56 protein-coding genes (2 of these 56 only partly in view) are annotated in these 55738 nt (G+C 59.9%); 17 read left to right on the top strand and 39 right to left on the bottom strand.

From position 1 onward, the window contains the following. Positions 1–712 carry the 5' portion of an o-succinylbenzoate synthase gene (locus HMPREF2614_RS09070; protein ID WP_070560791.1) on the bottom strand. The gene continues 314 nt to the left of window position 1, outside the view, so only the first 712 of its 1026 coding nucleotides appear in the window; the start codon lies at positions 710–712; its stop codon lies off the left edge, out of view. Between the two features lie 13 nt (positions 713–725). Here HMPREF2614_RS09070 and HMPREF2614_RS09065 point away from each other — a divergent pair, with 13 nt between their 5' ends. Further along, positions 726–1706 carry a 1,4-dihydroxy-2-naphthoyl-CoA synthase gene (locus HMPREF2614_RS09065; protein WP_016422029.1) on the top strand — a complete coding sequence of 327 codons (981 nt, stop codon included), beginning with the start codon at positions 726–728 and terminating at the stop codon, positions 1704–1706. Between the two features lie 48 nt (positions 1707–1754). Here HMPREF2614_RS09065 and pdxY read toward each other — a convergent pair whose 3' ends face one another. Together pdxY and arfB are read right to left on the bottom strand one after the other, a co-directional pair. Next, positions 1755–2681: a pyridoxal kinase PdxY gene (gene pdxY / locus HMPREF2614_RS09060; protein WP_236658469.1), complete on the bottom strand. Its 927-nt coding sequence runs from the start codon at positions 2679–2681 to the stop codon at positions 1755–1757. 41 nt (positions 2682–2722) lie between these two features. Continuing rightward, positions 2723–3166 carry an alternative ribosome rescue aminoacyl-tRNA hydrolase ArfB gene (arfB, locus tag HMPREF2614_RS09055; protein WP_038627596.1) on the bottom strand — a complete coding sequence of 148 codons (444 nt, stop codon included), beginning with the start codon at positions 3164–3166 and terminating at the stop codon, positions 2723–2725. Positions 3167–3305: 139 nt separating this feature from the next. Here arfB and HMPREF2614_RS09050 point away from each other — a divergent pair, with 139 nt between their 5' ends. The 6 genes from HMPREF2614_RS09050 (at position 3306) to HMPREF2614_RS09025 (ending at position 9124) form a co-directional block, all read left to right on the top strand. Continuing rightward, on the top strand, positions 3306–4088 hold the full coding sequence (locus HMPREF2614_RS09050; protein WP_048759274.1) for an SDR family oxidoreductase: 783 nt from the start codon (positions 3306–3308) through the stop codon (positions 4086–4088). A 16-nt stretch (positions 4089–4104) separates the two neighbouring features. Next, a complete protein-coding gene (locus HMPREF2614_RS09045) occupies positions 4105–4785 on the top strand; it encodes an alpha-ketoglutarate-dependent dioxygenase AlkB family protein (RefSeq protein ID WP_070560789.1) in 681 nt (226 codons plus the stop codon). Positions 4786–4818: 33 nt separating this feature from the next. Beyond that, positions 4819–6072 carry a sensor histidine kinase gene (locus HMPREF2614_RS09040; protein WP_246815699.1) on the top strand — a complete coding sequence of 418 codons (1254 nt, stop codon included), beginning with the start codon at positions 4819–4821 and terminating at the stop codon, positions 6070–6072. 52 nt (positions 6073–6124) lie between these two features. Beyond that, the gene (locus HMPREF2614_RS09035) at positions 6125–6832 is read left to right on the top strand and encodes a response regulator (protein WP_070560787.1); all 708 of its coding nucleotides are present in this window, start codon (positions 6125–6127) and stop codon (positions 6830–6832) included. A gap of 118 nt (positions 6833–6950) precedes the next feature. Next, positions 6951–7694: an ABC transporter ATP-binding protein gene (locus HMPREF2614_RS09030; RefSeq protein WP_070560785.1), complete on the top strand. Its 744-nt coding sequence runs from the start codon at positions 6951–6953 to the stop codon at positions 7692–7694. Then, a complete protein-coding gene (locus HMPREF2614_RS09025; protein WP_070560783.1) occupies positions 7691–9124 on the top strand; it encodes an ABC-2 family transporter permease in 1434 nt (477 codons plus the stop codon). Before HMPREF2614_RS09030 ends, HMPREF2614_RS09025 begins: the two co-directional genes overlap by 4 nt. Before the next feature lie 34 nt (positions 9125–9158). On the opposite strand, the gene HMPREF2614_RS09020 is transcribed toward HMPREF2614_RS09025, so the two are convergent. Both HMPREF2614_RS09020 and msrA read right to left on the bottom strand, forming a co-directional pair. Then, positions 9159–10340, bottom strand: coding sequence for a YkvI family membrane protein (locus HMPREF2614_RS09020; RefSeq protein ID WP_070560780.1), 1182 nt, complete (start codon positions 10338–10340; stop codon positions 9159–9161). Positions 10341–10439: 99 nt separating this feature from the next. Further along, on the bottom strand, positions 10440–11096 hold the full coding sequence (gene msrA / locus HMPREF2614_RS09015; RefSeq protein WP_070560778.1) for a peptide-methionine (S)-S-oxide reductase MsrA: 657 nt from the start codon (positions 11094–11096) through the stop codon (positions 10440–10442). 136 nt (positions 11097–11232) lie between these two features. On the opposite strand from msrA, the gene menE reads away from it, so the two are divergent. The 3 genes from menE to HMPREF2614_RS09000 all read left to right on the top strand — a co-directional run bounded on the left by menE (position 11233) and on the right by HMPREF2614_RS09000 (position 14565). Continuing rightward, the gene (gene menE, locus HMPREF2614_RS09010; RefSeq protein WP_070560776.1) at positions 11233–12399 is read left to right on the top strand and encodes an o-succinylbenzoate--CoA ligase; all 1167 of its coding nucleotides are present in this window, start codon (positions 11233–11235) and stop codon (positions 12397–12399) included. Between the two features lie 78 nt (positions 12400–12477). Then, complete coding sequence (locus HMPREF2614_RS09005; protein WP_070560774.1) at positions 12478–13374, top strand: 1,4-dihydroxy-2-naphthoate polyprenyltransferase; 897 nt, start codon at positions 12478–12480, stop codon at positions 13372–13374. A 9-nt stretch (positions 13375–13383) separates the two neighbouring features. Beyond that, positions 13384–14565, top strand: coding sequence for an alpha/beta fold hydrolase (locus HMPREF2614_RS09000; RefSeq protein ID WP_083300226.1), 1182 nt, complete (start codon positions 13384–13386; stop codon positions 14563–14565). Between the two features lie 26 nt (positions 14566–14591). On the opposite strand, the gene HMPREF2614_RS08995 is transcribed toward HMPREF2614_RS09000, so the two are convergent. Further along, positions 14592–14951, bottom strand: coding sequence for a DUF4229 domain-containing protein (locus HMPREF2614_RS08995; protein ID WP_070560772.1), 360 nt, complete (start codon positions 14949–14951; stop codon positions 14592–14594). Between the two features lie 194 nt (positions 14952–15145). Between HMPREF2614_RS08995 and HMPREF2614_RS08990 the strand changes: the two genes are divergently transcribed. Further along, positions 15146–15448, top strand: coding sequence for a hypothetical protein (locus HMPREF2614_RS08990; RefSeq protein WP_049180758.1), 303 nt, complete (start codon positions 15146–15148; stop codon positions 15446–15448). On the opposite strand, the gene rfbA is transcribed toward HMPREF2614_RS08990, so the two are convergent. The 17 genes from rfbA to HMPREF2614_RS08905 all read right to left on the bottom strand — a co-directional run bounded on the left by rfbA (position 15445) and on the right by HMPREF2614_RS08905 (position 34718). Then, entirely contained in the window at positions 15445–16320 is an 876-nt protein-coding gene (gene rfbA / locus HMPREF2614_RS08985; RefSeq protein WP_070560770.1) for a glucose-1-phosphate thymidylyltransferase RfbA, read from the bottom strand. The two genes, HMPREF2614_RS08990 and rfbA, sit on opposite strands and share 4 nt — an antisense overlap. Before the next feature lie 20 nt (positions 16321–16340). Continuing rightward, the gene (locus HMPREF2614_RS08980; protein WP_070560768.1) at positions 16341–17030 is read right to left on the bottom strand and encodes a dTDP-4-dehydrorhamnose 3,5-epimerase family protein; all 690 of its coding nucleotides are present in this window, start codon (positions 17028–17030) and stop codon (positions 16341–16343) included. A gap of 564 nt (positions 17031–17594) precedes the next feature. Next, complete coding sequence (gene rfbB / locus HMPREF2614_RS08975; RefSeq protein WP_070560766.1) at positions 17595–18587, bottom strand: dTDP-glucose 4,6-dehydratase; 993 nt, start codon at positions 18585–18587, stop codon at positions 17595–17597. Positions 18588–18638: 51 nt separating this feature from the next. Further along, positions 18639–19649 carry a c-type cytochrome biogenesis protein CcsB gene (gene ccsB / locus HMPREF2614_RS08970; RefSeq protein WP_070560764.1) on the bottom strand — a complete coding sequence of 337 codons (1011 nt, stop codon included), beginning with the start codon at positions 19647–19649 and terminating at the stop codon, positions 18639–18641. Between the two features lie 175 nt (positions 19650–19824). Then, on the bottom strand, positions 19825–21513 hold the full coding sequence (locus HMPREF2614_RS08965; RefSeq protein WP_070560761.1) for a cytochrome c biogenesis protein ResB: 1689 nt from the start codon (positions 21511–21513) through the stop codon (positions 19825–19827). Positions 21514–21528: 15 nt separating this feature from the next. Further along, positions 21529–22389, bottom strand: a complete 861-nt coding sequence (locus HMPREF2614_RS08960; protein ID WP_070561002.1) for a cytochrome c biogenesis CcdA family protein — start codon at positions 22387–22389, stop codon at positions 21529–21531. 23 nt (positions 22390–22412) lie between these two features. Beyond that, positions 22413–23027, bottom strand: coding sequence for a TlpA disulfide reductase family protein (locus HMPREF2614_RS08955; RefSeq protein ID WP_038627561.1), 615 nt, complete (start codon positions 23025–23027; stop codon positions 22413–22415). Between the two features lie 53 nt (positions 23028–23080). Then, positions 23081–23815 (bottom strand): histidine phosphatase family protein, encoded by a 735-nt coding sequence (locus tag HMPREF2614_RS08950; RefSeq protein ID WP_370547486.1) that lies wholly within the window; start codon positions 23813–23815, stop codon positions 23081–23083. A 7-nt stretch (positions 23816–23822) separates the two neighbouring features. Further along, positions 23823–25169: a glutamate-1-semialdehyde 2,1-aminomutase gene (gene hemL / locus HMPREF2614_RS08945; protein WP_049180753.1), complete on the bottom strand. Its 1347-nt coding sequence runs from the start codon at positions 25167–25169 to the stop codon at positions 23823–23825. A 35-nt stretch (positions 25170–25204) separates the two neighbouring features. Then, positions 25205–27796, bottom strand: coding sequence for a heavy metal translocating P-type ATPase (locus HMPREF2614_RS08940; protein WP_038627557.1), 2592 nt, complete (start codon positions 27794–27796; stop codon positions 25205–25207). A 19-nt stretch (positions 27797–27815) separates the two neighbouring features. Beyond that, a complete protein-coding gene (locus tag HMPREF2614_RS08935) occupies positions 27816–28196 on the bottom strand; it encodes a hypothetical protein (RefSeq protein WP_038627555.1) in 381 nt (126 codons plus the stop codon). Further along, on the bottom strand, positions 28193–28837 hold the full coding sequence (locus HMPREF2614_RS08930; protein ID WP_070431982.1) for a hypothetical protein: 645 nt from the start codon (positions 28835–28837) through the stop codon (positions 28193–28195). Before HMPREF2614_RS08930 ends, HMPREF2614_RS08935 begins: the two co-directional genes overlap by 4 nt. 45 nt (positions 28838–28882) lie before the next feature. Continuing rightward, complete coding sequence (hemB, locus tag HMPREF2614_RS08925) at positions 28883–29941, bottom strand: porphobilinogen synthase (protein WP_038627551.1); 1059 nt, start codon at positions 29939–29941, stop codon at positions 28883–28885. Between the two features lie 47 nt (positions 29942–29988). Beyond that, positions 29989–31656 carry a bifunctional uroporphyrinogen-III C-methyltransferase/uroporphyrinogen-III synthase gene (locus HMPREF2614_RS08920; protein ID WP_070560758.1) on the bottom strand — a complete coding sequence of 556 codons (1668 nt, stop codon included), beginning with the start codon at positions 31654–31656 and terminating at the stop codon, positions 29989–29991. Positions 31657–31860: 204 nt separating this feature from the next. Further along, positions 31861–32793 carry a hydroxymethylbilane synthase gene (hemC, locus tag HMPREF2614_RS08915; RefSeq protein ID WP_038627547.1) on the bottom strand — a complete coding sequence of 311 codons (933 nt, stop codon included), beginning with the start codon at positions 32791–32793 and terminating at the stop codon, positions 31861–31863. A 15-nt stretch (positions 32794–32808) separates the two neighbouring features. Further along, a complete protein-coding gene (locus HMPREF2614_RS08910) occupies positions 32809–34251 on the bottom strand; it encodes a glutamyl-tRNA reductase (protein ID WP_038627546.1) in 1443 nt (480 codons plus the stop codon). A gap of 224 nt (positions 34252–34475) precedes the next feature. Further along, positions 34476–34718 carry a glutaredoxin family protein gene (locus HMPREF2614_RS08905; protein WP_070560756.1) on the bottom strand — a complete coding sequence of 81 codons (243 nt, stop codon included), beginning with the start codon at positions 34716–34718 and terminating at the stop codon, positions 34476–34478. Positions 34719–34881: 163 nt separating this feature from the next. Here HMPREF2614_RS08905 and HMPREF2614_RS08900 point away from each other — a divergent pair, with 163 nt between their 5' ends. Further along, complete coding sequence (locus tag HMPREF2614_RS08900) at positions 34882–36006, top strand: HAD family hydrolase (protein ID WP_038627542.1); 1125 nt, start codon at positions 34882–34884, stop codon at positions 36004–36006. Positions 36007–36261: 255 nt separating this feature from the next. Here HMPREF2614_RS08900 and HMPREF2614_RS10955 read toward each other — a convergent pair whose 3' ends face one another. From HMPREF2614_RS10955 to HMPREF2614_RS08880, 5 genes are all read right to left on the bottom strand, one after another. Beyond that, positions 36262–36363 (bottom strand): 30S ribosomal protein bS22, encoded by a 102-nt coding sequence (locus HMPREF2614_RS10955; RefSeq protein WP_003855542.1) that lies wholly within the window; start codon positions 36361–36363, stop codon positions 36262–36264. A 243-nt stretch (positions 36364–36606) separates the two neighbouring features. Then, positions 36607–36798, bottom strand: a complete 192-nt coding sequence (locus HMPREF2614_RS08895) for a helix-turn-helix domain-containing protein (protein WP_005509751.1) — start codon at positions 36796–36798, stop codon at positions 36607–36609. A gap of 263 nt (positions 36799–37061) precedes the next feature. Then, complete coding sequence (gene proC, locus HMPREF2614_RS08890) at positions 37062–37871, bottom strand: pyrroline-5-carboxylate reductase (RefSeq protein WP_070560754.1); 810 nt, start codon at positions 37869–37871, stop codon at positions 37062–37064. Positions 37872–37973: 102 nt separating this feature from the next. After that, the gene (locus HMPREF2614_RS08885; protein WP_070560752.1) at positions 37974–39392 is read right to left on the bottom strand and encodes a hypothetical protein; all 1419 of its coding nucleotides are present in this window, start codon (positions 39390–39392) and stop codon (positions 37974–37976) included. A 1-nt stretch (position 39393) separates the two neighbouring features. Continuing rightward, entirely contained in the window at positions 39394–40332 is a 939-nt protein-coding gene (locus HMPREF2614_RS08880; RefSeq protein WP_161798944.1) for a Ppx/GppA family phosphatase, read from the bottom strand. Between the two features lie 34 nt (positions 40333–40366). Between HMPREF2614_RS08880 and HMPREF2614_RS08875 the strand changes: the two genes are divergently transcribed. Next, positions 40367–41299, top strand: a complete 933-nt coding sequence (locus HMPREF2614_RS08875; RefSeq protein WP_038627535.1) for a DUF3109 family protein — start codon at positions 40367–40369, stop codon at positions 41297–41299. Between the two features lie 53 nt (positions 41300–41352). Here the strand turns inward: HMPREF2614_RS08875 and HMPREF2614_RS08870 are convergent, their stop codons facing one another. From HMPREF2614_RS08870 to mshA, 5 genes are all read right to left on the bottom strand, one after another. Further along, positions 41353–42048, bottom strand: coding sequence for a response regulator transcription factor (locus HMPREF2614_RS08870; RefSeq protein WP_070560750.1), 696 nt, complete (start codon positions 42046–42048; stop codon positions 41353–41355). A 3-nt stretch (positions 42049–42051) separates the two neighbouring features. Continuing rightward, positions 42052–43359, bottom strand: coding sequence for a sensor histidine kinase (locus HMPREF2614_RS08865; protein WP_038627531.1), 1308 nt, complete (start codon positions 43357–43359; stop codon positions 42052–42054). Positions 43360–43490: 131 nt separating this feature from the next. Next, positions 43491–44237: a phosphoglyceromutase gene (locus tag HMPREF2614_RS08860; RefSeq protein ID WP_038627529.1), complete on the bottom strand. Its 747-nt coding sequence runs from the start codon at positions 44235–44237 to the stop codon at positions 43491–43493. Between the two features lie 70 nt (positions 44238–44307). Beyond that, complete coding sequence (locus HMPREF2614_RS08855) at positions 44308–44793, bottom strand: type III secretion system chaperone family protein (RefSeq protein ID WP_038627527.1); 486 nt, start codon at positions 44791–44793, stop codon at positions 44308–44310. A 59-nt stretch (positions 44794–44852) separates the two neighbouring features. After that, on the bottom strand, positions 44853–46115 hold the full coding sequence (gene mshA / locus HMPREF2614_RS08850; RefSeq protein WP_210384477.1) for a D-inositol-3-phosphate glycosyltransferase: 1263 nt from the start codon (positions 46113–46115) through the stop codon (positions 44853–44855). 270 nt (positions 46116–46385) lie between these two features. On the opposite strand from mshA, the gene HMPREF2614_RS08845 reads away from it, so the two are divergent. Next, the gene (locus HMPREF2614_RS08845) at positions 46386–48221 is read left to right on the top strand and encodes a long-chain-fatty-acid--CoA ligase (protein ID WP_083300225.1); all 1836 of its coding nucleotides are present in this window, start codon (positions 46386–46388) and stop codon (positions 48219–48221) included. A gap of 295 nt (positions 48222–48516) precedes the next feature. Here HMPREF2614_RS08845 and HMPREF2614_RS08840 read toward each other — a convergent pair whose 3' ends face one another. After that, positions 48517–49692: a UDP-N-acetylmuramate dehydrogenase gene (locus tag HMPREF2614_RS08840; RefSeq protein WP_038629319.1), complete on the bottom strand. Its 1176-nt coding sequence runs from the start codon at positions 49690–49692 to the stop codon at positions 48517–48519. Between the two features lie 85 nt (positions 49693–49777). On the opposite strand from HMPREF2614_RS08840, the gene HMPREF2614_RS08835 reads away from it, so the two are divergent. From HMPREF2614_RS08835 to purU, 3 genes are all read left to right on the top strand, one after another. Continuing rightward, entirely contained in the window at positions 49778–50275 is a 498-nt protein-coding gene (locus HMPREF2614_RS08835; protein ID WP_038627523.1) for a DUF2505 domain-containing protein, read from the top strand. 99 nt (positions 50276–50374) lie between these two features. Then, complete coding sequence (locus HMPREF2614_RS08830) at positions 50375–51145, top strand: LmeA family phospholipid-binding protein (RefSeq protein WP_070560746.1); 771 nt, start codon at positions 50375–50377, stop codon at positions 51143–51145. A gap of 17 nt (positions 51146–51162) precedes the next feature. Continuing rightward, positions 51163–52068 (top strand): formyltetrahydrofolate deformylase, encoded by a 906-nt coding sequence (gene purU, locus HMPREF2614_RS08825; protein WP_038627519.1) that lies wholly within the window; start codon positions 51163–51165, stop codon positions 52066–52068. A 128-nt stretch (positions 52069–52196) separates the two neighbouring features. Here the strand turns inward: purU and HMPREF2614_RS08820 are convergent, their stop codons facing one another. The 5 genes from HMPREF2614_RS08820 to HMPREF2614_RS08800 all read right to left on the bottom strand — a co-directional run. Beyond that, positions 52197–52508 carry a DUF2516 family protein gene (locus HMPREF2614_RS08820; protein ID WP_042388363.1) on the bottom strand — a complete coding sequence of 104 codons (312 nt, stop codon included), beginning with the start codon at positions 52506–52508 and terminating at the stop codon, positions 52197–52199. 124 nt (positions 52509–52632) lie between these two features. Beyond that, positions 52633–53982, bottom strand: a complete 1350-nt coding sequence (locus HMPREF2614_RS08815) for a DUF445 domain-containing protein (RefSeq protein ID WP_070560744.1) — start codon at positions 53980–53982, stop codon at positions 52633–52635. 190 nt (positions 53983–54172) lie between these two features. Further along, entirely contained in the window at positions 54173–54571 is a 399-nt protein-coding gene (locus HMPREF2614_RS08810) for a hypothetical protein (protein ID WP_038627515.1), read from the bottom strand. A gap of 40 nt (positions 54572–54611) precedes the next feature. Then, entirely contained in the window at positions 54612–55361 is a 750-nt protein-coding gene (locus tag HMPREF2614_RS08805) for a succinate dehydrogenase/fumarate reductase iron-sulfur subunit (RefSeq protein WP_070560741.1), read from the bottom strand. Beyond that, positions 55361–55738 carry the 3' portion of a fumarate reductase/succinate dehydrogenase flavoprotein subunit gene (locus HMPREF2614_RS08800; RefSeq protein WP_038627513.1) on the bottom strand. The gene runs 1641 nt beyond the window's last position, so the window shows 378 of its 2019 coding nt (coding positions 1642–2019); its start codon lies beyond the right edge, outside the window — the gene reads right to left on this strand; its stop codon occupies positions 55361–55363. Before HMPREF2614_RS08800 ends, HMPREF2614_RS08805 begins: the two co-directional genes overlap by 1 nt.

Here is a 55738-nt window from a genome sequence, read left to right as displayed (position 1 = left end):
GCAAACGGCGTGGCCCGCCAAGCGGTGCGACCTTCATTACGCCCACGTCCGCCGCCTGTTCGCGCGCAACCAAATACGGATCCTCGGCCTTGCGAATCGACTCATCGGCAGCAATCGGGCAAAACTCCCCCACTGCGTCGCGGACCTCACGAAGCTCGGCGACAGTCGCAACTGGCTGCTCCATATATTCCAGCGGGCCCAACTCATGAGCGGCGCGGATGGCCTGCTCCACCGACCAGCCACGGTTCGCATCCACCCGCACCACAGGTTCATAGCCATAGGCTTCGGCCACCGCGGTGCGGACGGCGGCTACGCGCTCGATGTCGTCGTTAAGCGATTGGCCGCTCTCTGCGACCTTGACCTTGAACGTGCGGCACCCGGGGTAGCGCGCCACGACCTCCGGCACCTGGTCGGGTGTAACGGCGGGGATGGTGGCGTTGACCTCGACAAACTCGCGCTTCGGGGTGGGCAGGCCGACGTATGCGCATTCGATGGCCGAGCGCAGCCACGCGGCAGCTTCGGGCGCCTCGTACTCCAGGAAGGGCGCGAACTCGCCCCAGGTGGCGGGGCCGTCGATGAGGAGTGCCTCGCGGGTGGTGACGCCGCGGAATTTCACCGCCATGGGTAGCGCCACGACGTGGGCGCGGTCGAGAATGTCATCGATTGGCGGAAACTGGATGTTGGGCGCAGCGGACACAGACATACCCCTCATGCTAGAGACCTTTATGCTGGAAGCCATGACTGATACCGCGAAGTACTCGACCGATAACCCCTTCCGCCCCGAGCAGTGGAAGACGGTTGATGGTTTTGAGGATTTGACCGACATCACCTACCACCGCCACGTCGGCGAGGGCCGCGAGAACGGCATTGTGCGTATTGCGTTTGATCGCCCGGAGGTTCGTAACGCATTCCGCCCGCATACCGTCGATGAGCTCTACCGCGCGCTCGACCACGCGCGCCGTACCCCGGATGTCGGCGTTGTGCTGCTGACCGGTAACGGCCCTAGCACCAAGGACGGTGGCTGGGCATTCTGTTCGGGCGGCGACCAGCGCATTCGTGGTCGTTCCGGTTACCAGTACGCAACGTCTCACGAGCATGACGACGCCACCGCGGACGCATCCACCATCGATACCGCGCGAGCCAAAGTCGAGGGAGGTCGCCTGCACATCCTGGAGGTGCAGCGCCTAATTCGCACTATGCCGAAGGTTGTCATTGCCGTGGTCAACGGTTGGGCCGCAGGTGGCGGACACTCCCTGCACGTGGTGTGTGACCTGACGCTCGCATCGCGCCAGGAGGCCCGCTTTAAGCAGACCGACGCTGACGTGGGATCTTTCGACGCCGGCTATGGCTCGGCCTACCTGGCAAAGCAGGTTGGTCAGAAGTTTGCCCGCGAGATTTTCTTCCTCGGCCGCTCCTACGACGCTGAGACCATGCACCGCATGGGCGCCGTGAACGAGGTCGCCGACCACGCTGAGTTGGAAGATGTCGCGGTGGAGTGGGGTCGCATGATCAACGGTAAGTCCCCGACGGCGCAGCGCATGCTGAAGTTCGCCTTCAACCTGACCGATGACGGCCTGATGGGCCAGCAGGTCTTCGCAGGTGAGGCCACTCGCTTGGCGTACATGACCGACGAGGCCGTCGAGGGCAAGGAAGCGTTCCTGGAAAAGCGCGACCCGAACTGGGACGAGTTCCCGTTCTATTACTAGGCACGGGGGCTGAACCCAGCACTACTGCCCCAGCCCTACTGCCCAGCCTTACGCCACCTTCGTTACCTCAAACCGCTGCTCCGGGTTGACGTAGGCCTCCTGCGCACGAACGAGCTCCAGCTCGCCAGAGCCGGACTCGTGCGTGACCTTCAGCAGTTCAAAGACGCTGGCCGCTGTGTTGCCCAGTGCGACCGAAAGGTCACCGTCAATACCGCGACCACGCAGCAGGTTACCCGCGAACAGCGCGGCCGTGACATCACCGGAACCGTTGCGCTTCAGCGGCAGGTACGGTGTCGCCACCAGCCATGCGCCCGAACCGTTGACGGCGAGCATCTCAATCTCGCCCTCCTTGCGCTCCGGACGCAGCACGCTGGTGACCAGCACGGCCTCCGGGCCCATCTCACGAGCAGCATGGGCTGCCGCAATGGTGGACTCCAGGTCGCTGACCTCGCGGCCTGTCAGGTATCCCAGCTCAAACTGGTTCGGCGTAATCACGTCTGCCACCGGCACGACCTTGTCGCGCAGCAGCGGCGGAATGTCATCCGAGACGTGGCAGCCACTCTTGGCATTTCCCATCACCGGGTCACACGAGTAAATGGCCTTCGGGTTGCGCTGCTTGGCTATCGCCACGGCCTCGATGATGACATCCGCAATATCGCTACCGCCCTGGTAGCCGGAGATAATCGCATCGACGTCGTCAAGCTTTCCCAGCTCATCGATACCCTTGATAACCTCGCGCACATCCGTGGCCGGAATCATCGGGCCGCGCCACTGGCCATAGCCGGTGTGGTTGGAGAAATCGACGGTGTGGACCGGCCACACTTCAAAACCTGCGCGCTGCAGCGGGAAAACGGCAGCGGAGTTACCCACATGGCCGTAGCTCACATGCGACTGGATGGACAGGATCGAGGGCACGCGGTTGAACTCCGCGACGGCTTCAGCTGCCTTTTCGGTAGGGGCCTGATTTTCGCTCATTCCTCTATATTGCAACGAATGCGTGAAAATCCCATATTCCCCTAGTAGGAGCTGGGTCGGCGCCTGCTGGCTTTGAGCTCAGAGCGGCGTTGCTTCTGCGCTTTACGACGGGCAATCGAGGCCCGACTTGGTCGAGTCCGCCGGCGTCTCGGAGGCGGTGGCTGCACGGCTTCCCGAATGAGTTCCGCCAAGCGACGCCGGGCTTCCGCGCGGTTGCGCACTTGGGAGCGCTGGGTGGTGACGGACACTGTGAGTGTCGTGCCGTCGAGTCGGTGGCTGAGGTTCTGGAGAGCGCGGCGGCGGTGGACGTCGGAAAGCACGGTGAGCTCGGCAATATCGACCGATAGCTGCACCTTGGAGTCGGTGGTGTTAACGCCCTGACCGCCCGGCCCTCCGGAGCGTGCGAAGCGTTCGGTGAGTTCCGCCGCGGGGATGACGAGGCCCTTTGGGATGCCGGGACCTGGTGGAATCTTCAGGGGTTTCATGGTGGCCAGTGTAGAGGGCGCGTTTGTAATCAGGGCGCGTTTCCTCCAATCCGCTGTTAAACAACAAATGCTCATCTAAGCTGGCGAATAACATTTATCCACTTATAAAAACAGCAGGAAAAGACAGGATTGAGGCGCTATGGCTACTTCTGATTCCCCGTCCATTTTCATCTCCGGCGGCGCGCAGGGCATTGGCCGCGCGGTGGCCGAGAAGTTCCTGGCCGCGGGCTGGACCGTAGGCGTCTACGACATCAACGAGGATGCCCTGGCGAAGCTTAAGGCTGAGCGCCCGGAGGTAATCGTCGGCAAGCTGGACGTGACGGACTTTAAGCAGTGGGAGGACGCGCTTGCGGACTTCACCTCCCACACCGGCGGCAAGCTGACGGTGCTGGACAATAACGCGGGCATCATCGGCGATGGCGATATCACTGACCAGTCGCCGGAGATTATTCGCGCGCAGGTGGACATCAACTGCACCGGCCTGACGCTGGGCGCGAAGGCGGCGCATCCGTACCTGAAGCGCACCAAGGGGTCTCACCTGGTCAACATGGGTTCGGCTTCGGGTATCTACGGTCAGCCGCACATCGCGCCGTACTCTGCGTCGAAGTTCTACGTCTCGGGTCTAACGCAAGCTCTGGATTTGGAATGGCGCAAGGACAAGATCCGCGTCGTCGCCATCATGCCGCTGTGGGCGAAGACCAAGCTGGCGGACGTTTCCGCTGGTTCGACCCGCCGTCTTGGCGTGCGCATCACGCCGGATCAGGTCGCAGATGCCGTGTGGAAGGCAACGCATCCGCAGAACTTCATTGAGCGCCAGCGGCACTTCTATTCGGTGTCGGCAGCGGACTTTATCCTGCGCTACCTGGGCAAGATTGGTCCGCAGTTCCTGTCCCGCCCGGTTAACGCAATCATCGCGGGTTAAGAGGCAAACTAGACCTATGCTCTTCGATCAGCTCCCGCGCGACGATGCCCGCATCACGCCGGGAGTTGTTCATCTTCCGGGGTGGCTTCCATTGGAGCGGCAGGCCGGCATCATCACGCAACTCCGCGACATCGCCCGCGACGTTGCCGGCACTCCCCTGGCCATGACTCGCCCGCAGCTCAAAAGTGGTCAGATGCAGGTCTTCATGCTGCATCTGGGGCGCATGTGGGCCACGAATCCGTACCGCTACGTCACGCACGCAGGCGGCGTTCGCGTCCCGCCTGCGCCTGACAATCTGCTGCAGCTCGCCACCGAAGCACTTCGTGCCGCCGCGCTTTACGACGAATCCCTCAGCCAGTGGCCCGCCACTTTTCGGCCCGACATGGCGTTGGTCAACTACTACCCACCCGGGGCCACCATGGGGATGCACCAGGATCGCAACGAAACCTCCCCTGCCCCAATTGTGTCGCTCTCTATCGGTGACGAGGCCCTGTTCCGCATTGGCGGGACTGAAAACCGCAACAAACCCTGGGATGACGTGACTCTCGCCAGCGGGGATGTGATTGTGTTTGGTGGTCCCAAGCGGCTTGCGTTTCATGGTGTGCCCAAGACTCGTCCGGACACTTTGCCGGAGGGGTGCGGGCTTAAAGAGGGCCGCATCAATATCACTTTTCGGCAAGTGGAAAACTCACACTAAACCGCGCAAGTCACCGACCGCTAGCCTAGACACATGCAGCGCACCATTGCTCCTACATCCGCGCAGTCTGCCACCGCGCAGACTCCTGCCCCACTCGACTGGCACAGCCGGGTGCGTTACTTCGTCGGCTCGTTCCCAGCTGCCGATCTCGCTATTGCGGCTGCTTTCCTGCTGTGCTGTTGGTTGAGCACGACGCCGCTATTTACTTATGGCCCGAGCTTCACTTATGTCACCAATCTGGTTCTGTCCGCGATGATTGCCGGCGCCGCAGCGTTTCGTCGTAAAGCAGTGCGCGCATCGTTTGTGGTTACATACAGTGCCCTAGCGGGCCTCGCCTTGCTGGTGTGGCTATCCCCTGTGAACCTTGGGGTAGACCCTATTATTGTTGCCGCCCCACTATCGTTATGGGCTGTGACCAGATGGGAACAGAATCGCACCTGGGGCATAGTTGGGCTCTTTTTGGGGTTGATTGGCAGTTTCCTCAACCCAGCGGTTCCAGCCTTCGGTTTTACTCCGGAACGGCTGTTGGTCTTCGGTCTGCCCGCGGTGCTCATCACGGCGAGCGCGTACGCAGTGCCGCTGTGGCTGCGCATCAACGCCGAGGAACATGCCGCGGAGTTGGAGAACGTCGTGGCGCTCAACAAGTTGGAGTTGTCCCGGGAGCTTCACGACGTCGTGGGTCACGGACTCACCTCTATTAAAGTTCAGGCCCAAACCGCACTGTACCTGGCGGAGATGAATGACTCACGAGCGGAACGCGCTGCTGAAAAGACCACGCTGGAAGGTATTGCCGAGACCGCAGAACAATCGTTGCGAGATGTGCATGCGCTTGTCGATGCACTACGTGAAGGCGGCGAGATTAGCGCTGACCCGAATGAGATTCCACGTCTGGTTGCGGCTGTTTGTCCGCCGGGTCGCGATGTTTCGGTGACTCTGCCGGAGTCTTATGAGGCGCTGGCGGATTGGCCACTCGCGAAGCGTTTGACTCTGGTGCGGGCAGTGACAGAGTTGGCCGCGAATATGGCCAAGCACTCATCGGGCGCTGGTCAGTTCACGTTGACGATTGAATCGCCTACTGAGTCGCCTATTGCCCCATCTGCCGATGCCGATATCAGCCCGGCGCGGGTTCATTTGGTGACCGCAAATCGGGCTGTGAGCGACGCCTTGGCACACAGGAAGCGAGCTGGTGCTGGCCTGATTGGTCTGGATGAACGCGTGGCGCAGCTCGGTGGCGAGATGACTTATGGTGAAAGCGACGGTATGTTCCGCGTCAGTATCCGCCTGTAAGCGGTTCAACCGAAGCAGGGCTGGCTGTCGAAACTGTCAAGAAAGACGAGCAATGGATGTAATTCGAGTATTAGTGGCTGAAGATCAGGCTCTGATTCGGCAGTCTTTCGCGCAGCTTATTGATGCCCACCCGCAGATGAAAGTCATTGGTGCCGTAGGCGACGGCGCCGAGGCTGTGCGTCTTGTCTCCGGTGCGGATGTGGTCGTCATGGACATTCGTATGCCAGTGATGGACGGTATCGAGGCCACGCGGCAAATCGTGCGAGGGGCATCGTCCGGAGGCGCGACCCACGCATCCGCTCCGAAAGTTCTGGTACTGACCACCTTCCGCGAAGAATCCCTCGTGCTCGGCGCTTTAGAAACTGGGGCCGCAGGCTTTTTGCTCAAAGACTCCAATCCCCGTGAGCTGCTTTCGGCCATCATGCGTATCCACCGCGGTGAAGGAGTCATCGATCCGAAGGTGACGCCAATGGTGTTGCGACACGTTTCACCGCGCACGGCCCACTTCGAGCAGTCAGCAAGCGCTTCCTCGACACATGGCGCTGGCTCAGATCCCACCGACGCAGGAACCCAGTTCACACCCCGCGAACAGGAGATTTTGGACCTCGTCTGCCAGGGGCTTTCCAATGATGAGATCGCTCGCAGATTGGTGGTCGCCACGACGACCGTGAAAACCCATGTGAAAGCGCTACTAACAAAAACGGGCTCACGCAGTCGCGTGGATCTTGTCATTTGGGCTGCGAAAAACGGGCTGCTGTAGCTTCTCCTCACTGGTTCCGTCATCCTCGCTATCGCCTCTCCTCCCTGGGGAGGATATTTCCGCCATCTCATCCTCAGGGAGGGCGCGAATCGTGCCAAGCACTCCTATTACTTAAGGCATGAACGCACCAACTCCTACCTCAGACCCTTCCGCAGATGCCGCCGCTTCCCTCCTTCAGCTGCGCGGCATCACTGTCTCCTACGGCAAGAACGAACCTGTCCTAAACGGCCTCGATATGAGCGTCCGTGCCGGCGAGGTCTACGGACTATTGGGACTCAACGGCGCAGGTAAGTCCACGCTGATGAGCACTGTGCTTGGGCTAATTCCCTACTCCGGTGAAATCAGTATTGCGGGACGCCCGTGGTCCGTTGCCGACCTAGACCGCATCGGCGCCTCCATCAATGGCCCGGCGTTCTACCCACAACTCTCGGCCACCGACAACCTCAAAGTGCACGCACATTTGACCGGCACGGACAAGCACCGTATCGCCGAGGTCCTGGACATGGTCGGGCTTCATGCTGGTAACAAGCGCGCGCGTGCTTTCTCCACCGGCATGAAGGTTCGTCTCTCCCTGGCAATGGCTCTGCTTACCGACCCCGATATTGTGCTTCTCGACGAGCCCACCAACGGCCTCGATCCGGAAGCTATCGTGGGCCTGCGCACCTTGTTGCGAAATCTCGCCGCTAGTGGCAAGGCCGTCGTGGTGTCCTCCCATCAACTCGGAGAGGTCGAAAAGAGCGTTGACCACCTTGGCGTCCTTGCTGGGGGCCGGCTGGTCTACGAAGGCCCGCTGACTGACTTTGCGGCTGCTGGTCAATCCCTCGAGCAGGCTTTCTTTGCCGCAGTAGGTGTTGCCCGATGAGCGCTCAACCGCACACACGCACTCTTAACACGCGCGCTGTTCCTACGCGCCACTACTTCCGCGCCGAACTACTGCGGGCGAAGTGGTCGCTCACCATGTTCCTGCCCATCATCATGGTGGCAATCGCTCTGGTCAGCATGGTTTTTTCTAGAGGTGTCGATGCCACCGCCATGGCGAGTGCCCACATCTACTCACTTATCCTGCTTCCTCCCCTGGCTGCTATTACGTCCGTCATTGGCCAAAACCGTGAAGAAAAGCTCCGCCAAGGTGGCCTAATCTGGCGCAATATCTCGAGCACTCGAGTGCTCCTGGCACGCGCAGCCACTGTTATCGCCTCCACGGCCCTCGGCCACGCACTTATGGCCACTCTCCTTGCCCGGAGCGTGAGCACCGCATTGCAATTTACGATCTTCAACACGTTGTCATTCTTCGTGTTCTGGGCATTCGGCCTTGCCCTATGGCGCCTTGTGCCACGCGCAGCTCTCTTCCTTGCGCCGCTGACTGCCATCGCTTGGGCCATCGCAGGAACACTGGATGCCATGAGCCCAAACTGGCAAGTTCTCCCGTGGACCTGGGCAATCCGCCCAACGTTACCTATTCACGGTGTGCAGGCTAATTCCATCACGGCTCCGGCAGACAGCGAAATCTGGGACATTGCCATCCTGCCGCCCGCGCTGCTGCATTTACTCCTCGGACTAGGCTTCTTTGCCATCGCATTGGCTGCGCACGGAAAATCTCTCAGCTTGCCAACGGGCCGGGAACGCAGCACTTCGTCGTTAAGCCATGGCATGAGCGCGACCCTGCCCTGGCGCACCTGGTGGAGCCTCGCAGCACTGATGCTTGCCGGGCTTGCGGTCGTGCGTGTGGTGTGGAACCCGGAGTATGCGCTGGGATTGCTGAGTTTCGTCTGCGTGCCGACGGCCACAACCGTGGTCGCTATCATGACGTGGACCTCGCAAGCTGATGCCTGGCCAGCGCTGATGTATCGACGCTCGCGGGGGAGCATCACGCTTCGCCTGTTTGCCTTGGATATGGCGTTTCTCGTACCGGTGCTCGTGGTTGCGGTGATTATCAGCGGCGCAGGCGGCGAGACCAATGGCCAGACCGGCATTAACCCCTGGCCGTACCAGGCGGTCATCGCGCCTCTTGTGACCGCGATGATTGTGGCCGTGACCGGATTGATTGCGCGTCGGAGTGTGGCAGCGGCGATTTTTGCCTCGGTCGCGCTCGGCGGTTGGGCGGTGATGGTTGGCGGTGATGTCCTCAGTGCCTCACCGCTGTGGTGGACCTCAGAATGGGGATGGACCTGGGTGGTCCGTGATTACCCCGAGCGGTGGCCGCTGATGGTTCTCGTATCCGCCATTGTGACCGGGGCATTCGTGGCCTGGGCGCGGGCAACGTCGCTGAAAGCCATCCGATTCCTGAGCTGACGGCGACGCTGACTGCAGCCACGCGCCAGCCCACCTACTCCTCGATAGCCTCGCGAACCTCTTCGACGCTGAGGTTGGAGTCTTCAATTTCCTCGCGAGCTTCCTTCTTCCGACCACGGCGAACAAGGCGGAAGATGCGCTTACGGCGGGAAGTCTCTTCGCTGATACGCTCACGACCGCGCAGCCAGGCAATCAGCATGACGGTAATGAGCAGCAACCCGATGTAGCCCAGGATTGGGTACACCCAACCGATTAGGTTCTGGAAGCCCATGAAGCTCAAGGCGAAACCGAGCAGAACCAGGCCGACGTAGACAATCTTGAACTTTTCCGGGTGCTTAGCGGTGACGCGACGGCCCAGCGCGTAAAACATGCCAAGCGCTGTGTTGAAAATCATGCCGAGGATAACCACGGCCATTGCCTGACCAAGCCACGGGTGCAGGCGGTTGATGACGGTGAGCATCGGCACGGCATCAGTGGCGACGGTACCAACGGTGTGGAACAGCGTGATGGTGGTAATCAGCAGCATTGCGGAGTACACCAAACCGCCGACAAAGCCACCGGCTCCTGCAGCGCGAGGGTTGAACAGGCTGCCGCCAATAACAATCGCCATGGAGACCGCAACCATCAGGTTAAAGCCGACGTAGTTCACCGCGGCGACAACCCAGTTCGGCAGAGTGGTCGGGACTTCCGCAACGGCAGCTGCCTGCTCCGCGGCTGGGGTGGCATCGGTGAACGCCAGCGTATAAATACTGGCCAGTAGGATAAAGCCAACGATAAACGGCGTGATGGAACCGATCACAGTGGTCACGCGATCGACGTCGAGGAAACCGGCTGCGATGGTCACTAGCACCATCATCACGGCACCAATCCAAACGGGGATGTCCCACTGCTGCTCCATGTTGGCACCGGCACCGGCGAACATAACGAACCCCGTGGCGAAGAGCGTGATAATCACGCCGATGTCCAGTACTCGCGAAAAGATGGGATGCGATACGCGTCGGAATACTTCACCGTGCTCGCTGGCCTGGAAATAGCTTCCCAGCTGCAAAATGATCATCGCCATCAGGCTCATGATCACCGCTGAGAGAACGGCACCCCAGACACCATCGATGCCAAAGGCGACGAAGTATTGCATGATTTCCTGACCCGTCGCAAAGCCCGCGCCGACGACTACGCCGACGAAAGCAAATGCAACGCGCAGTACTTGCTTCACCACAAGGGTTCACTCCTATTCAACTATCTGATTGATATAACCACCTTACTTTTCTCAGTGCGTTTTACTAATCGCGATTAAGCGTTCTACGAAATTTCGCCTTTAAATCCCGCAGGCCACGCCGGTCGAATGCACCGGGCAGTAGCCGTTCGGATTCTTAAACAAGTACTGCTGGTGCTCGTCCTCGGCTCGGTAGTACTCCCCTGCCGGAGTCTCCGACAGTGGCTTAATCTCGGTGGTGATGGGGCCCAGGCCAGCATCGGCAAGCTTCGACGCGTACGCATCGGCGATTTCCTGCGCCCGGCGCGCCTGCTCGGGCGTCGTCGTGTAAATCGCGGAACGGTATTGCGTGCCAACATCATTACCCTGACGGTAGCCCTGCGTGGGGTCATGGGCCTCGAAAGCCTTCGCGACCAACTGATCAAAACTGATCTGCTCCGGGTCGTAGACGACCTCCACAATCTCGGTGTGGTTGGTCCGCCCAGTGCAGGACTCACGGTAAGTGGGATTTGGCGTCACGCCACCGGCGAACCCGACCGACGTACTGAGCACGCCCGGGGTTTCCCAAAACAGCTTCTCAGCACCCCAGTAGCAGCCGATACCGATGTAGACAACCTCCTGGCCATCCTCCCATGGGCCGGTAATAGGCGTGCCGAGCACCGCATGCGGCTTCGGATTCTCCAGCACCGGGTGCGAGCCGCCCTTGAGCGCCTCACCTTCCGGCACAAGCTCCGCCGACCTACCAAAGAACCAACCCATCTTCGACACCTTTCTCTCTGCGACTTCCTACGGTCTGCGCAACGCGTCCGAGGCGACGATTGTTCCGCCCCTGTCACCACCGCCACACTCACGTTTCACACGCCTCGTCACCAGAATCTACGGCACAACACAGGCTATGGTTTGGGTTGTGCGTACGCTCAGCCTGCTTTCCGTCAATCCCCACGACCCGACCGCAATCCTGCCCGATCTCCGCGCCGCGCTGGACGGCGAGGTCTCTTTGCTTCCCGTTCCGCTTCACGACGGCACGCGCGCCTCAATCTTGCGGAACTCGCAACGCGCAGGTGAGCCAATTGATGAATCCATCGCACTTGTTGTCGGCACCTCCGGTTCCACCGGCACACCGAAGGGTGCACAACTGACGGTGGATAACTTGGTCTCCTCTGCTACCGCTACACATCAGTGGCTCGGTGGTGAAGGACAGTGGCTGCTGGCGATGCCGGCCTACCATATCGCTGGCCTGCAGGTTCTCATTCGTTCGCTGCTCGCGGGCACGGCCCCGGTCTGCGTGGATGTGACAGACGGTTTTGATGTAGCCGCATTCGCCGACGGCGCCGAGGCCCTCACTGGTGCCGGTGCCGGTGCCGGCGACCGCGCCTACACTTCGCTGGCTCCCATGCAGCTGGCGAAGGCCATGGAAGAACCCTTTGGCGTGGCAGCCCTGCGTCTCTTCGACGCCATCCTCGTCGGCGGCGCGGCCTTGAACCCACAGGTGGCAGCACGCGCGGAAGAGCTCGGCATTAACGTCGTGACCACCTATGGTTCTTCCGAGACGGCCGGCGGCTGTGTCTATGACGGCCAGCCCATCGAAGGTGCACAGGTCGCCATCGAAAATGGTCGCGTCTGGCTCGGCGGGCCGATGATTGCACACGGTTACCGCAATGCGCCCGGTCACGAGGCCTTTTCCAAACCTGGTTGGTTCGCCACCTCCGATGCGGGCGAGATCCGCGGCGGTCGGCTCATCATTACGGGACGCTTGGACACCATCATCGACTCCGGCGGGCTGAAACTGCACCCCGAAGTCCTCGAGCGTGAACTGCTCGCCATCGACGGCGTTACGGGAGCCTGCGTGGTCGGCGTCCCACACCCACGGCTCGGCCACGCCATTGTCGCAGCGTATGAAGGAACCGCTGAGCTCGGCGATGTCATGGACGGCCTCGGCGATTCTGAAGACACCGGGCGCATCAATCACTGGATGATTCCGAAGGATCTGCGTCGCGTGGAGGCCCTGCCACTGATTGGGCCGGGCAAGGTCGACCGGAAGAAAGTCGCGGCGCTCTTTTAGCCTTCTGCCTTCCAACCTTTAAGCCACTCGAACCCGCATTAGTTCAAGGCATTTGGTGTCACGTCCTATTATTAATTCATGTCTGAAGCACCAAAGAGTCCTGCAACGGCGTCGTTAAGCGATTGGCTGGAAGGCGCGCGCCCCCATACCTGGGCGAATGCGTTTGCGCCGGTCATAGCCGGTGTCGGAGCGGCATCGGCACACGCGCCGATTATTTGGGGGCGTGCGGTGCTCACGCTGATTGTCGCGTGGGCGCTGATTGTGGGCGTGAACTTCGCCAACGATTACTCCGACGGCATCCGCGGCACTGACGATGACCGCTCGGGTCCTCTGCGCCTGACTGGTTCTGGGCTGGTGGAGCCGAAGGTCGTGAAGTACGCGGCGTTCGGTGCCTTTGGCGTCGCGGGTCTTGCCGGTGTGGTGCTGTCTCTGATGAGCGCGTGGTGGCTCATTCTGGTCGGCGCGCTGTGCATTGCGGCGGCGTGGTTCTACACCGGCGGCAAGAATCCCTACGGATACCGCGGCCTTGGCGAGGTCTCGGTCTTCGTCTTCTTCGGTCTCGTCGCGGTGCTCGGTACGGAGTTCACCCAGACCGGCTCCCTGTCCTGGGTCGGTCTGGCCTGCGCAATCGGTATCGGTTCGGTGTCCTCTGCCGTAAACCTGGCGAACAACTTGCGCGATATTCCCACCGACGCTGCCACCGGCAAGATCACCCTGGCAGTTCGCCTGGGCGACTTCCGCACTCGCATCGTCTGGCAGATTCTCTCCATCATGCCTGCCCTGGCCAGTATCTTTATCGCTTTCTGGCGCCCATGGGCGTTGGTGGGTCTGCTCATCGTGCCGCTGTGGGTGAAGGCTTCCGAGCCAATCCGCATGCATAAGAAGGGCAAGGAGCTCATCCCGGTACTGGGGCTTACCGGCAAGATGATGCTTGCCTGGTCCGTCATCACGGCACTCGCACTCGCACTCAGCTAAGGGGTACCGATGGACTTCCGCGCACTGACGCACAAGACGCTTGACGACGTCCAGAAGGCCGCAACCCGAGTAGGTGACACAGCAGCCAAGGCTCCAGCTTTCGTCCGCAGCGCTGCTCTGCGTTTGACCAGTTCGGGGCGTCGGCGACTGGCACTGGAGCACGGCGCGCTGCATTCACAGACCCGTGAACCGGGCCTGACGGATCTTACGGCCACCGGTGTAGTACATATCAAGACCACACCGGTCACAGCCGACATTGCGGCCAAGGATGACGAGCGAAAGGCCAGTGACAAACCAGATGCTGTCACCACCGATATTCCGGTGCACTGGTACGAGGTTGAGCCTGAGAGTCCCCCTAGTGCTCCCGCCAACGACCCCGTGACCATCGTCTTTATCCACGGCTTCACCCTGGCTGGCGAGTCCTGGTACCGGCAGTTCAACGCGCTGCGGAAGTCACACCCGGAAGCACGCCTGCTCACCATGGATCTACGCGGCCACGGCCAGACCGGCGCGGTTCCGGCTTCACTCTGCACGGTCGAAGGTGCCGCGGCCGATGCGCTGGCCGTGATTGCGGAGCGCGCCGCGACCGGAAAACTCATCGTGGTTGGGCATTCACTGGGCGGTTTGATCGCACTGCACATGGTGCGCGCTGCCGAGGAAAGTATTCGCCGTCGGATCGCAGGCGTAGTGCTGATTTCCACGTCTATCGACAAGCTTGCCGCCCAGGGGGTACCGCAGATTCTCGCGTCCCCGGTGGCGGATGCGGCGCGCAATGCGATTGAGTCCTCGCCGAAGGAGATCCGCAAGTTCCGCGAGGCAATCGCGTCACTGATGGCGCCGTCGTTGGCAGTTGCGGTGTTCGCCCGGCGCACGGACTACGAGATCATCGAGTTCCACGCGGCCATGATTAATGAAACACCGCTGGAAACTTTCGTGGGATACCTCGACGACCTGCAGGACCATGACGAGTTCGCGGCCGGACCTCACTTAGAGGGTCTGCCGGGAGCGGTACTGGTGGGCACGAAGGACGATGTCACTCCCCGCAAGCAAGCAGACCTAATTATGGAAAAGTGGCCGGACACCGAGCTAGTTGAAGTCGACGGGGCCGGCCACATGTTGCCGCTGGAGGCTCCGGATGCGGTGAACCGGGCAATCGAGCGGGTGTTAGAGAAAGTTCAGAAAAGAAGCTAGAGCGGCAACGATAGCTGACTAGTGCCCTAGTTTTCCTCGCGGTCCTTAATCTGCTGCGCAATGTATTCCTTATGCGCGCGGCGGTTCTCCGACCACACGGCAACCGACTCATTGGCCTGAACGCGCAGCTTCGGGAACACAAACACCGACAGTGGCATCGCAATAATTAGTGCAAACACAGCCGTAATTGCGGCCGGAATCCGCACGCCAACAAGGTAGATAATCACGAGCAGGATGAAGAACAGCACCAGGAACAGCAGCAGACGCGCAAGGCCGTACCAGAACAGTCCCTTCATGGCATTGCCGCGACCAGCATTCTTGGTCACCGGAGCTACTGGCGTCTGAGCGTCAGAAGCCAACTTGTCCTGCTCTGCTGGATTGGTCATTACACCCTCACCTCTACGTATTACGCCTGTGCTGCGCCCGACGTTGTTAGCGCCCCATGGCCGTTCGTGTCCAACGTTCCTTTGTACCCTAACGAACTCTGTACGCCGTACCGCCTTGCGTTGCGATACCCCTCGTGGGCACTACGGGACTCGTTGCGTATTCTAGTCGGTAAATCCAGGAGGTTAGCTATTACATGGGTCGGCTCATTCTGCTGCTGTTCATCATCCTTGTCGTAGTCATGCTGTGGAAGGCATTTGGCCCTGGCAGTCGTGGCAACGGCATGCGTCGTATTTCTGCTCCGCAACCGGAGCCCCGCCCGCTTGCTCCCGACGATGATCCGGAGTTCCTCTGGAAGCTCAAGAAGGCCGAATTCGATCGCCGCAAGCGTGAGCAGGAGCTACAGGAACGGCGCGAACGCGAGACTCGTGACCGGGATAACCAGGGAGATAAACCAAATAGGCCCGATAGCCCAGACAATCCCGGCGAAACCGACTAAACGTCTTTGCCTCGCAGCAACAACTGCTGCAGGTACTCCCCGTAGCCGCTGGCGCTGAGTGCGTCGGCACGCGCGCTAAGCGCTGCATCGTCGATGAATCCCATGCGCCACGCCACCTCTTCCGGCGAACCAATCTTTAAACCCTGGCGCTGCTCAATCGTGCGCACGAAATCGCCCGCTGCCATCAGATTGTCCACCGTGCCCGTATCCAGCCAGGCTGTCCCACGCGGCAGCACCTCTACCCGTAGTTTTCCGCGCTCCAAGTAGGCGCGGTTAACATCCGTGATTTCCAATTCGCCGCGTGACGACGGTTGCAGCGAGCGAGCTATTTCAACAACATCGGCGTCATAAAAGTACAAACCCGGCACCGCGAAGTGGCTGCGTGGTTTCTTCGGCTTCTCCTGAATCGCCACGGCCTTGCCGCTTTGGTCGAAGTCCACGACTCCGTAGGCGGTGGGATCTGCGACCCAGTAGGCGAAGATTGCTCCGCCATCGACGTCATGGAAGCGGCGCAGCTGTGTGCCCAGGCCGGCGCCGTAGAAGATGTTGTCGCCGAGGATGAGCGCAACGGAGTCATCGCCGATGTGGTCAGCACCGATGATGAATGCTTCCGCGAGACCACGGGGCTCGTCTTGGGTGGCAAAGATGAGGTTGAGACCCCACTGCGAGCCGTCGCCAAGTAGGCGCTCAAACTGCGGGGCATCATGTGGCGTGGTGATGACGAGGATGTCCCTGATTCCCGCGAGCATCAGCGTGCTCAGCGGGTAGTAGATCATGGGCTTGTCATAGACGGGAACCAGCTGCTTGCTGACACCAAGCGTGATTGGAAACAGCCGAGAGCCCGTGCCACCTGCGAGGATGATGCCCTTCATAGTGCTCGCGCCTTTCTGCCTTACTGCCCGGCCGCTTCGTTGGCGATTGCCCACTCGTCGCGAGCCATGTTTTCGAGGTCCTTGCAGTCAAACTCACTGGGGAGCTTATTGCCCTGCGCCTCGAACTGCTCAATCGTCAGGGCCTTCTGATCGCGCTCGGAGAGAATCATGTCCGCTTCGGTGAGACCACCCTTGGCCAGCAACGCGGCCAAGTCGATTCCCAGCGTCGGGTCCTGGATGCTAACAGCGCGTTCAGCCTCCGGATTGTAGCCGGTGGAAGTGAGGTAGGTGAGCACGGAGTCGTCGGCAAGCGAGACGAAACCATGTCCGATGCCGTTGGGCAGATAGACCACTCGGCGGGTCTTGCTGTCGAGCTCGAAGACCTCAACCTTGCCGAAGGTATCCGAGCCGCGACGCAGGTCAACCGCAATGTCGAGGATATGGCCCGCGGGACAGGTGACCAGCTTCGCCTGGCCGGGATGACCATCTGGCGCGGTGCTGACGTCGGCGAAGTGAAGGCCACGGACAACGCCCGCCGCGGAGACACTCATGTTGGCCTGCTCCGGAAAGAACGGGTAGCCCGTGGCCTCGGCGAATGCGTCGAGGCGATACCACTCGTGGAAACTACCGCGGCTGTCGCCGTGGATGACCGGCTCGAAGGTGAAAACGCCGTCGATGGAAGTGGGCTGGAATGTGCTCTCAGGGCTCATGGATAACAAGTGTAGACGCGAGGGACGGGTTCGGGCTGGTGGTGGGTTGGGTGTGAGCTGAGTAGTCGCCGAGCCGAAATTAGCGCTTAACGGCATTCATGCGGGAGTTGTTGCCCTAAGGTCTCGATTTGTGTGCCCTTTTAAGTGAATCCACACTTCTTGACCTGGGAGTTTCTAATCTGAAGCCCACACAAATCGAGACTTTAGGGAAAATGGCCCGAATTTGAGGCTTATTTGTTAATCCTGAATACGAAAACAACGTTTAACGCCATTCACAAGGGGTGTTTTGACGCAGACTCGCATGTTTGGTGGGCTTCAGATTAGAAACTCCCAGGTCAGATTCACCCAAAAGCCCGAAAATGCCACCAAACATGCGAGTCTGGGTATTTTGGGCCTGTTTTGAGCCCTTTACCTGGTGCGCATGGGAACTATATTGCAGGCGTGGCTGAAGTGACGCATGGGGCGTACCAAGTAACCGGGGTGCACCAAGTAACCGGGGTGCTGGCTAGGCAGAGCCCAACCAACCCAAACCAACCCACCCAACCCAAACCAGCCCAATCAGAACTACAACTCCTGCTCGCGCTCAGCGTAGCCAGCCTCAGCGGCATCATAGGCCGCAGCCCACCAGGACTCGTTGGCGCGATACCAGTCGATGGTCTCGGCGAGGCCTGCGGAAAAGTCTTGGTAGCGCGGCTGCCAGCCAAGGCTGCGGATGGATGCAGGATTAATCGCATAACGACGGTCATGCCCCGGACGGTCAGTGACATGAACGAAATTGGATCGCTCACGCCCGAATCCCTCCAGGATGTCTCCGACCACGTCGAGGTTGGAACGCTCACCATCGGCACCGATGAGGTAGGTCTCCCCCACCTCGCCGAAATCCAGGATTGTCCAGACCGCATCGTTGTGGTCATCGACGTGAATCCAGTCCCGAATATTCTCGCCGGTGCCGTACACGCGAGGGCTACGACCGCGCAGCAGACCACAAATCTGCCGAGGAATCAGTTTCTCCGGATGCTGCCGCGGGCCGTAATTATTCGAGCAGTTACTAATAGTCGCAGCCAGTCCAAAGCTACGCACCCAAGCCCGGACAAAGTGGTCCGCAGACGCCTTGGAGGCCGAATAGGGGCTGGAGGGTTTGTACGAGGTGGCCGTCGTAAAGCGTGCTGGGTCGTCGAGAGCGAGATCGCCAAAGACCTCGTCTGTGGAGATGTGGTGGAGGCGAGCATCGTGGGTGGCGCAGGCCTTCGCCAGATTCACAGTGCCCATGACGTTGGTGGTGACGAAGGGATCGGCATCCACTAGCGAGTTGTCGTTATGGCTCTCGGCGGCGAAGTGGACGACGGCGTCGAAGCGGGGCACGAGGCGATCGATCAGCTCCGCGTCACGAACATCGCCGCGGATGATCTCACAGTCCGCGCCTTCCAAGCTCGCAGGGTTCGCGGCATAGGTGAAAGCGTCCAGCACCGTGACATTCACATCCGGCCGCGTGGCCAGAGTACGGAGGACAAAGTTGGAACCAATAAAGCCGGCACCACCGGTGACGAGAACACGCATGGAAGCGATTCTAGTTCACCCGGCGATACCGGCTTGTACAAGTATGAAAGCTTAGTTCAGGCCAGCGTACGAGTGCAGACCCGAAACCACCATATTGATGAAGAAGAGGTTGAACACCATGGTCGCGAAACCGAAGATATTAATCCACGCGGCTTTGGTATTACGCCAACCCGAGGTCGCGCGAGCGTGCAGGTACAGAGCGTAGATAATCCAGGTAATCAGAGCCGTGGTCTCCTTCGGATCCCAGCCCCAGTAGCGGCCCCATGCGGACTCCGCCCAAATAGCGCCCAGCACAATGCCCAGACCGAACAGCGGGAAAGACCAAATAGCGGTGCGGTAAGCAATTGCATCCAGCTTCTGCGCGTCCGGCAGCGGCGCGACCAGCTTGCCCAGGAAACCCTTTTCGCTGCCCTTGCGGTTGTACATCCGCAGCATGTAGAGAATCGACGCGACACCGGAAATCAGTGCAATACTGCAGCCGATAGAAATAATCGAGACGTGAATCGGAATCCAAATCGACTGCAGTGCCGGCACCACTGGAGCAGCCTCAACATATAGGTTCTTACCCCCGTAGAACATCAGCGCCAGAATCGGTGCCAGCATCCACGGCCAGAACACGCGCATGGCCTCACGATGCAGTACGCCAGCTGCAATTGCCATAGCAAAGAGGATTGAAACTGATACGTACTCGTAGAGGTTGCCCCACGGGAAACGCTGCACGGCCAGGCCACGCAATAGCACCGATGCAAAGTGCACGGCTACACCGACGTAAATCAGCATTTCCGTCACAACGCCGAGTCGGTTCGTCAGCGCTTGGTTCCTAGGCTCGCTTGCCGACGCCTTCGTCTCCGACTCCCCCGAGTCAGCGACACTAGCGGTGGTAGCTCCATCACCAGCACCGGCGGCTACCAGCTCGCGCTCCGCAACCTGGCTCTTAGCTTCAGCGGTCGCGATACGACGGCTGTAGTAGGCAATGGATACAACAAAGGCCACAAGATAAAAGGCGAAGGCCGTGAAGTACGACCAGTCCGAAAACTGCGCCAGTGTCTTATTGACGAGCATGTACTTGGCTCCAAAAATGTGGAATTAGCGGAATACTTCTTCAAACCCTAGTACTAAAGCGGGACTAAGCAAAAGGGGACCGGAGACACGGGGGACGCAAAAAGTTGCGCGGAGGCGCATTTTCCGCCTCCGCGCATTCAGCCTGTGGCAGGGATGGACCAGGCTTAGTGGTCAGTTAGCTTTTGGCCTTGTTGTCCGCGCTCTCGTTGGTCGCAGTATTGTTGTCGGCAGCATCCTCGTCATCACTGTCACGTTCCAGGATGTCGTCAACGATGTACTGGAACTCCTCGCCCCAACCGGCCTTGTCAGTGCGGGCCAGGCCACCGAACTCAACGCGAGTGCGGCCATCTTCCAGCGGGAACATGCGCACCCAAACACGCCGGCGTTTAATACCCAGCGACATCACCATGCCCGCCAGTGCGGCCACAGTTGCCACCAGCACCCAGAACTGCGTGGGATCGTGCGAAACCTGCAAGTTGACGAATTCCTTCGCACCGAGGAATTCAATCTTGGTGCCGTCGGCAAGCTCGGTGGATTCGCCCTGTTTGAGGTTGACGCGGGCTTCCTTAGCCAGCTGACCCGAGTGCATCAGGTCGCGGTCGAGGGAGAACAGGCCCTGCGAGCGACCAGTGTCCAGGCCCGCGTCGCCACGGTAGATATCGACAGCCACCGCCGGGTCTTGCATAGCCGGGTAGGAGGACTGCAGCAGAGCACCCTCTTCACCAGTAAACTCCGCGGTCGGAGCGAACAGGCCCTCGATTGCAATCTGGTTCTGGCGGCGCTCGAACAAGTCCGGGTACATGCCCGCTGGTGGGTCGAAGCGCAGCGCCCCAGAGGACAGGAAGAAGGTCGGGTCATCCGGGCGGAACTGGACAATCGACGTACGCGACTCACCATTCGGCCAGGTCACCTTAAAGGCCGGGGCAAAGCCGTGCCCCTGCAGGTAGACGCGGTCACCGGCGATGCGCAGAGGGTGGTTGACCTGCAGCGTGGTCTTCTCCCACTCATCGACAGGCTTACGCATATCCTCTTCTTCTGCGAATCGGATGTGCGAGGTGAACATCTTGGCCTGGCCGTTCGGCAGGTAATCGGCGGCAAAGTCCTCCACCTGAATACAGAACGGGTTCAGAGTCGTACCGTCGAAGGTGTTGCCCGAGCGCAGCGAGTCATAGTTTGCCGCTGCGGTGTTACAGAACGGAACGCCCACCGCGCTGTTGACGTTGTCATCAGAAATTTCGGTGCCGGTGTTGGTCAGCAAAATGACCTGGCCCTCGTAATAAATCATGCGGCCCAAGCCGACGATGATAATCAGCAGCGCAATGCCCAGGTGGAATACCAGGTTGCCGAACTCGCGCAGGTAGCCCTTCTCTGCAGAAAAGGAGCGTGCCCCGGCGCGGTCTTCATCTGCTGGGGTTTCGGTCAATGCCCACTTGTTCAGGCGCTCACGCACCCGCTTAGAAACTTCGTCCGCGGGGGCATCGACGACGGCTTCGTCGTGAAGCGGAAGACGCGCCAACCGTTTCGGCGCCCTAGCCGGCGGCGTTTTCATGGCCTTGTAGTGGTCGATGGTGCGCGGAATAATGCAGCCGACCAGGGAAATCAGTAGCAATGCCACGATGGCGACGAACCAGACGGACGAGAAGACATCGAAAAGCTGCAGCTTATCCATGATCTCGGCGGTCTTGCCGTTGGCGGCAAGATACTGGTCGACCTTGTCCTTATTCAGCGAGCGCTGCGGCAACAGGGCACCCGGAACCGCTGCGAAAGCGAGAATGAACAGCAGAATCAGCGCCGTGCGCATGCTGGTCAACCAGTTCCAGACCTGCTGGAAGGGCTGTCGTACCTTATTCCAATTCACCGACATCGAAGAAATCTTTCACTAAATTGGCGTTACCGTATCAGTAATAAAAGCGGCCTGAACCCAGGCAACAAAAACATCCCACAGTCCCGTGACCAGGGCAATTCCGACCAGCACCAGCGCCACACCACCGATGAGCTGAATGGTTCGCGAGTGCTTACGCAGGAAGTCCACTCCCCGCATCGCACGTGCCGACCCCAGCGCCACCAAAATGAACGGCAGCCCCAGCCCCAGGCAGTAAGCGATAATCAGCGCCACTCCCCTGGCCGCAGTCATGCCCTGTGTACCTGCGGACACCGAAATAATTGCAGTCAGCGTCGGGCCCAGACACGGCGTCCACCCCAGCGCGAACACCGCGCCGAGCAGTGGCGCTCCCAGCCAGGTGGTCCAGCGCTTCGGCGCCATGCGGGTGTCTTTCTGCAGCGCTGGCACCATGCCCATGAAGGCAAGCCCCATCACGATGGTCACCACGCCACCGACAATCGTCAGCGTGCGCGCCTGCAGACGCAACGTGGACACGAGCCCGAAAATCGAGGCCGACCCCAGCACGAAAATGACAGTAAAGCCCAACACGAACAGCAACGCGGCCAGGCCGACGCGGGCTGTTGAGGAACGCTGGCCACGACCTCCATCGCCGTCATGCTTATCGACGGAGGTTGCGTCCGCAACTCCCGTCGTCACGCCGTTGCCCTGCGCCCCCGATGCTCCGGAAATACCGGTGAGATAGGAGACATAACCTGGCACAAGCGGGATAACGCACGGGCTAGCGAAGGAGACGAGACCGGCCAGTGCAGCGGCGAGCAGCCCCAACACAATGGGACCGCCGGTGGCGACGTCGGCGAACTGCTGGCCGATGCCATCGGCAAAATAGATCGTGTTCATGGCAAAAGTTCCCATGCCGGGGCCTAGCCCTCCGCCTTCACTTCATCGACAGCCTTCATCAGCATCGTGTGATCGACCTCGCGGAGGAATACCTTCGCCGGGCGGTGCTGCTTGTCCAGGATGATGGTCGTCGGAATCACCGACGCCGGGATGCCGCCGAGTGCACCGGCGTTGACGAAAGCCGGGTCATAGATCGACGGGTAGGTGATGCCGTTGTCCTTCACAAAGTCGATTGGAGCTTGGCGGACGTTGTCGCGGACGTTAATGCCGAGGACGGTGCCGATTCCCTGCTCTTCCATCTGTTCCTGAACGTACTGCAGGTCATCAGACTCGGAGCGGCACGGTGCGCACCACTGGCCCCAGGCGTTCAGAACCACAATCTGGTCTTTGAAGTCATCAAGAGAGATTTCCTTGTCATCGTCCTCGAGAGAAGGACCGAAGACATTGCCGACCGGCTTGCGCTCCTCTGGTGCGTAGTCAATGATTTGCTGACCACCCGGAGAAACAAACTCGAACTGACCGCCAACGGCGACGGCGTCGTGTCCCACCGACTCTCCGGGGTTACATGCCGCGAGCGACAGAGACAGAGTTGCTGCCACCAGCGTTGCTGCAATTCGGGACGATGAGACCTTGGCCACCTGGGTGCCACCTTCCGGGGTCAGTGAAACTTCAACAAAACTATTTATTCACCTTACAGGTGACTTGCCGGCTCACTGTAGCGCACGTCGACAATGGTGTCTCCGACGAAGATTAAGGAGGTCACGCTCGCCAGATCACACTGCCTGTTTGCCGGGTTGTGCGCGAGCTTCAAGTACCGCGCACGACGCTGAGCGGCAATGATGCACAGCTGGTGGGTCACCAGCACCGCTTCCGCTCCCTCGGCGGCCTCGCGGGCTCGCTCGATGGCATGGAACATGCGGTCCGCAATCTCCTCGTAGGGCTCGCCCCAGCTGGGCACGCTCGGACGACGCAGCCGTGGCCAGTACTTCGGATTCCACAGTGCGGAGTCAATGCCCTTGATGTGCAACCCCTCAAAGGAGTTACCCGCCTCTAGCAAATCTTCATCCAGGATTGGCTTCGTGCCGATTACCTCGGTGAATGGCCGTGATGTTTCCTGCGTGCGCTGCAGTGGAGAGCAGGCGAAGTAGCGGATGTCGTGGCCTTCGAAGGACGAGGCCGTGGCCGCTGCCTGGCGCTGACCACGCTCTGACAGGTGCCAGCCGGGCAGACGTCCGTAGAGAATCTTATCCGGGTTATAAACCTCGCCGTGGCGGACGAGATGCACAACCGTGGTCTTGGCGTGCTTTGTCGCACGCTTAACTGCCTGATTCTCCGGCTGTACCGGCTGCGCGGCCTGCGGTGCTGCCTGCGGTGTGGCTTGCTGTGCTGCCTGCTGCTCGGCCTGCGAATCGGTCTTGTTCGACACGTGTCACCTACTCCGGCTTGGCGGCTGCCGCCGCCTCGGCCGCGCGGGCTGCTGCACGCTCGATGATTTCGAAGTCGGCGTCGGTGAGTGCGGCGGAGACGAACCAGGTCTCGTAGCAAGAAGCCGGCGGGTAGACACCATTGGCCAGCAGTGCGTGGAAGAAGGCCGGGTAGCGGAAAGTATCCGCTGCCTGCATCTGCTCAAAGTTGTGCCCCTCACCCTCGGCGAAGCGCGGCGATAGCATCGTGCCCGCACGCTGAATGTGGTGGGCCACGCCCTGCTTGGTCAGGGCATCGGACAGAATCGTGGCCAGGCGATCTGCGTTGGCCGCAACGGTGTCATAGACATCCCTCGTGGCGTTTTCCAGGTTGGCCAGGCCAGCTGCCATAGCGACCGGGTTACCGGAGAGTGTGCCTGCCTGGTACACCGGACCGTTCGGAGCCAGGTACTCCATGATGTCGCGGCGACCGCCGAAGGCAGCGGCCGGCAAACCACCGGAGACGACCTTGCCGAAGGTGGTCAGGTCACCGGCCACACCATCAATGCCGTACCAGCCGTTGTAGGAAGCGCGGAAGCCAGTCATAACCTCATCGAGGATCAGCAGAGCGCCGTCTGCGTGGCAGACTTCCTTCAGCTTCGCGTTGAAGTTGTCCTGCGGTGTGACGGTACCCATGTTGCCCGCTGCCGCCTCAGTGATGACACAGGCAATCTCGCCCGGGTTCTCAGCAAATGCGGCCTTGACCGCCTCAATGTCGTTGTAAGGAACAACAATGGTGTCTGCAGCCGATGCACCGGTGACACCCGGCGAATCCGGCAGACCGAAAGTAGCGACACCAGAACCGGCCGATGCCAGCAGCGCGTCCACGTGACCGTGGTAGCAGCCGGCGAACTTGATGATCTTGGAACGGCCAGTGAAACCGCGAGCCAGGCGAACTGCGGACATGGTGGCCTCAGTGCCGGAGTTGACCAGACGCACCTCATCTACCGACGTACGCTCAACGATGTGACGAGCCAGATCGGTCTCAGCCGTCGTCGGAGCGCCGAAAGACAACCCGCGAGTGGCGGCACTCTGAACGGCCTCCACCACTGCCGGGTGGGCGTGGCCCAGAATCATTGGACCCCACGAGCAGACCAAGTCCACATATTCGTTGCCATCAACATCCACGAGACGAGAGCCCGCGGCGTGGTCAATGAAACGTGGGGTGCCACCGACGGAACCGAAGGCGCGGACCGGCGAGTTCACGCCACCCGGCGTCACTGCCTGAGCCTGCGTAAAGAACTCTGCCGAACGCTCGGTGAGCTCAACGTTTTCTGGGACATGAGGAGCATTAATGTCTTGAGTCACGGTGACCATCGTAGACGGCCACTCGGATTAAGGGCTACCCTGCCCTACCAACGTCCCAGCTTCACCCTGAATAGATGCTTCCTGCGGGACGACACTCGACGGGAACGCCAGTCGATCCACAAGCTGGAGAAAATCATCAATAGCGATGCCAGGAGCGGGTGAATCATACCGGTCATACCCAGCAGGATGACTGCAACGTTGTAGAACCACGCAAAGTAGATGTTGGAGTCCATCATCCGCACCACAGCACGTGCGATTTCAATGGCCTCCGGAATCGACAACACGTTGTTGCGCAGTGCCACGACATCGGCGTAATCGACATCAAGATTCTGGTTGCCTTCGGTGTTGTCCATCAAAACACCCACATCAGCGGCACGCAGAGAGTCCCGGATGTCCTTGTCGCCAACCATCACGACTGTCTCACCGTCACTGTGGACCGAACGCACCGCAATGGCCTTGCGGGAGGCAATGATGCCCGCGAATACTCGCGAGATATTCAGCCGGTCAGCGAAACGACGAGCTACTGGGTACGGATCTCGCGTGATCATCATGGTGTCCACGCCCATATCCTCCAGCTGGTCAATGCTCTCGACCGCATCGGGCTTAATGTCCTCACCAATGGTGATAACACCACGGACCTTGCCACGCCACGACACCACCATCGGTGTACCGCCACTGAGCGCAGCCACGGCCATTTTCTCGCTGAGTGCAGTGAGATCACGTGGACGCCAAACACGCCCCTCAACAAAGCGCATCTCCAACTTGTCGTCGGAGTCCTTCACCGGAATCTCTACCTGGCCAACGAACGCACCGTCTTCCGCAATTGCGACATGCACGGTCTCAATCCAGTGCGGCACCTCGCCACCGCCGGAACCGGCGTCGCGGGATGCACGGCACGCGCGCACGATGGCCGCCGATGCCGGGTGGTTGCTCTCCATCATGAGAGCGCCCGCCACACGCAGAACCAAATCCGGATTTTCATTGCGCTCTGCGGCGACACCGAGCACGTGGGTGTCACCCTCGGTCAGGGTTCCAACTCGGTTAAAAATCACCACATTGGCGGTAGCCAACTTCCGGAAAGTCTCATTGCCACGAATCAAAATTCCGTTACTAGCACCGGCCAGAATCCCGATGCGCTGCACGGTCGACGTAGACATTGCCAATGCCACCGGCGCGATGCCCGAGAGTATGGCCAGCGCCACCGCGAGGGCACCGCTCATCGTGCCCGTCGCCAGCCACCAGCCGCAAAATGCCACGCCTGCCAATGACAGCGTCCACGGCACCAGCTCTGATGCCGAGTGCACTGCGGTCTGGTGCATCACCGTTTCTTCTCGAACCGCTTGACGCAGCCAGCGCGCTATCGATGACGCCCGGGTCTTGAAACCGGTGCGCTCCACGCGCACCTTGAGCTCCGAATCCAGGTTGATTGCGCCGGCCCAAACCTTGGAGTTGACCTTGACCTTCTGCGGTTCAACGCCAATACCGAGTAGCTGTGCATCCATCGTGGACGCACCACCGATGACTGAGCCATCGACCGGAATCACCGAGTGCGGTGGAACCACGATGTCATCACCGATATTGAGCTCGGCGACCGTTACCTCCACTCGTTTCGGCTCCGCGGATTTGGCGCTCTTGCGCACGACCGTCACATTTCGCTCAGCTGGAATGCGCAGGTTGCGCAAAATCTGTCCAGTACGCACCTTGTTGTAGCGCGTAAACATACGGCCTGTTAGCAACAGCACGGTCAGGCCGCAAGCAACGTCGAAAAACACCTCTGCCGAGGCGCTTTCCCGGTAGTTGAAAGCAAACCACGTGGGCGCAGTGGTATATCCAATCTGTCCCGCGGGACCAAAGATAAGCTGCGCCAGCGACCACAGCCACGCCAGCAGAATGGCAATGGAGCTCGCCCCATCCAGCGCCGACATCCGCCGACGCAGGGACGCCGCCATTGCCCGGTGGAACGGCCAGCCACCCCACCACACCACAATCGTGGTCAGCACAAGGCACATCCACTGCCAGCCCGGGAACTGCCAGTTGACGTTCAACGACGTCACCAGCACCGGAATCGATAGGAACAGGCTGCCCCAAAAGCGCTGCTTGGTCACCAGTTCACGCGCCGTGAACAGTACCTCCGCACCGCCGCCGCTTCGGCGCAAGGCCGCTTCACGACGGCGAATGCGCTCCTCCTCATTCTGTTGAGCGGCAGCCGGAACAGCGGGACGGCGATGTTGTGACACATCCAGCCGAGTTGCACGACGACGAAGCGTGCTGCGCGTGAGGTACGACTCGACCCCGATTTCGCGGAGAGCTTCGATGAACTGATTCGGATCGATGGTATCGGGCGCTGTAATCCACGCGCGTCCGGGCTTGTAAACCACAGAGGCTGTCACATCTGGAAAGGATTCCAAAACATGCTCAGCACGCTCAGCGCTCTCGGCGTTTTCCAAGTTTTCCAGGATGAGTGCGAAAGCTGTGTTGGACTGGCCTCTGCGGTGTGCAAGCCGCTGATGGGCACTTTCTTCGTCGATGTCCTGACGGCTTCGTGGCAATGCCTTACGAGCAGCGACCTTGGCATCCACAATCGCCTGTTCAACGCGATTGTCCAGAGAGAAATCAAACTCACCGGTGTCACTCATGGCCTTTGAAACTTTCCGTCTAATCCTGTGGCTGATTGGCGCGCGTGAGCGCTAATTCACGATAGAGCAACAGTAGTCCACACGCCATCGCCAGGCTGGGCACGATAACCCATACAGTCAGCGCACCGGCCATAATGGCAAAGAACATGGCGAGAGCCGTGACAATCACCATGATGAGCAGGCAGTTCCGGGAGAGTTTGAACTCAGTGGCCGTCGGCAAGCAGCCGCTACCAATGAGCGAGCAGACCAGCGTCACACCGGCGACGATGTAGATATCGCGGCCAACGGCAGCGGGAGCCTGCGAGTAATCTCCGGTGACCAGTATCAAGCTCAGGACAATCTGGGCGATGAGCGCGACGAAGAGCACCCACTGCCAGGGCCGACTCGGCAGGGACATCATTGCTTGGACTCCTCAGGCTGCTTGGGCTGCTTGGGCTGTGACTGGTCCAGCTGCTGTTGCTGCTTTGTATCAGCGCCATGCTTCGACGCTCCCGGCAGATGCGATTTCGGCGCGGACGGAGTCCACGGTTTCGAGGGGCGCTGATGATTGAAGTAGTCCTTGGACTCCTTCGAGGCGGCGAGCACCAGGCCAGCTACCGCGGCAGTGGCAGAGGCGATTCGCACAATTCCGCTGATAAGAACAAGGGATGATGGCACTCCCGATTCTGAAGCCGTAGAAGAGAAGAAGGACATCAGCGCCGACAGTGCCAGGTAAAGCGAGCCGATAACCAGCACGGTGCGAGCACCTTCGCTCCCCTTGCGCATTCGCTCGATGATGGCGAAGAACGCGATGCAAAGCCCCACTGCGAAAAAGAACGCGATAACGATACTCGCCTTCATGGCGGCATCAATCTGGCCCTCGCTGAAACCCGGGAAATTCTCCTTAGCGGTTGAGGGGCTCATCAGCATTTCCGGATGCAGCCAGTAGGTCACCGTGGCTACTGCAGCGAGGAGCAGCTGCAACACGGCCGTAACCCGCCACGCCTGCCTAGCTCCCTCGACCTGCTCGGGAATTGCGGGCTTCTTCTCTTCTTTAGTCATCCGTCCACTTCTCGATGTTTATTACTGCACGTTCGCCTCAGCGAATTAGAACTGGGCGCGCAGCTTCTTCGCCAAGTCCACCGCTGCGTAGGTCAAAATCTGCTCCGCACCGGCACGGCGAATGCTCAGCACTGCTTCCATCATCGCAGCATCCAGGTCAATCCACCCGTTGGCGGCAGCGGCGTGAATCATCGCGTACTCACCAGAGACCTGGTAGGCAGCAACCGGCACCGGCGAGATGTCTGCGACCTCGCGCAGGATGTCCAGGTAGCTCATGGCCGGCTTGACCATCACCATGTCCGCACCCTCGTCAACGTCGAGCTGCACTTCGAGCAGGGACTCACGACGGTTTGCAGGATCCTGCTGGTAGGTACGGCGATCGCCCTGTAGCGAGCTGCCCACGGCTTCACGGAATGGACCGTAGAAGGCGGAGGCGTACTTTGCCGAGTACGCCATGATGGAGACATCCTCATGGCCAGCGGCGTCCAGCCCCTCACGAATAGCGGCAATCTGGCCGTCCATCATGCCCGACGGGGACACGATATGTGCACCGGCGTCGGCTTGGGCAACGGCCATCTTGACGTAGTTAATCAGCGTGCGGTCATTCTCAACGACCGTGTTGCCGAAGCGATCCGTGCCCAGTACGCCACAGTGGCCGTGGTCAGTGAACTCATCCAGACAGGTGTCGGCCATGATCAGAATGTCATTCCCGAACTCGTCGCGGAGACGACGCAGAGCGCGGTTGAGAACGCCCTCCGGATTCCAGGATTCAGAGCCCTCGCCGTCCTTATCCGCATCGAGCGGGACACCGAAGAGGTCAACCGCCGAGATACCTGCCTCAACAGCCTCGCGCACAGCTTCCACCAGGGAGTCTTCGGTGTGCTGCACTACCCCGGGCAGGGAGCTGATTGGCTTCGGCTCATCAATCCCATCTGCAACAAACATGGGAAGGATGAGATTCTTCGGAGTCAGTGTCGTCTCTGCCGTCATCGCACGCATCACCGGGTTGGTGCGCAGCCTGCGTGGGCGACGAATCGGGAGAGGAAATCCAAACTGTTCGAGATCGATTTCGCGGGATGATTCAGAAGCTCCAGATGTAGTCATAAAGACAACCTTAATCAAAACGCGAACTCGCCCCGATTCGCCCTGGTTTAGGCCTTGGTTTTACGCGAACGACGACGCTTTTTGCGCGGCGGTGGCAGTTGCCCTGCAGCCCGCAATTGCGCAACATGCTCTGCCAGCGCGTCCACCAGCTCCGGGATGCTTGCCCGCTCCGGCACGACATCTACACGCAGACCGTACTCGCGAGCCGTGGCTGCGGCCATCGGCCCGATGCAGGCAATGATGGTGCGAGCATGCGGCTTACCCGCGATGCCGACCAGGTTCTTCACCGTCGACCCCGAGGTAAAGCACACTGCGTCGAAGCCACCGGACTTAATCATGTCGCGGATGTCCGCACTCGGTGGCGCTGCCCGCACGGTACGGTAAGCGACCACATCATCGACTTCCCAGCCCAGGTCAATCAGACCGTCGACAAGCACGTCGGTGCCGATGTCGGCGCGTGGCAGCAATACGCGGTTGACCGGATCGAGATCCTCGATGTACTCCGGGAACACGTCGACGATGCCCGCGGCGTTCTGACGAGTGTCGTCCGGAAGCAGCTCCGGGGTAATGCCGAGATCACGGATGGCAGCAGCGGTGCGATGCCCGACGGCTGCGATGCGGACTCCAGCGAACGAGCGCGCGTCCAAGCCGAATGCCTGGAACTTCTCCCACACTGCGGTGACAGCGTTGACGGAAGTGAAGACAACCCACTGGTAACGGCCGTCGACAAGCCCCTTGATGGCGCGTTCCATCTGCGCTGGGCTACGTGGTGGCTCGATTGAGATGGTCGGGACCTCAATCGGGATGGCGCCGTGCCCAACGAGACGAGCACTCATCGGCCCTGCCTGCGCCTTGGCGCGTGGGACCAGCACCTTCCATCCGTAGAGGGCCCGGTTTTCCCACCACGAGTACTTCGAGCGATTGTCCACACCCTTGCCAAGCGTAACCACCAGCGGACCGGTCAGGTCACCCGAAAGCTGCGCCAAGGTGCCCAGCGTGACGTCGTAGGTGCGCTGCAGACGAGTAGTACCGTTGACAGTCACCGACACCGGCAACGCCGACGGCAGACCGCGTTCACCGAGTTCGGAGGCAATCGCGGACAGGTCATCCTGCACGGCCTGCAGCACCAGCGGCTGCGGTGCCTGCGCCAACTCGTCCCAGTCCACATCGGCGCGACCGAGATCGGTCTCCGTGTACGTCGAACCCAACGCGATACCGGCAAATGCCGGGACGGTGGAGGGCACGGACATACCAGGGACGATCTGGAACTCAACCTCGGCGTGCGAGACCTCGTTGATTTCGGCCAGCAGCGAATCGTTGGTCAGCGGATTTCCGGCCACCAAACGCACTACGTCATTGCCTTTGGCTGCTTCTTCGACGAGCAGGGCGGCCATCTTCTTGGGATCGTCGATAGGCTCGCGCAAATCTGCGGCGGTCGGCGGTGCCGGACGCGGTGGCTTACGACGAGATCCCTTGGCCTTGGCTGCGGCGCACATGCGCTCGTACTCTTCCTCGGCTTCCTTCAGCAGCTTGGGAGGAACAGGCACATCGGTTGCGACGAGTTCTCGAACCCCCGGCATGACATCGGCGTCGACGTAGGCGATAGCGGTGTCTGCGAGAATCTCACGGGCGCGAAGCGTCAGCAGGTCGGGATTTCCAGGACCAGCGCCGACGAACAGGATGCGTCCCGTTGCTGCGGGGAGGGAGGTGTTCATCGTTGCGGAGTGATTTCTTTTCTATTGGTTGTTCACTTTTCGTGCCGATGAGTCACTAAGGAAGAAAGCGGACATGCGCCAACACATGTGAGGGGCAGGTAGACACCTGAATCTCACATGCGAGCACACGAAGGAAACCCTTATCCCAACGGCATGCATACAGGCCTATTAGCATAAAGGGTTTGAGCCAAATTAACTAACCGGCTACTTTTGAGATTCCCGCAGGGTATCGCCCATTACCTCATGAGCACCCTGTTCAAGCAGGGCCGCCGCAACCTTCCGGCCAAGCTCATCGGCCTTATCCACGGTTGCGGTAGCGGTCTCGAGCAACTGGCGCGATCCGTCGACTGCGAACACCCCCGCCCGCAGGGTGAGTTCACCGCTATCGCTCACGGTTGCGTAGGCCGCAACCGGGGCGGTGCAGCCCGCTTCCAGCTCATTGAGTACAGCGCGCTCAGCGACAGCGCGGGCATGGGACACCGGGTGGTCAATCTTCCGCAGAATATCCACAATTTCGCGGTCAGCAGTGCGACACTCCAGCGCCAGGGCGCCCTGCGCCGGGGCCGGCATGAGGACGTCCACGTCCAGGGATTCCGCAATCTCTCCGAGACGCCCCGTACGCTCCAGTCCGGCGCGAGCCAGAATGACAGCGTCCAAGTCCTCAGAGACGCGCCCCATGCGGGTTTCGATGTTTCCACGCAGTGGTACAAGTTCCAGGTCGGAGCGCAGCGCACGCAGCTGAGAGACACGACGCGGCGCGGAGGTACCCACTCGAGCCCCCTCAGGCAGGTCCATCAGCGGCGTGGCATCGCGGGAAATCAGCGCCTCTCGCGGGTCGACGCGCTCCGGCACGGCTGCGACCATCATGTCGTCTTCCGGCAACGTGGGCAGATCTTTAAACGAGTGCACGATAATGTCGCACACCCCCTCGCGGAGTGCATGACGCAGCGCCTGGGTAAAGACACCGATACCAATCTTTTCCACCGGGTCGTGGCGGTTATGGTCACCGGCGGTCTTTACAATCACCAGCTCTGCAGGCTGCCCCAGCTCAATCAGTGCATCACGGACGTGGCCGGCCTGTGTCGTGGCCAGTTCCGAGCCCCTGGTACCGATACGAATAGTCGCTGGGTCAGGCATGTTTCCCTCCGGGTGTTAATTTTTGGTGGTTTCAGCAACGCCTTCAATGATGGCACTACTGTCAAGACCATACTGCTCAAATCCCTGCATCCGCCCAATTCGGCCCTCAACCATGAGATCTGCGGGGATATCGGTGTCAGCATACAGGCCAGAGGGCGTAGATAGAGGCAGGTCGAAGAGCTTCTGCAGCGCAAGCGCGTAGTTGCCGCCACCCTGCTGGCTAGAAAGCTTCTTGACCTGCACCGTTGGCGCGTGCAAGAGCTTATCGACGACGCGGCGAACCGTGGACTCGACTTCGCGACGTTCCTTTTGCGTAAGACCTGGTGTCTTCGCCTCCAGGCGAGCGAGCTCAGCCGCCGCCACATCTGCCGCACGCTCACGCAGAGCGCGAACAGTCGGTGCTACCTCGCTTGCACGCTGCGCCGTGAGGTAGGACTCCAACTCTTCGGCCACAATGTCGCGCGCTGCAGCCTCATCATCACGGCCCGGGACCTCCGTGCGAGTCATCTGCAGCAATTCGATGTTGAATAGTGCAATCCCCTCAAGCCCGGAGACATCCTCCGCAACGTCGCGAGGCATAGACAGGTCGACGATGGCGAGCGGGCCGTGGTCGATGACATCAGCAGCTGAAACGACGGGAGTCATGGCCCCAGTGGCGCTGACGAGAATGTCCACATCATCGAGGACATCGGCGAAATCATGCAACGCAATAGCAGTAGCGGGGATGCCTGCTTCGATGGAGTGGTTGGCCAGGTTCTGCGCCCTGTCAACGGTGCGGTTGGCAATAATCAGACGGTCAATACCGCAGCGCCCCAGGTAGCTAGCGGCCAGCGAACTCATCGCACCGGCGCCGAGGATCAGAGCCGAACGTCCGGCCAGGATATCGGTACCCTCAGCGACGTCAACACCAGAGTTGAATCCGGGTTGCAGTGCAGCAACCGCCTCGTCGATGGCCACGGAGACCATCGATGCGCCCGCGTTATCAATCAGCGTTTCGCTGTGGACTCGCTTGCCTGTGTGCAGCGCCTTCTGTGCCAAGTCATGCAGCATGCGACCGACTGTGCCGGCTTCGTCCGCTTCCTGGTAGGCATTGCGAATCTGACCGATAATCTGCTGTTCGCCCAGCACCATCGAGTCGAGACCAGCACACACCGAAAAAGCATGCTCCGCCGCAGCCTGTGCATACCGCACATAGAGGTGCGGCGTCAGTTCATCGAGTTCGAGCCCAGTACGACCGACAATTTCACGGACCACGGCCGATAGCCCGGAGTGGAAGCCGTTGGCCACCACGTAGTACTCAACGCGGTTACAGGTCGACAACAGCATCGCTTCGCTGATCGCTTCATCCGCAACCAGCCGAGCCAAAATGGCCTCTCGCTCAGTTTCACCGACGGAGACCTTTTCAAGAAGGGTCACCGGTGCAGACCGGTACGACATTCCGACGAGAAGCACACTCACCGCTCAATCACCGCTCTATTGCTCCTTCACAGGCCCCGCTACGGGCTTTTTCACACAGCTATGACTGTTAACGCTAGACAACTCTGCCATCTCGTCACAACAAAGGCATACTTTACTTAGCCTCTACCTCGATGTTCGCAGCACTCCCCTGCTTCTTTGCTGCTACTTCACATTCTGCCATGTCTCCGCAGCTCCTAGCAGTTCGGCAGAGTTGTCTCCCGAACTTATTCGGCTTCCGCTATCGCTTCCAGGAGTTCATCGTCATCGATTTCCCAGCAAGCGATTTCCTCATCATTGACCAAAATCACCGGTACGCGATCGCCAAATTCCATGGCCAAGTTCGGATCGGTATCGACATCTTCTACCTGGAACTGCGCATTTTGGCCCCGAACCAGCGGCTCAATCTGCGCAATCACTCGGGCGCACGAACCGCACGTCTTCCTACTCATCACCGTCACAGTCACCATAACGGCCAGTCTAAAGGTCGACTGTTTCGCTTTACGACGTCCCCCTCCCCACACTTCCCTGCAAAAGTGACTCTTCTTATCCTTGCCCCATCCGCTCCTTGAATCTCAGCGCGCGGCTTTGCCTAAAGAGCGGATACTATTCAACAAGAGCTTCCGATAACGGATATCAGTTGCATACACCGTGGAAAGAGATTTTCGTACCGTGAGTGAGTTCAGTGCCAACAACCGCTCCCCCTTCCCCATCGACATGCTGGGCGACCTTGCTTCCTCGCAGGGGAACGTCCGCAACTTCCTCGAGCAGATAGTTCTCGCTCCGCTCAATGATGAAGCACAGGAGGAAGCTGGTACTGCAGCAGCTGCCAATGCGCTGGAAGCTCTCGGCGAGGTCTACGACGTCGGCGGCGAAGAACTGGCTACGGGATTTCGCAGTGTAGCGGGTGCCGAAGATGCCGCTGGCGGTGCACGTGTGCTCTCGCAGCCCATTCCGGGTGTCGAACGAGATCAAGGCGCAGCCGCTTTCTTCGACGTGGACAACACGCTTGTCCAGGGCGCATCAATCTTCCTCTTTGCCATGGGGTTGGTCGAGCGCGGGTTCATCAAGAAGCGCGATTTGGCCGGGATGATTTGGAAACAGCTTAAATTCCGAATCTCGGGCGCGGAAAACGCCGCCGACGTAGCTAAGGCCCGCGAACAGGCATTGGAGTTTTTCGCCGGCCACGATGTGGATGAAATGGTCAAACTCGGCGAAGAGATCTTTGAAGAAAAGATCAGCGACCGCGTTTACCAGGGCACCCGCGATCTGGCGGAATTGCATATCCAGGCTGGCCAAGAGGTCTGGCTGGTCACCGCCACCCCGGTGCAGCTGGCCCAGGTTATCGCTAAGCACATCGGGCTGACCGGCGCCCTCGGCACAGTCGCCGAGGTCAAAGATGGAAAGTTCACCGGCCGCCTGGTAGGCGATATCCTCCACGGCCCGGGTAAGAAGCACGCGGTAGCAGCTCTGGCGGCCTCCTCCGGGTTGGACATGTCTCGCTGCACGGCATACTCAGATTCCGCCAACGACATTCCCATGCTGTCCATGGTGGGCACCGCCGTGGCCATCAACCCGGATCGCAAATTGCGGAATTACGCCCAGAAGATGGGTTGGACGATCTACGACTACCGTCACTTCCGCTCCGTAACCTTCGCCACGATGCGGTGGCTCTCGATCGGAGCACTACTGGCAGGAGTTGCTGGGGGCGCGGGACTCGTCGGCAAGCGACTGTGGGACGCGAACAAGGAAAGCTAAGCGCTGCTAGAAGTACTCGAGAGTAGTGACCGCATTTATGACAAAAATGGCTCGAAAAATGACCTGAAAGTGCCATAAACTCGCACAGTTTCACATTTGCAGCCCGCGATCTTTTGCTACTTAATCCGTACTCAGCAGCTCCCCCCCCCCAACGACAAAACCCGCCCTATCTCAACGAGACCGGGCGGGTTTTGCTTTTAAAACGTGTACGCGACGCAGCACGCGCGCTCCTGCGATAACGGCAGGAATGCTGGCTTACTTGCCGAGCTTACGACGCTGCACGCGGGTACGGCGAAGCATCTTGCGGTGCTTCTTCTTCGACATGCGCTTGCGACGCTTCTTAATGACGGAACCCATCGGCTCGACCTCGCTATTCGTTGACGGAAATTTCTTTTCTTGCACAATGGCGGCGTACTCAATGCGGCCTTACAACCGCCGAGATGTCACGCCCTTTTTCCTTCCGCCTTCACAGCTAGATACTTCATGACTTGAAGACGATAGGAAACAGGGGCGCAGCACAGCACCATGTACTAATCGGATTAATCATAGCGGGGACATATGCGTTCAGGTCAAACAGCCCCGCTTAAAAGGCAGAAAAAATTAACCCGCGTTGTAGAAAGAGGAGTCCAGGTATTCCTTGACTGCGGACTCATGGACGCGGAAAGAACGGCCAACGCGCACTGCCGGCAGCTCGCCAGCGTGAACCAGGCGGTAGACGGTCATCTTGGATACGCGCATGATGTCAGCAACTTCCGCAACGGTCAGAAAGGTGCCTTTATCTGCATTCTGCATTAGTTAATATTCCCTTCAGCGCACGCGACGCGCTGCAGGCTTCCCCTCCTGCAGAAAATCGTGACACGCACGTGCTTTTCATATCCTACCGGTAGGCAAGGTACCGGTGCGATTTTTGATAAAAAATAGGGGCATTGGCGAATGGTGTGACAGTTGTGACTAGCCCATCGTCCCTGCGTATCGGATTAGCTACTGCCCCTGGCCATTTCCAATGCCCCAAATATTGGGGTTACTTGTACACCCGCGACCACTCGGCGAAATACTTATTTACCCATCTCATTGGCCTTGTCATAGCAAGCCTGCAGCGCGCGATGCACCGCGCGGCGAATACCCTCTTCCTCGAAAACTCGGGTGGCCGCTGCCGTTGTACCGCCCGGCGAAGTGACATCAGCACGCAGCGCAGTCGGGTCCGCACCTTCCTGCATCATCATCTCGGCCGCACCAGCAGCCGTAGCCGACGCCAGACGCTTAGCCTGATCACGTTTGAGGCCCAGATTCACACCCGCATCGGTCATCGCCTCGACAAACTGGAAGAAGTAAGCCGGACCAGAGCCCGAGACTGCAGTGACTGCAGACATCAGCGACTCATCGACAACCTCAACGCTGCCGACCTTCTCCAGTAGTCCGACAACCTCGTCGGTCTGGCTCTCCGTGACAAAGCGACCCGGCGCGACTGCACAGACTCCCTTGCCCACCAGCATCGGGGTGTTCGGCATAACGCGGATCACCGGAGTGCCGACAGCACAGACACCTTCCATCTTGTCCAGTGTGATGCCAGCCGCCATCGACACCACGATGGTGTCAACTTCAGAGTCATCGAGCACGTCGGCAATCTGCTCGAGCATGTCGATAATCAAGTACGGCTTTACGCACAAGAACACCACGTCGGCACCGTCGACGGCCCCTACTGGGTCATCGGCATCGACAATGCCGTAGGTCTCCTTCAGACCGGCCAGGCTCTCCTTGGTTCGCCCCACCACATAAATCGAGGAGGGCGAGACACCACCGTCGATGAGACCACCGACGAGTGCGCTACCAATCTTTCCGCCACCAATTACAGCAATTCTTGTCATGGACGCTAAGTGTGCCAAAACTGGCCCACACATGCGAATGCAGGGACCGGAAAACTTCGCTTCCGGCCCCTGCATCAGGTGATGATTATTTTGTTGGCCCCACTACAACTGAAAGAGAATCCAGGGGCCAAATGTCAGTGCCAAACCGACAAGCCCCGCGAGAATCGGTGTCAGTTTGTCCTTCTCACGGCGCAGGTAGTTAGCCATTCCCGCGAAGCCACCAGAGACCACGAGAGCCATGATGACAACCACGATTTTTGGCAACGACGACCAGGCCATGGTGAAGCCCAGGAACACCAATGCACCAGCAATCAGACCCACGAAGACCTGAATCAGCAGCAACGGCACCGAGAGGGAATTGTCCTCGGCGTAGCCATCACGCGCGGCGACCTTGCCCTTGGAGCTCTTGGGTTCCTCACGCTTAACGACGTCCCGGGGCTCCGACTGCTTCTCGTCAGCTGCGACCTGGGTCGGTGTGGTCTCGGCCTGTACGTCTTCTGGCTGTGCTACTTCAGGAGTGACAGCGGCTGCCACTGCCGCCTCGGAAGCGGCCCCGGTATCGGCGTCAGCGTCGGCAGCCTCGAAGGTATCCGTTTCCTGAACAGCTTCAGTCTCACCGACTGCGTCTGCTTCTTCCACCTGCGGCAGCACACGGGTTTGTTCTTCCGGAGCTTCTGTTGTTTCGGCCTCAGCAAGCTGTTCACCGTCGACGTCATCCGATTCCGCGGATGCCGCAGCCTCTTCGTCGACACTGCCCTGGACAACCGGAATGGAGGCAGTCGGACGGTCGTCGTAAGCGTTGGAACCGGTGAGTACTGCACGAGCGACTGGCCCCGGCTCCCCAATCTGCTGCGACTCGTCTGCCATGTCACGCAGTTCGGTGAAGGTGTAGGTAATCTCCGAACGCTCGGAGTTGACCATGACCGGACGGGGTTCCATCGGAATTGCCAATGGCACTGCAGTGGCTGCTGGCTGCGTAGTTGGCGTGCTCGGCGCAGCTTGTTCCTGCTGCGGAGTTGCCGGAGCAACCGGAACAGCCGGAGCAGCCGGTTCTTCGGCAACTTCGTCAGCTTCGACGTCAGCGACCTCGGCGTCAGCCTCAATTAATTCCGGCTCGTCCTCTTCCGGAGCAGCAGCTTCAGCCTCGGCCTCAGCTTGAACCTCATGCTCCGAAGAATCCGCCTCTTCAGCAACTATCACTGACTCAGCAACGGCCTCCGAGTGCTCCGGAGCTTCTGCCTCCGGTTCGGATGCCCGTGCTTCTTCGGTGCCGTTGGTCGCAGCTTCGTCGGCAAGCAGATCGCTCGTGGTCGTCTGACCGTCGTCTGCGTTGGAAAGAGCGTGCGCACCGCGTCGTGGTTCGCCGGCCTTAACGCGAGGGATTGAGCCAGTGAGTTCCTGAACGGACACACCGCCTTCTTCAAGGCTGCGTCGACGGCGGCGCCGCGGTGGTTCAGAGGGGGCTCCCTCCTTCTGCCGCCGCGCCAGCAGTTCGGCAACGGTGAGCTTTTCCTCGCTCATCTCAACCCTTTCCGTATAGGTCACTGTCCAGTCGTCGGAAGATAATGCCCTCGCGCAGAGCCCAAGGACAAATCTCGACCTTCTCTAATCCCAATGCTCGCATACTAGCCTCCGCAACGAGAGCACCTGCGACAATTTGGTGAGAACGATTTGCACTAACACCCTCAAGTTCAGCACGGTCAGCCGCCGTCATGCGTGAAATAAACGCAATCAACTGACGCAAACCAGCCGCAGTCAGGGTGCGCTTAACGCGCGGACCAGCAGCGGAAGGAGCTGCACCGGTCAGGCGGGCGAGAGTACGGAAGGTCTTCGAGGTAGCGACAGCCAAGTCTGGCTCACCAAGCGTGCGCAGATGACGAGCCGGCTCAGCGAGCTCAGCATCAATGTAGTCGCGCAGCAGGTCAATCTTCTTACGCTCCGGCGGGTCGGTCTCGAACCACTCGTGGGTCAAACGGCCCGCACCGAGCAGCAGTGAGTACGCGGCCTCCGGATCCTCATCGGTACCCGACGTCAGCTCGAGAGAGCCGCCACCGATATCCAGGTTGATTAGACGACCAGCAGACCAGCCGTACCAGCGCCGTACTGCCAAAAAGGTCAGACGAGCCTCGTCCTCACCGGAGAGAATCTGCAGCTTAATGCCAGTTTCCTTCTCGACGTGAGCGAGTACTTCGTCCGCGTTGGCGGCATCGCGAACAGCCGAAGTGGCGAAGCTAATCATCTCTTCGCACTTCATCTGCTCAACCAATTCCTTGGATTCAGCGACGTAGCCCGTCAGCTTGTCAATGCCCTTCTTGGACAGGTTGTTGTCCTTATCCAGGTACTCGACCAGCTTCATCGTCGACTTGGAATCGCTCATCGGAGTCGGATGTCCGCCCCGGCGGGCGTCCACCATCACCAAGTGGACGGTATTACTACCTACATCTAATACACCTAATCTCACTCTTAGTAGGTTAGACGGTCTACGGTGTATTGGTGTGAATCAACCCCACCCCCGCCCCGGTCGCGGACCACAACCATCTCCCGCTGAAGTCGCCTATGATTTTCCCCGAGAGTGGTTCGAGTTCGCCCACCCAGAGGACCCAGAACACATCATCACCTGCGACCTAACCTGGTTGATGAGCTCCTATCAATGCGCCTTCGGCACCTCCGCTTGCCTGGGCATCGACTCCGCGAACGCGGATGTCGGATGCTGCGGCCATGGCGCCTTTATCACCGACGACGAAGACCGCGAGAGGGTTATTGACGTCGTAAAGCGGATGGAAGGCGACTCCGCAGACCCCCAGTGGTGGCAGAACCGCCCCAAACAAACGCTGAAGTGGCTCGAAACCTACGAAACCGATCCCTCCGAGCCGTTGGAACCGTGGTTAGTGTGGGACGAGCTTGACGACGAAAACGGAGAGCCTGAGCCTGCTCTGAAAACGAAGGTCGTGAAGAATGCCTGCATTTTTGCCAACCGTGAGGGATGGCGAAATGGTGCGGGCTGTGCCATCCACCAGTGGGCGATGGCCAACGACATTGACCCAGTGAAGGTCAAGCCGGATGTGTGCTGGCAGGTGCCGCTACGTCGACTGGAGGACTGGGAGGAACGCCCAGACGGCCAGGAGATTCTGCGCACGACTATTACTGAGTACGACCGTCGCGGCTGGGGCGATGGCGGCGAGGACTTTGAATGGTTCTGCACGGGCGCGCCGGCCACACATGCCGGTGGCGAACCGATGTGGCGCACGCACAAGTCTGAGCTAATCGAGCTCATCGGCGAAGAGTGCTACGAAATTCTGGCGGAGCACTGCCGGGCTCGAGAGGCAGCGGGCGCGGCCAAGGCCTTCGGGCCGAGCGGCTACCCACTGCTGGCGATTCACCCGGCCACACGCGCAGCGGCCGAGGGACTGGCACCGGACGAGGTTTAACGTCGAGGATTCATCAGATCGCCGGCGGAGAGCATCGGCAGCAGTTAGCTGCGTTAGTCCTCGAACTTGTAACCCAAGCCGCGAACGGTGACCAGGAACTCAGGCGAGGAAGGATTGCGCTCAATCTTGGAGCGCAGGCGCTTGATGTGTACGTCCAGCGTCTTGGTGTCGCCGACGTAGTCGGAGCCCCAGACGCGATCGATGAGCTGGCCGCGGGTCAGCACACGACCACGGTTGCGCAGCAAGTACTCCAGCAGGTCGAACTCCTTGAGCGGCATTGCGACATCATCGCCGTCAACGGTGACAACGTGGCGCTCGACATCCAGCACGACCGGGCCGCCGCGCAAGACCTCCTCGTAGATCTCCTCGACATCGTCGGAGTCGTCGTGACGACCGCGTCGCAGCACAGCCCGGATACGGGCAATAAGCTCCCGAGAAGAATAAGGCTTGGTCACATAGTCATCCGCACCAATTTCGAGGCCGACGACCTTGTCAATCTCAGTGTCACGGGCGGTGACCATAATCACTGGGACAGAGGACTTTAAGCGGATGTTTTTGCAGACCTCGGTGCCACTCATACCTGGCAGCATGAGATCCAACAGCACAATGTCCGGTTCTGCTTGGGAAAATTCTGCAAGTGCTTCCTGGCCGTCAGCGGCCATCCGCACCTCGAATCCCTCGCGCTGCAGCAGAAACGCTAGCGGCTCCGCCAAAGCCGTCTCGTCTTCGACAATAAGTACCTCAGTCACGGATTACTTCATTCCTTCCTTGGAATCCTTGTTCTGGGAATCCTTATCCTTGCCGCGGGTTTTGCCCGTACCACGCTGCGCGCTTTTCTTAGCCACAAGTTTACCCGCAGGCGGAGTGTGCCCGATTGGCAAACGTGCAGATACATCGCCGTCATTCGACGCGGAACCGGTCTTGTCCATCAGCGGTAGCTCAATGGTGAAGGTCGATCCAGTGCCCAGTCGGCTCCACAGCTTGACGGTTCCCTTGTGGTTCGCTGCGACGTGCTTAACAATTGCCAAGCCCAGGCCTGTACCACCTGTCGCCCGCGAGCGTGCCTTATCCGCACGGAAGAAGCGCTCGAAGATGCGCTTCTGGTTCGCCTGAGAAATGCCAATACCGCGGTCAGTTACACGGATAGCGACGGTGTCGTTATCCTCCGTGACTGCAGTCACGGACACAGGCGTGGCCTCTGGCGAGTAGTTGATGGCGTTTGAAATCAGGTTGGACACCGCAGTGATCAGCAGGCTGCGATCACCTTCAACGACCAACTCCGGCTCACAGTCAACGGTGATTTCAATACCCGCTTGCTCCGCGAGCATCTGGTTACGACGCACCGCTGCCTGGACGATCTCTTCAACCTTCACGGGCGACATGTCCGGCAGCGGCTCCGCCCCCTGCAGCTTCGACAGCGAGATGAGCTCCGTAATCATCGTCGACATCCGCTTGGATTCCTGCGTCAGACTCTCACTAAAGTGACGCACTGCCACCGGGTCGTCGGTAGCTTCATTCAACGCCTCAACCAACAGACTGATAGCCCCCACGGGAGTCTTAAGCTCATGGGAAACGTTGGCCACAAAGTCACGTCGTGCGGCTTCCATGCGAGCCTGTTCGGAGACATCCGCCGCGTAAATCACCACAAAACGGTCATCCACCAGTGACAGCGGAGTCAGCTGGCAACGGACGATCGTGTCCGGCGCCCCTGCCCGGCGCGACGGCAGCACCAGTGTCAGCTCCTGGTCCTCCTGCGAGTCAAAAACCTTTTCTGCAGCTTCCCAGCCCACATCATTCAGGCGGCGCTCATAAACCAGCCCCAACTTGTGCGCCATGGAGTTGGACAAAATCAAATCACGGGAGATGTCAACGACCACCACCCCCGTCGGAGACTTCTGAATGGCCAGGTGCATGACCTGCGCCATGGTGGTTATTGTACTTTCCTCGTCGCTCCTCTGGCGCCGAGCGGCGTTATAGGCACCCGAGACAACTCCACCAAGAATCAGCACAGCTGCCATAACCGCAGCACCTAGTAGAGCAGCGATAATGATTTTTGACACGGGTCTTACCCTAAGCTCTTTTCACAATCCGCGCGCGCTGAAAAACTATTGCGCTCGCTAGCCCTAAATAAACCAAGGAGCACAGCCTCACTTGGCTGCGCCCCTTATCGGCCTATCAATCACCTACATTTTTACTTGTTGCCCTGAGCGGCAACAGCAGCAGCACCTGCAGCTGCAGCTTCCGGATCCAGGTAGGTGCCACCCGGGTTCAAAACCTTGCCCTCAGCATCAAAATCGTAAACCAGCGGGATACCGGTCGGGATGTTCAGAGCGGCAATGTCCTCGTCCGAGATGTTGTCCAGGTGCTTGACCAGTGCACGCAGCGAGTTACCGTGAGCTGCCACCATGACAGTCTCACCGGCCTTCAGACGCGGCAGGATTTCCTCTTCAAAGTAAGGAATGAAACGCTTGACGACGTCCAGGAGGCACTCCGTGCGCGGAACCTCATCCAGGTTGGCATAACGCGGGTCATTAGCCTGCGAGAACTCGCTGTCATCCGACAGCTCCGGCGGCGGAGTGTCGTAAGAGCGACGCCAGGACATGAACTGGTCCTCGCCGTACTTCTCCTTGGTCTCTGCCTTGTTCAGACCCTGCAGAGCACCGTAGTGGCGCTCGTTCAGGCGCCAGTCACGGATAACCGGAATCCACACCAGGTCAGCGGTATCCAGGGCAATGTGTGCGGTGTTAATTGCGCGACGCAGCAGCGACGTGTAGAGCACCTGCGGCTTCAGGTCTGCCTCTACGAGCAGCTCACCGGCACGTACTGCCTCAGCGCGGCCCTTGTCGGTCAGTGCAACGTCGACCCAGCCCGTGAACTGGTTGGATGCGTTCCACTCACTCTGGCCATGACGGACAAGAATCAGTTTTCCATTGCTCATACCCCCAATTGTGCCCCAAAACTGGACAGCCCGCCGTTCGTTGCCCCGCTATGTGGGTTACTACCCCCGGCTACTCAACCATGTGGCGGAACTGCTCCAGATTGGCCAGGTTTTCCCCGCGGTCAACCCGCCACTCCCACTCGCGCTTAATGGCCGATGCAAAGCCGCGTTCGAGGATCTGGTTGAAGTCCCCATCGGCCGTCTCCAGCAGCTGACCAAGGAGGCGATCGAGGTCATCGTCGGAAAGCTGAGCCGGCAGTTGACCAACCAGGTAGATGTCGCCTGCGGCGTCAATGGTGTAACCGATGCCGAACAGACGACGATTGCGCTGCAGCAACCACTTGTAGACGGCCTCGTGGTTTTCTTCGACAGCGCGACAAACGAAGGCTTCGACACGCAGGGAGTCAGGCGCCGGGATGAGACCAACGACGGTCTTCAGCTTCTTCTTACCAGGCAGAACCACCACGGCGGCATTGTCGGCAATGCCATGCTCAACACCGAGACGTTCTAGCTGCTCACCGAGGAATTTCAGCAGTCCTTGGATGTCCGTGCTCATCGTGAATCATCTCCCTGTTTATGTGGCTACGGCCCTGGCGATTCTGAAGCTAACGAAACCTACCGAGAGCCACCCGCATCCCGGATAGAGCCGGGACAATTTTCCTTTTGGAGTTCGGTTCGATGATAGACATCGGCCAACCGATCCACGGTCTTTTGCCAGGAAAACTCCAAGGAGTGCTCGCGCGCCTGGGTGGCCAACTTAATGCGCAGCTCGTCGTCCTCCACCAGGCGACCGAGGGCATCGACCCAGGCTGCGGGCTCGTGACCGTCGACAAGCAAACCGCTGACCCCATCGTCGACAGCGATGGAGAGCCCGCCAACATTCGCCGCGACAACGGGAGTGCCGGTGGCCTGAGCCTCCATCGCCACCAACCCGAAAGTTTCGTTGTAGCTGGGCACGGCGACGATGTCTGCGGCCTGGTAGAGCTTCGCCAGGTCCTGCGGCGGGCGTGGGGGCATGAAACGGACTAGGTGATCGATCCCCTCTTCCGCGGCGAGATTGGTGAACTCGTCGGGCGCGTGCACCCCAGAACCGGACAGGCCACCGCAGATAATCACTCGGACATTAGTGGCGGGATAGCGACGCATGAGCTCGCCAACACCGCGCAGCAATACCTGCGGCCCCTTCAGCCGCTGCAGCCTACCAACGAACAAAATGACCTTAGTGTGCAACGGGATGCCCAGCTCACGACGGGACCGCTCGGTGGCACGATCGCTGCCCGGCGAAAAGAGCTCCACGTCCACCCCGGGCGGCACGACATTGATGCGCCACGGGTCGGCATCGTGGAGATCCGCGAGCTGCTTAGCTTCGGCATCTGTATTGACGATGAGCCGGCATGCATTGTCCACAATCTGCTGCTCACAAATACGACGCGATTCAGGCTCTGGCGTATCCCCCTCTGCTAGATGGAGGTTCTTCACCGCCGCCAGCGTGTGCGCCGTGTGCACAAACGGAATATCAAGCAAATCCGACAGCAACCACCCCACCTGGCCAGAGAGCCAGTAGTGCGAATGAATCAGGTCGTATTCAATCCCCTGTTTGCGGGCGAACTCAATAACCCCGCCAGCAAAAGCCGGCATCTGCGTAGCCAGGTCTGACTTCTCCAGCCCCTCATATGGGCCAGCCACTATGTTGATGACACGGAAATTCTCACTGACCTGAATCACCGGTCCATCGCTGGAACGCGTGGCGCGAGTGAAAACATCCACCTTCACACCGCGTCGCGCCAACTCCTCGCAGGTGCGCAGCACGTAGACATTCATGCCGCCAGCGTCACCGATGCCCGGTTGCTCCAGCGGAGAGGTATGCATGGAGATCATCGCGATGCGGTTCGGCCACGCCGGGGTATTAGAGGTGGTGCTTGGGGTGGCGGCATCTGCGCCCGCCGTTGCCGACGGAAATGTTTCGGTCATACTGCCCAGAGTGCCTATTCCAAGGGCAACCCCGCAAATGAGTACCTCAAATACGTGTATAGAAATCCTGACAATGCAGTGCGACGTACGGCACAATAGGGGTCGATACCTACTACGTCGTAAGTTATTATCACCTCACGACGTGGTCAGGTCACACACAAAAACTAGGAGGACCCCATGGCCGATACATCCAGCTCGCGCGCTGAAAATGACTCTGCCCCAGCTCACGGTTCCACACCCAACGCTGCGGTTTCCAAAGCCTGGCTGAACCTGTATCCGGAGTGGACCCCACCCCACATCGCCTACAACTTCGACACCCTCCTAGATGTCTACCGCCACACTCTGAGCAACCACCCGCGCCGCAAGGCACTGACCTTCTTCGGTCGCTCCACCTCCTATGCCGAGCTGGATGCCAAGGTTCGCAGCGTTGCCGCCGGCCTGCGCGCACTCGGTGTACGCAAAGGCGATCGCGTGGCACTGCTCATGCCGAACTGCCCGCAGCACGTCATCGCCTACTGGGCAGTTCTGCACCTCGGCGCTGTTGCCGTAGAGCACAACCCCCTCTACACCGCCCACGAGCTGCGCCATCCGTTCAACGACCACGGTGCCCGCTTTGCCATCTGCTGGGACAAGATCGTCCCCGTACTTGAAGACCTTCGCAGCAACACCCCGCTCGAGACCATCATTGCGGTCAACATGCTGCAGGATCTGCCGTTTGTCATGCGCACCGCCCTGTCGATCCCGCTGCCGAAACTCCGCGCCGCCCGCGCTAAGCTGCACTCCTCCGCACCGCAGGTCATGGGTTTTGATGCTTTGCTTCACGACGCCGTCGGCGGAGACGGCCACGACCTCCAGGCCGATGAGTCCATCACTGCCGATGACACTGCAGTGATGATGTACACCTCTGGCACCACGGGCTCGCCGAAGGGCGCGCAGCTGAGCCACCGCGGGCTGGTCGCCAACATTCTGCAGGGTAAGGCCTGGGTACCGGGCCTTGGCAAGGAGCGGGAAATCTCCCTTGGCATCCTGCCGATGTTCCACGCCTACGGCCTGACCATTGTCACTAACTTGTCCATGCTGATTGGCGCTGAACTGGTGCTGGTGCCGTCACCGGAGATTCCGCTGATCATGAAGGTGATGAAGAACAATCGCCCAACATGGGTTCCTGGTGTGCCGACCCTCTACGAGAAAATTGTCGAAGCGGCCGAGCGGGATAATGTCGACCTCTCCGGCGTGAAGTTCGCCTTCTGTGGCGCCGCTACCCTGCCGGTTTCCCTCGTGCAGAAGTGGGAGAAGCTCACTGGTGGTCGCCTTGTCGAAGGCTACGGCCTCACCGAAACCTCTCCGATTATCGTCGGCAACCCGATGGACGGTAACCGCCGCCCGGGATACGTTGGCCTGCCGTTCCCTGACACCGAGGTCGCCATCGTTGACCCCGATGATCCCACCAGACTCCGCGCTGACGGCGAGGAGGGCGAGGTCATCGTCCGAGGCCCACAGGTTTTCGCCGGTTATCTCAACCTCCCCGAGGCAACGGAGAAGTCCTTTACCGATGGGCCTGCTGAGCTACCCGCTGGCGACCGTTGGTACCGCACCGGCGATGTCGGAGTCATGGAGTCGGACGGCTTCATCAAGTTGGTTGCCCGCATCAAGGAAGTCATCATCACCGGTGGCTTCAATGTCTACCCGGCCGAGGTCGAGGAAGTACTGCTCTCCCACCCGGATATCACCGATGCCACGGTCGTCGGCCTGCCAAAGAGCGACGGTTCCGAGATGGTCGTGGCCGCGATCACCCTTGCTGACTACGCCCGACTGGATTCCGACGCCTACCGCGACCACTGCTACGAAAACCTGACCCGGTACAAGGTGCCGCGCGCATTCTTCCACCTGGAGGAACTACCTCACGACCAGATGGGCAAGGTCCGCCGCCGCGATGTCCGCGACGTGCTGCTCACGCAGCTGGAGCAGAAGGGCCAGAGCGTGGATTCGCTTTCCCACCGCAAGCACCATTAGTTCACGGTGGGTTTATAGCCGGGATAGGAGCCTGGGTAGAGCTGGCTCCTCCCTTCCCCTTAAGGCGGATTCCCGGCTCCCTCCCCCCAGACTTAGTGACTAGGTTTATGGCAAAAAACTGCGGGTAAATGCAATTCACGCGTCATAAACCTAGTCACTTTCTCTATCCCCGCCCATTGAGAGAAGGCCCGGGAGCGCAAGCTGAGGACTACTCAGTGGTTCTGTCAGCCCCAGCGGCCCCATCAGTCACGCCAGCCTCTCCAGCCCCCCTGGCCATCAGCCACCCGCCGCGGGCCTAATCAATGCTCACGCCGACCCACACCGGCTCGGGCACCAGGGTCACGCCGAATGCCTTTTCCACACCAGCGCGCACATCGCGCGCCAAAGCCACCAAGTCGGCGGCGGTCGTGGGCGTACCATCCCCGGACATCCCGCGGTTGGTCAGGGCAAGAGTGTGCTTAGTCGACAGTCGTGCGGGCGCACCGTCCCCGGGGTAGCCCTTGGGGAACCCGGCGCGCTCGATAAGCCACGCCGCCGAGAGCTTCACGGCCCCCTCGTGGCCGGGGCCAGCGGGGAAAGCGGGCATATTCGCGGCCTCATCGGTCCCACGCAGCGCGGCAACCTTTGCACGCACGGTTTCCACCGAGTTCTCCGGAATGATCGGGTTGGTAAAGAAAGAACCCGCCGACCAGGTATCGCGGTCAGCATATTCGAGAACCATGCCCTTGCCCCGGCGCAGCTCAAGCACCTTTTCGCGCACCAGCTCAGCCGGCCTGCGAATCTCGCCAGCCGCAGCCTCGGCCTCGTCGACGCCCAGGCGCCGCGCCAGTTCGCCATAGCGAAGTGGCGCGGACATCCCATCCACGCTGAGCTCGAACCGCACGGCCAGCACCACTGCCCGTGCGGTGAACTTCAGGTTCGAGTAGCGGTAGGAAAGGTCGAGGGACTCCGGTTCCACCCACTCGACCGAGCCGGTTGCGCGATCGTAAAGCTGCACCGCGTCCAGAACCTGCGATACCTCAGCACCGTAGGCACCAACATTTTGCACCGGCGTGGCTCCGGCCGATCCCGGAATACCCGACAGGCATTCCAGGCCGCCAAAACCGGCGTCGACACTCATCTCCACGACCTCGTCCCAGACTGCACCGGCCTCGGCCTCCACGATTGCCGACACGGACTCCAACCCGTGTCCGCGAGTGCTCATGGTCACGTTGTCAGCCTCAATCACCACAGCCACCAGCGGCTCGAGTTCATCGGCTACCACCAGGTTGGATCCGCCTCCCACGATGAGGAGGGGCACGTTAGCGTCGTCAAGCGTGCGTACAACATCGACCACAGCGTCCGTCGTGCTACACCGGACGACGGCACGCGGCACCCCGCCGAGGCGGAGCGTCGTCAGATCCGAGAAAGCGGTACGCGTGCTGAGCTCCACCCCCTCTAGCCCCGCAAGCCCATCGATGGCTTCTTCCATGTCGGAGGTCAGGTGAATTGGGTTCGGCGATTGGTCGAGATTTTCCACGCCCCTAGCGTAGTGCAAATTACGTATCATCAAGCGCATGACTACGACTAACACGCACACCGTCAACTTCGACCAGCCGATTGAGAAGGTTTACGAGGCCCTCACCGACGCCGGTTTCTGGGAGAAGGTCGCGAACCGTTTCTCGGCAGCTGACGGCAAGGTGGAAAAGTTCGAGACCACCGACGCTGGCACCACCGTCGTGATTCGCCAGACCGTCGCTGCCGACAAGATTCCGGCGCAGGCGCAGAAGTTCGTTAAGTCCGGGGTCGGCATGACGCGCACGTTCGTCATCAGCCCGCTTAACGACGACGGCGCGACCTCCACCGTGACCACAGAAGCCTCGGGCGTACCGGCGTCCTTCAGTGCGTCCCAGAAGCTCACCGCCCAGGGCGAAGGTGCAGTGCTGACCACCAACTCCGAGTTCGCCATCAACGTGCCGCTGCTCGGTGGCAAGCTCGAGGAGAAGGCAGCTCCGTACCTGGAGCGCGTCCTCAACGCTGAGACCGCGGTACTGGCGGACTACGTCGCTAAGTAGGTTGCGCACCGGGGGGCACTCCGGGGCGACACCGAGGGACGGATACCTGGCGAAGAAAGGTGGTAGCGACGGAGCCGTCGTTAAGCAAGACTGGGAACCATGAGTTCTGCTAAACGCTCTTCGAGCGTCAAAGTCCTGCCCACCGTCCTCGGTGTCATCATCGTGGTGGCGCTTATTGCGATTGCCAGCGAAATCGGCGTCCGGATGTTCGTGAGCAAGGAGATTTCCGACGGTTACCGCACCTCCGCCGAGGAGCGTGGTGCGACGGTCACTGAGGACCCCAAGGTTTCTTTCGGCACCCGCCCGATGCTGCTCGCCTTGGCCACGAAGTCGGTGCCCTCGATGGATCTGTCCACTCCGAACACACTGGAGGTCAAGAACCCGGAGGCGCTGGGTGGCGCACCGGAGATCAACGGTGACCCGGCAGCGGAAGTGCACCTGGAAAACGTGGATCTGAGCAATCGCGCGGATCCGACGGCAGAGTCGCTGCGAGTAGATGTCACGATCCCACCTCAGCTGCTGCAGGCGCTGATTAACCGGGAAAGCGGTGTACGCGCTTCCACAATCACGCCGCTGCCGGACGAAGGCCTGTTCAACATTGAATTCGCCTCCGGATTTGCGACCTCCAAGTTCCGCCCGATTGCCAACGGCGGTCATATCGAAATCAACCTGGAGGGCGGCTCAATCCTCGGCTTAAACCTCGATGGCCTGGCCGGCTGGCTGGGAGAAGCGAGCGGTACGCTGTTGAGCTACGACATCGGCCACGGCATGCAGGTGGAGGAAGCGCACGTCACCGGGGAGGGCCTGGCGTTGACACTGACGGGCGCAAATCTGCCTTTGTCGACCGTGAGCGAACTTACCTTTAGCTAGCAGGTAAGATACCGAGAATGACTCGCTCTCTCATCACCGCAAAAAGCGGTACTCCCACCGAGCGCCAGTACATCTTCTCGCTCGGCTGTCCAGACCGTACCGGTATCGTTTCCACCCTGTCGACCTTCCTGTCCGACATTGGTGCGTGGATTACCGAGGCGGACTTTTTCTCCGACCCGGAGACCGGATGGTTTTTCACTCGCCAGGCGGTCCGCGCCGACGCGCTCGACCTGACTGTAGAAGAGCTGCGCGAGAAGTTCGCTGAGCTCATCGGCGATTGGGGCCCTGAGGTCCGCTGGAAGGTCACCGACAACGCTGTCCCGAAGCGCGCTGTCATCCTGGTGACCAAGGAAGGCCACTGCCTGCAGGATCTGCTCGGCCGCGTCGCACAGTCGGACTACCCGATGGAAATCGCTGCAGTAGTTGGCAACCACCGCGATCTGGAGCCACTGGTCGCAGCGTATGACATTCCTTTCCACCACGTGCCCTTCCCCAAGGATGCCGTCGGCAAGCGTAAGGCATTCGATGAGGTCGCCGAGATTGTCGACGCCGAAAACCCGGATGCCATCGTGCTCGCACGTTTCATGCAGATTCTGCCGCCGGATCTGTGCGAGAAGTGGGAAGGCCGCGCGATCAATATCCACCACAGCTTCCTGCCGTCGTTCATGGGCGCGCGCCCGTACCTGCAGGCTTATCGACGTGGTGTGAAGCTCATCGGTGCCACCTGCCACTACGCCACTGAGGACCTCGACGATGGTCCGATTATTGAGCAGGACGTCATGCGTGTCTCCCACAAGTACACCGCTGCGGACATGCAGCGTGAGGGGCGCGATGCGGAGAAGCAGGTCCTCGCCCGCGGTTTGCGCTGGCACCTGGAGGACCGTGTGCAGGTTTACGGCAACCGCACCGTGGTGTTCCAGTAGGTTTTCAGGGAACCAGCCCCAAAAAAAGAAAGTGTCTGGGGTTATGACAAAATAACCGGGTTTTTCCCCCAGAAACTGTCATAAACCCAGACACTTTCTCAGTAGTGCAGCCTAGCACCCGCCCGGGACTAATAACCGCCCTGAGCGTTCGACAAAATGTCCTTGATCTGTGGGCGGACATCCAACCAGTAAATACCCGTGATGACTAGCCCGGCAATCAGCGGGATGCCCAGCATTGCCCAGCCCAGCCACGGCAGGAGCAGGAAGATAGCCGAACCGACCAGCATGCCGGCCCAGACGTTGCGGCTCTTGCGGTCTGCAGCGTCAAAGGCATCCGCGCGGGTGGTGATGACAAGCACCGCACCGATTAGCGCCAAGATGCCGATGACAAACGGAATGGCGAACTGAAACAGGACGTCCACATAGACGGAAATCGCCATTAGCGGCGAGTCCGCAAGACTGGGCAAAGATGGTAACAGGCGCACCGGGGGAACAACTCCTTTAACAGGGATGCATTGCTTTTTACATGCTAACGCACACCGTCTGATGTGCTGGGTTGTGCTGCTAAATAGCCCCAAACACCAAGGTCGACAGGGTGTAAATGGCCAAACCGGCCAGTGATCCGACAACTGTGCCGTTAACGCGAATGAACTGCAGATCGCGACCGACCATCAGTTCAATCTTGTCGGAAGCTTCATCGGCATCCCAACGCTCGACGGTCTCGGAAATGATCGAGGTAATCTCGCCCGCGTAATTATCAGCGATGAAGACGACAGCCGCTTCCAAACGGCGGTCCATTCGTTTGCGCAACTCAGGATCAGACTGGATCCGCTCGCCGTAGCGGGCGGCCGTTTCCGAGACCTTCCGACGGAGCAGGGAGTCCGGGTCGCGGGCAGCGTCGACAAGCTTTGCGGATGTTGATGCCCAAATCTTCGCCGGCGCCTGTGTGACGGCGGCGGACGAAAGAATGTCAGTCTTAATTTCTTCGACCTTGGCGATGGTCTTCTCGTCGTTCTGCAAGTCTATGGCGAGCTGCGTGAGGAAGCGGTGGAGTGCCAGGCGCGCGTCGTGCTTAGAGTCATGCTGCACCTGCCAGGTCCAATCAACCAACTCGCGATAGACCTTGTCGCCGATGAGATCGTTGACAAAGCTCGGTGCCCAGGATGGGGCGCGCTCTCCGACGAGGCGGTCGATAAGCTTCTGCGAGCCCAGCGACTTCCGGTGCAGCCACTCAGCCATCTGCTGGACGATGGGCTCGGTGCGCCCCTCTTCAATCAGCTGCTCGAGAACCTTACCCGCTGGTGGCCCCCACTCCGGAGCTGCAACTTCGTCGATGACTGCTGACTTCAGCACTGCGGCGGCATCGTCGGGATTAATCGCCTCCAGCACATTTCCGGTGAACTTACCGACCTCTGCTGACACTTTGTCGGCGTTTCCCGGCGCTACCAGCCATTCGCCGATACGCTCAGGGAGCTCGGCCTTACGCACCTTGTCCACAATCAAAGCGGGGTTCAGGAAGTTGTCTCCGACGAACTGCGCCAGGGACTCACCGACCTGGTCCTTCTTACGGCGGACGATAGCGGTGTGTGGGATAGGAATGCCGAGCGGGTGGCGGAACAGAGCTACGACTGCGAACCAGTCGGCGAGGGCACCGACCATGCCGGCCTCAGAAGCAGCGCGAACGTAGCCCACCCACGCGGGCACAACTTCGCCTGCGGATAAGTGTGAAGACTCAATACCGCGGCATGTGAAATACACAGCGGTTGCGATGACCAGAAGCATTGTAGCGAAAGCCTTGGCCTTACGCAGTTGCGCACGTTTTTCCGCTTCAACCTCAGGTGATGGCCCGGGAACTTCAAGACGGTCCGAGACCGTATCTACAGCTGCCGGGAGCTTAGCGGGGTTGTTATCCATGTGTATAGATTAGGCGCCGAAAACGCGAAAATGCCACCGCGCCGCAGTCCGCTGTTGGTGAGAGAGGTACTTCCCAGTACTTCCCCACCCCAGCACACTGTGCACAGTGGCATCAACTGTGGAGGTGCTAGTTCAAAAGGCTAGCGTTGCATCCGCCTAGAGGCGAGCCCCTTTAAACTGGGGCAAGCCTTTAGTGGTGAGTGCCGAATTCCTTTCGGTAAGCCTTGTAGTCACGACGACCGATGGAGATGCAGGCCACACCCGCAATAACCATAACCAGTGCGACTACCAGGCCAGCCCACATGAACACGCTGCCGTCGAAGTTCCAACCACCGGTGTAGTCGGTGTAGTTGGCGGCATCCTTAGCCAGGAAACCGTTGCTGTGAGAGGCAGCAGTCTGGTCGGCAAAAACGGTCGTTGCGAGACCGAAAATGAAGGTACCCCAAGCCGCCAGAGAGGCGAGAATGAGACCCATGCCAATCCAGGTAATGCTCTTGTGAAGCGAGGAGTATTCGGCATTCATGCTCTGAGGCACGTAACCGTCGACGAAGTGCTCTTCGCCCTGGTAACGCTTGACTGCATTCGCCATAATCTATGTCCCTTCTGGAAAACTCTAATCGAGAAAGAGTCTAGTCGTCCTTACCGCGGAAGAACGAACGAGCTCGTTCCTTGGTGACGGCGGCAACCGCAGTCAGCGGGATACCTGCCGGGCAGACGTCAGCACATTCACCATAGAGGGAGCACGGACCGAAGGTGCCTTCGACCTCGTCAACCATCTTGCGGGCACGCTTGCCACGCTCTTCCTTACCCAGCGGGACCAGGGAAAGGTGAACCAGCTTTGCGCCGGTGAACAGGTGTGCAGCACCGTTCGGGCAAGCTGCGACACAAGCACCACAGCCGATGCAGGCTGCGTGGTCAAGTGCGAACTCAGCGGTCTCGTGGTTCAGGTGCAGAGTATCTGCATCCGGAGCGGTACCAGCGTTGATGGAGACGTAGCCACCCTGCTCGAGGACACGGTCCAGAGCGGAGCGGTCAACGACCATGTCCTTGACGACCGGGTATGCGGCGGAGCGCATCGGCTCAATCTTCAGGGTGTCACCATCGCTGAACTGGTGCAGGCGCTGCTGACAGGTCGGGGTGTTCTGGCCCGGGCCGTGCGGACGACCGTTGACGTTCAGACCACAGGTACCACAAATACCCTCACGGCAGTCAGATGCGAACGCGAACGGCTCCTTGCCGGACTCGACGTACTTGGAGTTGACGTGGTCAAGCAGCTCCAGGATCGACATCTCTGCGACGGCGTCGTCAACGTCAACGGATTCAAAGTGTCCCTCGACGTTCGGACCTGCTTGGCGCCAGATTTCAAGGTGCAGTTTCATTACTTGTAGTTCCTTGTCATGAGCGGGACGGCTTCGAAGGTGAGCGGCTCGGCGTGGCGAATGAATTCGTGACCGGACTGATCCCATGCAGGACCATTGTTGCCTCGCTCCCATGCGGAAACGAAGCACCAGTTAGCGTCATCGCGCTCTGCCTCGCCATCTTCGGAGATGTGGTCATCGCGGTAGTGAGCACCGCAGGACTCATCGCGGTCGAGGGCGTCGACACACATGAGCTCACCGAGGTCGATGTAGTCAGCAACACGGTTAGCGTACTCGAGCTGCTGGTTCATCTCATTCGGCTCACCCGGGATGAACAGGTCAGACCAGAATGCCTTACGCAGTTCGCGGATCTCCTCGATACCACGAGCCAGGTCTTC

Source organism: Corynebacterium sp. HMSC074C11 (assembly GCF_001809455.1).
GTDB lineage: Bacteria > Actinomycetota > Actinomycetes > Mycobacteriales > Mycobacteriaceae > Corynebacterium > Corynebacterium amycolatum.
This window is presented reverse-complemented; position numbering and strand designations above follow the sequence as displayed.

Excerpts from the sequence above, each read along its gene's own strand:
- HMPREF2614_RS09065 (WP_016422029.1), top strand. The coding sequence starts at position 726 with ATGCTGGAAGCCATGACTGATACCGCGAAGTACTCGACCGATAACCCC.
- pdxY (WP_236658469.1), bottom strand. The coding sequence starts at position 2,681 with ATGAGCGAAAATCAGGCCCCTACCGAAAAGGCAGCTGAAGCCGTCGCG.
- arfB (WP_038627596.1), bottom strand. The coding sequence starts at position 3,166 with ATGAAACCCCTGAAGATTCCACCAGGTCCCGGCATCCCAAAGGGCCTC.
- HMPREF2614_RS09050 (WP_048759274.1), top strand. The coding sequence starts at position 3,306 with ATGGCTACTTCTGATTCCCCGTCCATTTTCATCTCCGGCGGCGCGCAG.
- HMPREF2614_RS09045 (WP_070560789.1), top strand. The coding sequence starts at position 4,105 with ATGCTCTTCGATCAGCTCCCGCGCGACGATGCCCGCATCACGCCGGGA.
- HMPREF2614_RS09040 (WP_246815699.1), top strand. The coding sequence starts at position 4,819 with ATGCAGCGCACCATTGCTCCTACATCCGCGCAGTCTGCCACCGCGCAG.
- HMPREF2614_RS09035 (WP_070560787.1), top strand. The coding sequence starts at position 6,125 with ATGGATGTAATTCGAGTATTAGTGGCTGAAGATCAGGCTCTGATTCGG.
- HMPREF2614_RS09030 (WP_070560785.1), top strand. The coding sequence starts at position 6,951 with ATGAACGCACCAACTCCTACCTCAGACCCTTCCGCAGATGCCGCCGCT.
- HMPREF2614_RS09025 (WP_070560783.1), top strand. The coding sequence starts at position 7,691 with ATGAGCGCTCAACCGCACACACGCACTCTTAACACGCGCGCTGTTCCT.
- msrA (WP_070560778.1), bottom strand. The coding sequence starts at position 11,096 with ATGGGTTGGTTCTTTGGTAGGTCGGCGGAGCTTGTGCCGGAAGGTGAG.
- menE (WP_070560776.1), top strand. The coding sequence starts at position 11,233 with ATGGTTTGGGTTGTGCGTACGCTCAGCCTGCTTTCCGTCAATCCCCAC.
- HMPREF2614_RS09005 (WP_070560774.1), top strand. The coding sequence starts at position 12,478 with ATGTCTGAAGCACCAAAGAGTCCTGCAACGGCGTCGTTAAGCGATTGG.
- HMPREF2614_RS09000 (WP_083300226.1), top strand. The coding sequence starts at position 13,384 with ATGGACTTCCGCGCACTGACGCACAAGACGCTTGACGACGTCCAGAAG.
- HMPREF2614_RS08995 (WP_070560772.1), bottom strand. The coding sequence starts at position 14,951 with ATGACCAATCCAGCAGAGCAGGACAAGTTGGCTTCTGACGCTCAGACG.
- HMPREF2614_RS08990 (WP_049180758.1), top strand. The coding sequence starts at position 15,146 with ATGGGTCGGCTCATTCTGCTGCTGTTCATCATCCTTGTCGTAGTCATG.
- rfbA (WP_070560770.1), bottom strand. The coding sequence starts at position 16,320 with ATGAAGGGCATCATCCTCGCAGGTGGCACGGGCTCTCGGCTGTTTCCA.
- HMPREF2614_RS08980 (WP_070560768.1), bottom strand. The coding sequence starts at position 17,030 with ATGAGCCCTGAGAGCACATTCCAGCCCACTTCCATCGACGGCGTTTTC.
- rfbB (WP_070560766.1), bottom strand. The coding sequence starts at position 18,587 with ATGCGTGTTCTCGTCACCGGTGGTGCCGGCTTTATTGGTTCCAACTTT.
- ccsB (WP_070560764.1), bottom strand. The coding sequence starts at position 19,649 with ATGCTCGTCAATAAGACACTGGCGCAGTTTTCGGACTGGTCGTACTTC.
- HMPREF2614_RS08965 (WP_070560761.1), bottom strand. The coding sequence starts at position 21,513 with ATGTCGGTGAATTGGAATAAGGTACGACAGCCCTTCCAGCAGGTCTGG.
- HMPREF2614_RS08960 (WP_070561002.1), bottom strand. The coding sequence starts at position 22,389 with ATGAACACGATCTATTTTGCCGATGGCATCGGCCAGCAGTTCGCCGAC.
- hemL (WP_049180753.1), bottom strand. The coding sequence starts at position 25,169 with ATGGTCACCGTGACTCAAGACATTAATGCTCCTCATGTCCCAGAAAAC.
- HMPREF2614_RS08940 (WP_038627557.1), bottom strand. The coding sequence starts at position 27,796 with ATGAGTGACACCGGTGAGTTTGATTTCTCTCTGGACAATCGCGTTGAA.
- HMPREF2614_RS08935 (WP_038627555.1), bottom strand. The coding sequence starts at position 28,196 with ATGATGTCCCTGCCGAGTCGGCCCTGGCAGTGGGTGCTCTTCGTCGCG.
- HMPREF2614_RS08930 (WP_070431982.1), bottom strand. The coding sequence starts at position 28,837 with ATGACTAAAGAAGAGAAGAAGCCCGCAATTCCCGAGCAGGTCGAGGGA.
- hemB (WP_038627551.1), bottom strand. The coding sequence starts at position 29,941 with ATGACTACATCTGGAGCTTCTGAATCATCCCGCGAAATCGATCTCGAA.
- HMPREF2614_RS08920 (WP_070560758.1), bottom strand. The coding sequence starts at position 31,656 with ATGAACACCTCCCTCCCCGCAGCAACGGGACGCATCCTGTTCGTCGGC.
- hemC (WP_038627547.1), bottom strand. The coding sequence starts at position 32,793 with ATGCCTGACCCAGCGACTATTCGTATCGGTACCAGGGGCTCGGAACTG.
- HMPREF2614_RS08905 (WP_070560756.1), bottom strand. The coding sequence starts at position 34,718 with ATGGTGACTGTGACGGTGATGAGTAGGAAGACGTGCGGTTCGTGCGCC.
- HMPREF2614_RS10955 (WP_003855542.1), bottom strand. The coding sequence starts at position 36,363 with ATGGGTTCCGTCATTAAGAAGCGTCGCAAGCGCATGTCGAAGAAGAAG.
- HMPREF2614_RS08895 (WP_005509751.1), bottom strand. The coding sequence starts at position 36,798 with ATGCAGAATGCAGATAAAGGCACCTTTCTGACCGTTGCGGAAGTTGCT.
- proC (WP_070560754.1), bottom strand. The coding sequence starts at position 37,871 with ATGACAAGAATTGCTGTAATTGGTGGCGGAAAGATTGGTAGCGCACTC.
- HMPREF2614_RS08885 (WP_070560752.1), bottom strand. The coding sequence starts at position 39,392 with ATGAGCGAGGAAAAGCTCACCGTTGCCGAACTGCTGGCGCGGCGGCAG.
- HMPREF2614_RS08860 (WP_038627529.1), bottom strand. The coding sequence starts at position 44,237 with ATGAGCAATGGAAAACTGATTCTTGTCCGTCATGGCCAGAGTGAGTGG.
- HMPREF2614_RS08855 (WP_038627527.1), bottom strand. The coding sequence starts at position 44,793 with ATGAGCACGGACATCCAAGGACTGCTGAAATTCCTCGGTGAGCAGCTA.
- mshA (WP_210384477.1), bottom strand. The coding sequence starts at position 46,115 with ATGATCTCCATGCATACCTCTCCGCTGGAGCAACCGGGCATCGGTGAC.
- HMPREF2614_RS08845 (WP_083300225.1), top strand. The coding sequence starts at position 46,386 with ATGGCCGATACATCCAGCTCGCGCGCTGAAAATGACTCTGCCCCAGCT.
- HMPREF2614_RS08840 (WP_038629319.1), bottom strand. The coding sequence starts at position 49,692 with ATGGAAGAAGCCATCGATGGGCTTGCGGGGCTAGAGGGGGTGGAGCTC.
- HMPREF2614_RS08835 (WP_038627523.1), top strand. The coding sequence starts at position 49,778 with ATGACTACGACTAACACGCACACCGTCAACTTCGACCAGCCGATTGAG.
- HMPREF2614_RS08830 (WP_070560746.1), top strand. The coding sequence starts at position 50,375 with ATGAGTTCTGCTAAACGCTCTTCGAGCGTCAAAGTCCTGCCCACCGTC.
- purU (WP_038627519.1), top strand. The coding sequence starts at position 51,163 with ATGACTCGCTCTCTCATCACCGCAAAAAGCGGTACTCCCACCGAGCGC.
- HMPREF2614_RS08820 (WP_042388363.1), bottom strand. The coding sequence starts at position 52,508 with ATGGCGATTTCCGTCTATGTGGACGTCCTGTTTCAGTTCGCCATTCCG.
- HMPREF2614_RS08815 (WP_070560744.1), bottom strand. The coding sequence starts at position 53,982 with ATGGATAACAACCCCGCTAAGCTCCCGGCAGCTGTAGATACGGTCTCG.
- HMPREF2614_RS08810 (WP_038627515.1), bottom strand. The coding sequence starts at position 54,571 with ATGGCGAATGCAGTCAAGCGTTACCAGGGCGAAGAGCACTTCGTCGAC.
- HMPREF2614_RS08805 (WP_070560741.1), bottom strand. The coding sequence starts at position 55,361 with ATGAAACTGCACCTTGAAATCTGGCGCCAAGCAGGTCCGAACGTCGAG.